This window comes from Vibrio paucivorans, from assembly GCF_054053395.1.
In genome coordinates this window covers 1,036,580-1,094,250 of record NZ_CM133231.1, presented here as the reverse complement: position 1 = coordinate 1,094,250, position 57,671 = coordinate 1,036,580, and the positions used below count along the sequence as shown (strand labels likewise).

53 protein-coding genes (2 of these 53 running past the window's edge) are annotated in these 57,671 nt (G+C 44.5%); 14 read left to right on the top strand and 39 right to left on the bottom strand.

Annotated elements, in window-relative coordinates; all coding sequences use genetic code 11:
• The 4 genes from ACXABW_RS20320 to ACXABW_RS20305 form a co-directional block, all read right to left on the bottom strand.
• Nucleotides 1-210 carry the beginning of a sensor domain-containing diguanylate cyclase gene (locus ACXABW_RS20320; RefSeq protein WP_457525272.1) on the bottom strand. The gene continues 1,557 nt to the left of window position 1, outside the view, so the window shows 210 of its 1,767 coding nt (coding positions 1-210); the start codon lies at nucleotides 208-210; the stop codon falls past the left edge of the window.
• A 184-nt stretch (nucleotides 211-394) separates the two neighbouring features.
• Nucleotides 395-1,264: a glycerol kinase gene (locus ACXABW_RS20315; protein WP_457525270.1), complete on the bottom strand. Its 870-nt coding sequence runs from the start codon at nucleotides 1,262-1,264 to the stop codon at nucleotides 395-397.
• Between the two features lie 100 nt (nucleotides 1,265-1,364).
• Entirely contained in the window at nucleotides 1,365-2,495 is a 1,131-nt protein-coding gene (locus ACXABW_RS20310; protein ID WP_252032218.1) for an HlyD family secretion protein, read from the bottom strand.
• A complete protein-coding gene (locus ACXABW_RS20305; protein ID WP_252032215.1) occupies nucleotides 2,495-2,875 on the bottom strand; it encodes a DUF3302 domain-containing protein in 381 nt (126 codons plus the stop codon). The genes ACXABW_RS20310 and ACXABW_RS20305 overlap by 1 nt, the downstream gene beginning before the upstream one ends.
• Nucleotides 2,876-3,053: 178 nt before the next feature.
• Between ACXABW_RS20305 and ACXABW_RS20300 the strand changes: the two genes are divergently transcribed.
• Nucleotides 3,054-3,938 (top strand): DMT family transporter, encoded by an 885-nt coding sequence (locus ACXABW_RS20300; RefSeq protein WP_457525268.1) that lies wholly within the window; start codon nucleotides 3,054-3,056, stop codon nucleotides 3,936-3,938.
• 2 nt (nucleotides 3,939-3,940) lie between these two features.
• Here the strand turns inward: ACXABW_RS20300 and ACXABW_RS20295 are convergent, their stop codons facing one another.
• From ACXABW_RS20295 to deoD, 4 genes are all read right to left on the bottom strand, one after another.
• Nucleotides 3,941-5,521: a GGDEF domain-containing protein gene (locus tag ACXABW_RS20295; protein ID WP_252032209.1), complete on the bottom strand. Its 1,581-nt coding sequence runs from the start codon at nucleotides 5,519-5,521 to the stop codon at nucleotides 3,941-3,943.
• The gene (locus ACXABW_RS20290) at nucleotides 5,502-6,989 is read right to left on the bottom strand and encodes a tetratricopeptide repeat protein (protein WP_252032206.1); all 1,488 of its coding nucleotides are present in this window, start codon (nucleotides 6,987-6,989) and stop codon (nucleotides 5,502-5,504) included. Before ACXABW_RS20290 ends, ACXABW_RS20295 begins: the two co-directional genes overlap by 20 nt.
• Nucleotides 6,990-7,143: 154 nt before the next feature.
• Nucleotides 7,144-8,613 carry a lactate dehydrogenase gene (locus ACXABW_RS20285; protein WP_252032203.1) on the bottom strand — a complete coding sequence of 490 codons (1,470 nt, stop codon included), beginning with the start codon at nucleotides 8,611-8,613 and terminating at the stop codon, nucleotides 7,144-7,146.
• 68 nt (nucleotides 8,614-8,681) lie between these two features.
• Nucleotides 8,682-9,392 (bottom strand): purine-nucleoside phosphorylase, encoded by a 711-nt coding sequence (deoD, locus tag ACXABW_RS20280; protein WP_171758000.1) that lies wholly within the window; start codon nucleotides 9,390-9,392, stop codon nucleotides 8,682-8,684.
• A gap of 385 nt (nucleotides 9,393-9,777) precedes the next feature.
• On the opposite strand from deoD, the gene ACXABW_RS20275 reads away from it, so the two are divergent.
• Nucleotides 9,778-10,680: a L,D-transpeptidase family protein gene (locus ACXABW_RS20275; protein WP_252032200.1), complete on the top strand. Its 903-nt coding sequence runs from the start codon at nucleotides 9,778-9,780 to the stop codon at nucleotides 10,678-10,680.
• A gap of 81 nt (nucleotides 10,681-10,761) precedes the next feature.
• Here ACXABW_RS20275 and ACXABW_RS20270 read toward each other — a convergent pair whose 3' ends face one another.
• Nucleotides 10,762-11,031, bottom strand: a complete 270-nt coding sequence (locus tag ACXABW_RS20270) for an Lpp/OprI family alanine-zipper lipoprotein (RefSeq protein WP_252032198.1) — start codon at nucleotides 11,029-11,031, stop codon at nucleotides 10,762-10,764.
• Nucleotides 11,032-11,664: 633 nt separating this feature from the next.
• On the opposite strand from ACXABW_RS20270, the gene ACXABW_RS20265 reads away from it, so the two are divergent.
• Nucleotides 11,665-12,996: a DEAD/DEAH box helicase gene (locus ACXABW_RS20265; RefSeq protein ID WP_252032195.1), complete on the top strand. Its 1,332-nt coding sequence runs from the start codon at nucleotides 11,665-11,667 to the stop codon at nucleotides 12,994-12,996.
• A 62-nt stretch (nucleotides 12,997-13,058) separates the two neighbouring features.
• Here ACXABW_RS20265 and ACXABW_RS20260 read toward each other — a convergent pair whose 3' ends face one another.
• On the bottom strand, nucleotides 13,059-14,702 hold the full coding sequence (locus ACXABW_RS20260) for a methyl-accepting chemotaxis protein (RefSeq protein WP_457525265.1): 1,644 nt from the start codon (nucleotides 14,700-14,702) through the stop codon (nucleotides 13,059-13,061).
• A 391-nt stretch (nucleotides 14,703-15,093) separates the two neighbouring features.
• Here ACXABW_RS20260 and ACXABW_RS20255 point away from each other — a divergent pair, with 391 nt between their 5' ends.
• The 4 genes from ACXABW_RS20255 (at nucleotide 15,094) to pstB (ending at nucleotide 18,679) form a co-directional block, all read left to right on the top strand.
• A complete protein-coding gene (locus ACXABW_RS20255; protein WP_457525263.1) occupies nucleotides 15,094-15,915 on the top strand; it encodes a phosphate ABC transporter substrate-binding protein in 822 nt (273 codons plus the stop codon).
• 108 nt (nucleotides 15,916-16,023) lie between these two features.
• Nucleotides 16,024-16,953, top strand: coding sequence for a phosphate ABC transporter permease subunit PstC (gene pstC, locus ACXABW_RS20250; protein WP_265688791.1), 930 nt, complete (start codon nucleotides 16,024-16,026; stop codon nucleotides 16,951-16,953).
• A gap of 41 nt (nucleotides 16,954-16,994) precedes the next feature.
• A complete protein-coding gene (gene pstA, locus ACXABW_RS20245) occupies nucleotides 16,995-17,858 on the top strand; it encodes a phosphate ABC transporter permease PstA (protein ID WP_252034128.1) in 864 nt (287 codons plus the stop codon).
• A 71-nt stretch (nucleotides 17,859-17,929) separates the two neighbouring features.
• On the top strand, nucleotides 17,930-18,679 hold the full coding sequence (gene pstB / locus ACXABW_RS20240) for a phosphate ABC transporter ATP-binding protein PstB (RefSeq protein ID WP_252032183.1): 750 nt from the start codon (nucleotides 17,930-17,932) through the stop codon (nucleotides 18,677-18,679).
• Nucleotides 18,680-18,808: 129 nt separating this feature from the next.
• Here the strand turns inward: pstB and ACXABW_RS20235 are convergent, their stop codons facing one another.
• Complete coding sequence (locus tag ACXABW_RS20235) at nucleotides 18,809-20,491, bottom strand: pseudouridine synthase (protein WP_457525261.1); 1,683 nt, start codon at nucleotides 20,489-20,491, stop codon at nucleotides 18,809-18,811.
• Between the two features lie 59 nt (nucleotides 20,492-20,550).
• Nucleotides 20,551-20,952: a hypothetical protein gene (locus ACXABW_RS20230; RefSeq protein ID WP_252032178.1), complete on the bottom strand. Its 402-nt coding sequence runs from the start codon at nucleotides 20,950-20,952 to the stop codon at nucleotides 20,551-20,553.
• Between the two features lie 373 nt (nucleotides 20,953-21,325).
• Here ACXABW_RS20230 and ACXABW_RS20225 point away from each other — a divergent pair, with 373 nt between their 5' ends.
• Entirely contained in the window at nucleotides 21,326-22,243 is a 918-nt protein-coding gene (locus ACXABW_RS20225; protein WP_252032175.1) for a LysR substrate-binding domain-containing protein, read from the top strand.
• Between the two features lie 28 nt (nucleotides 22,244-22,271).
• Here the strand turns inward: ACXABW_RS20225 and ACXABW_RS20220 are convergent, their stop codons facing one another.
• Nucleotides 22,272-22,742, bottom strand: a complete 471-nt coding sequence (locus ACXABW_RS20220; RefSeq protein WP_457525259.1) for a hypothetical protein — start codon at nucleotides 22,740-22,742, stop codon at nucleotides 22,272-22,274.
• A 204-nt stretch (nucleotides 22,743-22,946) separates the two neighbouring features.
• Between ACXABW_RS20220 and ACXABW_RS20215 the strand changes: the two genes are divergently transcribed.
• Nucleotides 22,947-23,780 (top strand): DUF6279 family lipoprotein, encoded by an 834-nt coding sequence (locus ACXABW_RS20215; RefSeq protein ID WP_457525257.1) that lies wholly within the window; start codon nucleotides 22,947-22,949, stop codon nucleotides 23,778-23,780.
• A gap of 34 nt (nucleotides 23,781-23,814) precedes the next feature.
• Here the strand turns inward: ACXABW_RS20215 and nfsA are convergent, their stop codons facing one another.
• On the bottom strand, nucleotides 23,815-24,537 hold the full coding sequence (gene nfsA / locus ACXABW_RS20210; protein ID WP_457525255.1) for an oxygen-insensitive NADPH nitroreductase: 723 nt from the start codon (nucleotides 24,535-24,537) through the stop codon (nucleotides 23,815-23,817).
• Nucleotides 24,534-25,343, bottom strand: a complete 810-nt coding sequence (locus tag ACXABW_RS20205; protein WP_457525254.1) for a hypothetical protein — start codon at nucleotides 25,341-25,343, stop codon at nucleotides 24,534-24,536. The genes nfsA and ACXABW_RS20205 overlap by 4 nt, the downstream gene beginning before the upstream one ends.
• A 139-nt stretch (nucleotides 25,344-25,482) precedes the next feature.
• Here ACXABW_RS20205 and ACXABW_RS20200 point away from each other — a divergent pair, with 139 nt between their 5' ends.
• Entirely contained in the window at nucleotides 25,483-26,253 is a 771-nt protein-coding gene (locus ACXABW_RS20200) for a sulfite exporter TauE/SafE family protein (RefSeq protein ID WP_265688786.1), read from the top strand.
• A gap of 17 nt (nucleotides 26,254-26,270) precedes the next feature.
• Nucleotides 26,271-27,158: a LysR family transcriptional regulator gene (locus ACXABW_RS20195; protein WP_457525253.1), complete on the top strand. Its 888-nt coding sequence runs from the start codon at nucleotides 26,271-26,273 to the stop codon at nucleotides 27,156-27,158.
• Between the two features lie 106 nt (nucleotides 27,159-27,264).
• Here the strand turns inward: ACXABW_RS20195 and ACXABW_RS20190 are convergent, their stop codons facing one another.
• The 3 genes from ACXABW_RS20190 to ACXABW_RS20180 are packed head-to-tail and all read right to left on the bottom strand — an operon-like array spanning nucleotide 27,265 to nucleotide 30,446.
• Nucleotides 27,265-28,239 carry a TAXI family TRAP transporter solute-binding subunit gene (locus ACXABW_RS20190; protein ID WP_457525251.1) on the bottom strand — a complete coding sequence of 325 codons (975 nt, stop codon included), beginning with the start codon at nucleotides 28,237-28,239 and terminating at the stop codon, nucleotides 27,265-27,267.
• Between the two features lie 43 nt (nucleotides 28,240-28,282).
• A complete protein-coding gene (locus tag ACXABW_RS20185; RefSeq protein WP_457525249.1) occupies nucleotides 28,283-29,107 on the bottom strand; it encodes a 3-keto-5-aminohexanoate cleavage protein in 825 nt (274 codons plus the stop codon).
• Complete coding sequence (locus ACXABW_RS20180) at nucleotides 29,100-30,446, bottom strand: aspartate aminotransferase family protein (protein ID WP_457525248.1); 1,347 nt, start codon at nucleotides 30,444-30,446, stop codon at nucleotides 29,100-29,102. Before ACXABW_RS20180 ends, ACXABW_RS20185 begins: the two co-directional genes overlap by 8 nt.
• 542 nt (nucleotides 30,447-30,988) lie before the next feature.
• Between ACXABW_RS20180 and ACXABW_RS20175 the strand changes: the two genes are divergently transcribed.
• Both ACXABW_RS20175 and ACXABW_RS20170 read left to right on the top strand, forming a co-directional pair.
• Nucleotides 30,989-31,657: a LuxR C-terminal-related transcriptional regulator gene (locus ACXABW_RS20175; protein ID WP_252032147.1), complete on the top strand. Its 669-nt coding sequence runs from the start codon at nucleotides 30,989-30,991 to the stop codon at nucleotides 31,655-31,657.
• A 272-nt stretch (nucleotides 31,658-31,929) separates the two neighbouring features.
• Complete coding sequence (locus tag ACXABW_RS20170; RefSeq protein WP_265689123.1) at nucleotides 31,930-32,592, top strand: LuxR C-terminal-related transcriptional regulator; 663 nt, start codon at nucleotides 31,930-31,932, stop codon at nucleotides 32,590-32,592.
• A gap of 50 nt (nucleotides 32,593-32,642) precedes the next feature.
• Here ACXABW_RS20170 and ACXABW_RS20165 read toward each other — a convergent pair whose 3' ends face one another.
• The 21 genes from ACXABW_RS20165 to nadE form a co-directional block, all read right to left on the bottom strand.
• On the bottom strand, nucleotides 32,643-33,584 hold the full coding sequence (locus ACXABW_RS20165) for a DUF6625 family protein (protein WP_457525246.1): 942 nt from the start codon (nucleotides 33,582-33,584) through the stop codon (nucleotides 32,643-32,645).
• Nucleotides 33,585-33,598: 14 nt separating this feature from the next.
• Nucleotides 33,599-34,894, bottom strand: a complete 1,296-nt coding sequence (locus ACXABW_RS20160; protein WP_457525244.1) for an HlyD family type I secretion periplasmic adaptor subunit — start codon at nucleotides 34,892-34,894, stop codon at nucleotides 33,599-33,601.
• Complete coding sequence (locus ACXABW_RS20155; protein ID WP_457525242.1) at nucleotides 34,887-36,305, bottom strand: ATP-binding cassette domain-containing protein; 1,419 nt, start codon at nucleotides 36,303-36,305, stop codon at nucleotides 34,887-34,889. The genes ACXABW_RS20160 and ACXABW_RS20155 overlap by 8 nt, the downstream gene beginning before the upstream one ends.
• A gap of 379 nt (nucleotides 36,306-36,684) precedes the next feature.
• A complete protein-coding gene (locus ACXABW_RS20150) occupies nucleotides 36,685-37,461 on the bottom strand; it encodes a calcium-binding protein (RefSeq protein ID WP_252032135.1) in 777 nt (258 codons plus the stop codon).
• Nucleotides 37,462-37,770: 309 nt separating this feature from the next.
• Entirely contained in the window at nucleotides 37,771-38,589 is an 819-nt protein-coding gene (locus tag ACXABW_RS20145) for a hypothetical protein (protein ID WP_457525241.1), read from the bottom strand.
• Between the two features lie 12 nt (nucleotides 38,590-38,601).
• Nucleotides 38,602-39,405, bottom strand: coding sequence for a glycoside hydrolase family 16 protein (locus ACXABW_RS20140; protein ID WP_457525239.1), 804 nt, complete (start codon nucleotides 39,403-39,405; stop codon nucleotides 38,602-38,604).
• Nucleotides 39,406-39,410: 5 nt separating this feature from the next.
• Nucleotides 39,411-40,484, bottom strand: coding sequence for a glycosyltransferase family 2 protein (locus ACXABW_RS20135; RefSeq protein ID WP_457525237.1), 1,074 nt, complete (start codon nucleotides 40,482-40,484; stop codon nucleotides 39,411-39,413).
• Entirely contained in the window at nucleotides 40,474-41,376 is a 903-nt protein-coding gene (locus ACXABW_RS20130; RefSeq protein ID WP_457525236.1) for a glycosyltransferase, read from the bottom strand. The genes ACXABW_RS20135 and ACXABW_RS20130 overlap by 11 nt, the downstream gene beginning before the upstream one ends.
• A complete protein-coding gene (locus tag ACXABW_RS20125; protein ID WP_457525234.1) occupies nucleotides 41,366-42,463 on the bottom strand; it encodes a glycosyltransferase family 2 protein in 1,098 nt (365 codons plus the stop codon). Before ACXABW_RS20125 ends, ACXABW_RS20130 begins: the two co-directional genes overlap by 11 nt.
• 7 nt (nucleotides 42,464-42,470) lie before the next feature.
• Nucleotides 42,471-43,409: a sulfotransferase gene (locus ACXABW_RS20120; RefSeq protein WP_457525232.1), complete on the bottom strand. Its 939-nt coding sequence runs from the start codon at nucleotides 43,407-43,409 to the stop codon at nucleotides 42,471-42,473.
• Nucleotides 43,410-44,894, bottom strand: coding sequence for an oligosaccharide flippase family protein (locus ACXABW_RS20115; protein ID WP_457525230.1), 1,485 nt, complete (start codon nucleotides 44,892-44,894; stop codon nucleotides 43,410-43,412).
• A complete protein-coding gene (locus ACXABW_RS20110) occupies nucleotides 44,881-46,050 on the bottom strand; it encodes a hypothetical protein (protein WP_457525228.1) in 1,170 nt (389 codons plus the stop codon). The genes ACXABW_RS20115 and ACXABW_RS20110 overlap by 14 nt, the downstream gene beginning before the upstream one ends.
• The gene (locus tag ACXABW_RS20105) at nucleotides 46,047-47,336 is read right to left on the bottom strand and encodes an O-antigen ligase family protein (RefSeq protein ID WP_457525227.1); all 1,290 of its coding nucleotides are present in this window, start codon (nucleotides 47,334-47,336) and stop codon (nucleotides 46,047-46,049) included. Before ACXABW_RS20105 ends, ACXABW_RS20110 begins: the two co-directional genes overlap by 4 nt.
• 4 nt (nucleotides 47,337-47,340) lie before the next feature.
• Entirely contained in the window at nucleotides 47,341-48,303 is a 963-nt protein-coding gene (locus ACXABW_RS20100) for an NAD-dependent epimerase/dehydratase family protein (RefSeq protein WP_457525225.1), read from the bottom strand.
• Nucleotides 48,304-48,315: 12 nt separating this feature from the next.
• Complete coding sequence (locus ACXABW_RS20095; protein WP_457525224.1) at nucleotides 48,316-50,532, bottom strand: GumC family protein; 2,217 nt, start codon at nucleotides 50,530-50,532, stop codon at nucleotides 48,316-48,318.
• A 12-nt stretch (nucleotides 50,533-50,544) separates the two neighbouring features.
• Nucleotides 50,545-51,081, bottom strand: coding sequence for a polysaccharide biosynthesis/export family protein (locus tag ACXABW_RS20090; protein WP_457525222.1), 537 nt, complete (start codon nucleotides 51,079-51,081; stop codon nucleotides 50,545-50,547).
• A gap of 2 nt (nucleotides 51,082-51,083) precedes the next feature.
• Entirely contained in the window at nucleotides 51,084-52,349 is a 1,266-nt protein-coding gene (locus tag ACXABW_RS20085; protein WP_457525221.1) for an outer membrane beta-barrel protein, read from the bottom strand.
• 18 nt (nucleotides 52,350-52,367) lie between these two features.
• A complete protein-coding gene (locus ACXABW_RS20080) occupies nucleotides 52,368-53,768 on the bottom strand; it encodes an undecaprenyl-phosphate glucose phosphotransferase (protein ID WP_457525219.1) in 1,401 nt (466 codons plus the stop codon).
• A 408-nt stretch (nucleotides 53,769-54,176) separates the two neighbouring features.
• Nucleotides 54,177-55,007, bottom strand: a complete 831-nt coding sequence (locus tag ACXABW_RS20075) for a sulfotransferase domain-containing protein (protein ID WP_252032102.1) — start codon at nucleotides 55,005-55,007, stop codon at nucleotides 54,177-54,179.
• A gap of 38 nt (nucleotides 55,008-55,045) precedes the next feature.
• Complete coding sequence (locus tag ACXABW_RS20070) at nucleotides 55,046-56,092, bottom strand: glycosyltransferase (RefSeq protein WP_457525216.1); 1,047 nt, start codon at nucleotides 56,090-56,092, stop codon at nucleotides 55,046-55,048.
• A gap of 218 nt (nucleotides 56,093-56,310) precedes the next feature.
• Entirely contained in the window at nucleotides 56,311-57,141 is an 831-nt protein-coding gene (gene nadE / locus ACXABW_RS20065; protein ID WP_457525214.1) for an ammonia-dependent NAD(+) synthetase, read from the bottom strand.
• A 110-nt stretch (nucleotides 57,142-57,251) separates the two neighbouring features.
• Between nadE and ACXABW_RS20060 the strand changes: the two genes are divergently transcribed.
• On the top strand, nucleotides 57,252-57,671 hold the 5' portion of the coding sequence (locus ACXABW_RS20060) for a nicotinate-nicotinamide nucleotide adenylyltransferase (protein ID WP_457525212.1). Its footprint extends 93 nt past the window's final position; the window shows 420 of its 513 coding nt (coding positions 1-420); the start codon lies at nucleotides 57,252-57,254; the stop codon falls past the right edge of the window.

Here is a 57,671-nt window from a genome sequence, read left to right as displayed (position 1 = left end):
CCTTGCATCTTGCAGTAGATAGAGTTTGCTGGCCGCTGCTTCAATTTGAGAAGTAATCAATTGTGAAGCAGTATTTAGGTTTGCTTGGGATTGTGTATAGGCGTCTTTCTCAGACTGTTTGAATTGCTGATACGCTAAATACAGCACTCCAAAAATGAGTACGACGATGTACGGCCGAGTAAACCGTAACAAAATTTTGGGTAAAGCCATGTTGACGTAAAACTATATTTTATTGTGTACGGAATACTAAATGGATTGCAGAAGGTGAGCAATCGCTAATATGCTTGTCCATCCAGATATAGTTTTCATGTTTTGTATAAATATCAATAATGTATTGACGGTTTGTTTCGGCTTGGTGAACCCTGTTGTTATTGTGCTGAATTTTAAGTCCAACTCAGTAGGCTTTTATTCCGAATTCTCTGAGCTTACTTGGTAGAACATCATCCAAATGCTCTATTTCTTCAGGCTGAATCTCGATCAGTGCAAAGCCATGTTGTTCATAGACCGAGCGTGTTTGCTCTACATGCGATTGAGAAAGATGCCCATTGTCGGTTCCCCAATACTGCAAATAGACTTTCCCGCTCGGTAAGTAAAAGTCACTTAATACATCTTGCTCTATAGGTAAGTGACGATCATAGGCGTGAACAATCCCATTCATATAGAGCCAATTATCGATAATAAGCTCGCCTTTAGACCGCACATAGTGGCCATCTAATGTGCGGTGCTTAGCTTCAAATTTTTGTCTGAAGCTGGAAATAGAACGGTCACTGGCGTGCGCTTCAGCATCTTGGCCTAAAAACTCAATAACCGATTGGCGTAGACGCTTATTGCGCGCGATGGAGTCATGCCAGACAACAAACTGATTTTCGCTGCTGCTATCTATTTTGGGTTGAGCGCCGACTCGAAGGCCTGATTCGGTCGCTTGCCAACCCTTGGAGTGTTTGCTGATCCAGCCTAATTCACTGAGTAATTGGTTTACTTTCTTAGCCGGAAGTTTGAGCCTTTCGCCCAGTTGGGTGGCTGAAAGGGTTTGCCCAGCAGAAGCCGCAGTATCAATCAGCAGGTTTTCTGGCCACACGATGAATCGACCAAATTTGCTGTGCTCGATGTATTCACCACCGAACTTCTCACCGATTTCAGTCAGAATCCATTTGTCTTCAAAGCGGTTGATGTAGCCTGCTAGCTTAAGTTCTTGGAAAAGCTGTTTTGCTTCGATGTCTCGCTTTATTGCCAGAGCTGATGTTGATAATTTTTCGTCTGCCATCACGGTGCCTTTGTGGGTATAAGACTTTGTTCTATTCTAAGGATTACCGCCTAGAATACAAAAAGCCCTACCGAAGTGGGTAGGGCTTTTAATGAATGACTTAGTGATCAAGGTAGAGATAGTTTTGCCAACTCTTCATTCTGATCAATATCTTTCGCATGATAGACACGTGGGTAAAGCTATCCGAATAGACCGCAACTTCAACTGCCGTACCCAGAGGTAGGTGGTAGTCGGTTAAGTCGTCGGTGATCCTGAGCGTGGCGAGTACACGGCCGTTAGTACGCAGAGCATCGGTACCGAGCAGTGCGCCGCGAGCTTGGAATTGGCTTTCGCCAATCGCAGGAAGTACTTCAACCACTTCACCTTTAAATACTCGGCCTGGTAAAGCGCGGAAAAGGAACTCAGCCTCAAAACCAGGTTGTAGACGCTGTAATGAGTTTTGTCTGAATGCTGCGGTATAGAGCTTCTCTTCAGTATGAACAAATGTCATTGCTGGAGCTAATGGAAGAGGTACTGCCATAACGCCCGGACGCAGAGCGAGCTGAGTCGTGTAGCCATCGGTTGGTGCCGTAACGACAGTTTGCTCAAGGTTAAACTCGGCTTTGCGTAGCTCGGCCAATAGGCGTGCCACCGTGGTATTCTCGCCACCGATCTCTGAGTCGAGTGCAATCGCTGCCTGTTCAACGCGTGCTTCTGCAACTTCAACCGCTGCTTCTGCCGCTTTGTATGCTTGGCGTCGGGTATCGAGTTGTTGCTCGGTAAATGCACCTTTGTCGTAACCGCGTTGGTAACGGGAAAACTCACGCTGGGCTTTGTCACGTTCGGCTATCGCTTTAACTTCGCCGGCTTTCGCTTCGGCTAAGTCAGATTCAAGTCCAAGTGCACCTTGGCTCGCTTCTTTGACTTGTGCGCGAATCTTTGCGACTTCGGCTTCAAACGGAACAGGGTCGATTTTAAATAGGACATCACCTTGCTTAAGCGGTTTATTTGGTTCAACAGGCACTTCAATAACACGTCCACGTACTCCAGAAACCACAGGAGTGGTCGAGAATACTTGGTTACCAATTTGGGTAAATGGGTGGTTATAGTTCATCAACAGAACCAGAGTACCAACGATAACAACACCACCTAATACCGCTGTAGGGACGGTCCATTTGTTCAACGGAATATTGAACACTTTGAAAATAGTGATACACAGCGCGGTGTAAGTCAGAATCAATAGTAAATCCATTATTGTTCCTCCTCTTTGCGTGCTGCCACCGGCTCTGAAGCGGGTTGTTGTGACTTCAATTGGCTGACTTCTTGTTTAAGAGCTTCAACTTGATCGATGAGTTGATCGACTCGGTGATGAATATCGTGTTGTTCTTGCTCGATTTTTTGAAAGCCCCAACCACGTTCTTTGCGCCACAACGTGGCCCAAATCCAGAGGAATGGCCAAATCGCATGAAGGGTAAATAGGCTTACCCAGCCTGCGTAATGGATGGCATCTTGGTGTGGATGCTCGCGTTCTTTCGCGATCTCGTAAGGGATGTCGTGAATGACGATAATGCCGTAAAAAATAACCAAGGCGACAAAAATCAGAAGTCCCAAGGCCAAATAATCAAGAAACATAGCTACTTCCTTGTTTATGACATGCTAAGTTATGCAATTAGATAGGGTGTTTTGTAAAAGATATGTAAGAACCCATTAAAAGTATAGAGAAAAAACAATTAATTAGGCTTGAGTTAGCAACTTTGAAAATATAATTACTCAAATGCCTAAAAAGCACGCAGTGGAATAAGGTGAAGTTATGTTTTACGGAGAGGTAGCCGGTTTGGGGGCTGCTGTTGTTTGGGCGCTGGCAACGTGGATTTATAGTCAGTTTAGCCATCAGTTTTCTGCGTTACAGCTCAATATTGTCAAGGGTGTTGTGGCTTCGTTCATGATGCTGATGATTATGCCTTTACTGCCTATGCCGGAATTGGAATTGTCAGCCAACCACTTTGCGATATTGGCAATTTCTGGAGTGATTGGCATTGCGATTGGTGACAGCGCTTACTTTGCAGCATTGAAGCGAATAGGGCCAAATAAGACCCTCTTGCTAGAGTCACTCGCGCCGCCACTGTCTGGCGTGTTGGCAATTATGCTACTGGGTAGTGTTCTGGGTGTTCAGGCATGGCTAGGGGTGATAGTGACTACGATTGCCGTGACTTTTGTTGTGTTTCAGCCTTCAGCCGATAGCCAAACGACGTCTCGAGCAGGGATTGGCTACGGTTTATTAGCTAGTGTCTGCCAAGCAAGTGGGGTCGTAATTTCACATTATGCCTTGGTGGCCGGAGATTTACCTCCTCTGCTAGGCGCTTTGATTCGTTTAGCGGTTGGCGTTGGCGCAGTCGCTTTGGTGATTGGTTGGTTAGAGCCGAAACCATTTAAACAAATGTGGCAGAATCTTAGTGAAATGAAATCTAAGTCGAAGTTATGGCTATTACTGGCGATCTTTGTCGGGACTTTCCTTGCGCTGTGGCTACAGCAAGTGGCGCTAAAGTACGCCAACCCTGCTGTTGCTCAAACGCTCATTGCGACAAGTCCAATTTTTATTTTGATCATTTATGCCGTGAGGCGTGAGCCAATAGGGCGAAAGAGTGTCATCGGGACACTCTTTGCGGTTGGTGGAATATCGCTGTTTTTTCTTTAAAGCTATTCAGTGCAGACTTGATTACGGCCGTTTGCTTTAGCGCGGTATAACGCTTTGTCGGCGCGGTAGAAAGTGCGTTGGGTGTTCTCACCTTCTCGATGGAGGGTGATGCCTAGGCTGACTGTTAAGCCGCGCTCACCTAGGATATCGTGCCAGCCAAATTGGAATATACGTTCGCGATAGTTCTCGGCATGCATCTGCGCTTGCTCTAAGGTACTTTTCTCTAAAATAACCAAAAACTCTTCTCCGCCAAATCGAACACACGAAGCGCCTCTAAAGCGGAAGTAAGTGGCGAGCTCGTTGGAAACATTCACAATGGCTTTGTCACCCACTAAATGGCTTAGTTCATCGTTGATTGATTTAAAGTGGTCGATATCAATGACCATCAAAGCAAACGGTGTTTCATGTAGCAGCAGATCTTTAAGTTTGACGTCTAACCAGCGCCTATTGTGTAAGTTGGTAAGCGGGTCGGTGAACACGTCCTGCTGCAATTGCGCTACGGTGTTTTTCTGGCTTTCGGTCGTTTCTTTAAGCTCACGATTTTCGATTTCAGATAGGATCAGCTTCAGTTGTAGCTCGAAGCGAGACAAACGCCTTAACTGGCTGGCTCCTAGTTCGCTGATCGGAATGTTTTTCATTAAGTCTGATTCAATTCGATAAGCTTTTTTCTGATTCTTCAGCGCATCTTGAAAGTTGCCACAGTGCTCGTCGATGGCACTGGTTGAATCGTAGAGGTGTTTGGCGAGAATCGGCGCTGAATGGTCTTTGATGCGTTTGGCTGCGCTATGCAGAACTAGACTCGCTACATCGGCTCGCCCCACACTGCTTAAACAGTGTGCTAGCTCAAGCCGGACCATATTAGACAACCAGCTAGAATGAACATTACCAGCGGCATATTGGACGTTAGCTACGGTTTGCAGCGCTTCTTGATACTTTTTCTGTAAACGGAATAATTTGGCTTGATAGAGGTGGATTTGCCCAGTCAGAATTTTATCGCTGACCAATATACTGAGCTCCTCACACTCACGAATGAGATCGTTCGCAGCAGCGATTCGGCCCAGTTCGATGAAACACGACAGCATGTACAGTTTATAGCGTAATCTAAGGGAACGGCTCGAGATAGCATGATCGAGGCTATCTATCTTTTGATAATAACGTAGTGCTCGATTGTGGTCGCCATAGGCATCACACAAGTTCCCCATTCCAAGTACCGAAAGTACATAGTCGTCAATGAAGCCGTGTTCGACCGCAATACTGGATGAAGAAATGTATTCGGCCAAAGCAGAGCTGTAGTCGCCCGTATCAACCAAGCGCTCGCTTAAGCTGTTGCGTACCGAAAGAATGACTTCAGCGTCTTGCGGCAAGCTAAGCTGTTCGAGTGCCAACCTTAGCTCATCAATGCTGGCTTGGACTTGAAGAAGTTCACTGCGGTACTCAGCACTGATGATAAAGCATTGCGCGCGTTCTAGACCTGTAGTCGCGATATGTAGGCGGACATGATTCCAAAAAATGATAGCCTCTTCACCGGCGACAGAGGAAGGATCAAGCCCTGAGTCAGTGATTTTATTGAGTAGCTGTTCCATTTGAATCGTCCTTTACTTGGCTTTGTTCGAGCTGCTCTAGAGTGAATGGAAAAGTGAGAATATCTTGCAGCATCACTTTAGGCAGTTGGGCATTGAGCCCTTTTCGTTGCCAAGGGTATATTTCAATCATTTTGGCAATGACTTTGAAGACTTCTAACGCTGCATCATCTTTATCGGCAAGCAGAAGACAAATGCGCTCAGAACTTATTCTGGAAAGAAGGTCTTGTTGGCTACACAGTGAATGGACGATCTCGGTACAGACATCTAAGTACGCTGGCTTATCGTGTTGGATCATAATCACGGAGTAGTTGGAGCGCTTGAGTTCTGTTTTAAAGAGAACCAACTGCTCCCACCAATAGGTTTCTGACACCATATTGGTCAGGTGCTTTTCAGGATCGAACTCGTGTTGCCCCCGAATTCGATTAATCAGTTTACGGGCACGTTGTTCGAGTTGACGCTTGGAGGTTCTTGCTTTGTCCAAACCCACGCGTGTGGTTTGTTCACGCAGCATATCGATGGAGTGCTTGCGGTATTTTTTGAATGAGCTGAGTGCTTTCTCGAAATCACCGCCTTCTTCTGCAACGCGGGATTGTTGAAAACAGATTTGCGATAGCAGCTCGCCGTTATCAAACTTCACTGCTGACGCTTCGGCTTCAACCAGCAATTCGGCAGCGGCTTCAGGGTTCTTTCTCAATAATTCGAGACGCGCGCGGCTGATATACGAATGAGCTTTCATCCAAACCAAGTCATGCTTTACCGCAAGGTCGTGGGCTTTCTTCGTCGCGATTTCTGCGTCTTCAGCGCGCTCTAAGCCGAGTAATGCTAGGCCTCGAAAATCCCACACTTCGGCGTGCCAAGTTTTATCACTGTGGTCACGCAGCACTTCTTCTGCGCCGTCAAGAATGGTGAGCATTTCAACATAATTGTTGAGTAAGTAGAGATCCCAAGCGAGTAGGATACGTGCTTTACCTTCAAGCCAATCAATACGCATATTATTGGCGACTTGTACGGCGAGCTCATGGGTTGAACTGGCCAGCTTATATTCGTTGGTGATACGCCAGACGTTACCTAAACCGATTAAGGATTCAATTTGAATTTCTACTTCATCGACCAATGCTGATTGTTCGAGCGCATTAATCCAAAATTGCTGAGCCGTGTAGTATTTCGCTTGCCCCCAATATTGCAGCGCATGAATATGAAGAATCTCAGGTAGGTAAGTGTCGGTGTCGAGGGCATTTTGCCGTGTGAAGGCGTCTTTTATGTACTTCAAGCCTTTACGGTAGTCCATCAGGCACCAAGCACAGCGCGACATAATGATGAGGCTTTGAATCGCACCTTCTGGGAAGAATATCTGTGTGGCGCGAATTTCACATTGTTCCGCGATCAGTAACACTTTCTCAGGCTCAGCTTCAATGCGAGCTTTGAGTTGTTCAATCTCAACTTCAAGAAGGTGTTGATTTTTGTCCAATCTAATCAGTCCCTTAAAACACAGTAAAACAATGTTACCTTATTGATTATAAGAATAGTTGCTGAATTAGCACTACCTATTTGCGCAAAATTTTGCGTGCAACACTCTTATAAAATCAATTGTGGGGCTAGCTTTACGACTTCATAGCGTTGAGTTATGAAAGCAGATCTCTCAACGTCAGTGGCGAATCGGTCAAACCAAGATTTTGTGCTGCGGTGTTACCGTTCTTATCTTGGTAGCACAGATTGTGCCAAGCACGGAAAATATCCAGCATGGGCAGTAGGCCACCTGGGCGAAGCTTACGTCTTGGTTCGTTGATAAATGGACCAAACAGCAGTTGGAAACGTTGCTGATAAAATTCGGTTTTCCTAATGGATGCCTTTTGTAGCCACGCCTCAGGCTCAGTTTTGTCACCCGCAAGGTAACAAATTCCTTTGGAAGCGCTTGGTTGGTTTGCGATGGCCCAACGGTCACGCCACCATCCCATATGCACAATATCTACTTTGTCGACACTGAAGTCACGATTCCATTGGCTATCTTCTTCCACGTACATAAGGTCGATATTTTGACGCTGTATTCTTGGCAGGCAGACACTCAAGGCTGCAGAGCGAAGAACTGGATCTTGTGGCATATAGATGGAGACACGCTTTTCTTCGCCACACATATCCAACACGTGTAAGAAATGGGCATATGACGTATAAGGTGGCCGAATCAACGCTCCTTTAGACGGGTAGTTGAACACCGTTAGATTGCCCATTGGATCTTCTACATTACCGCGCGCCAAAATGGCTTGGTACTGTTGGTCAATTCGCTCACGCAAAACCGGAGAAGGAGTAGGTACAGGCATGTTCGCTTCAGAGGAGTGATCACGAGATACGAAACGAGACGGGTTTTCGTAAGGGTTATGATCAATAGAACCAGAAGGTTCTTCACCGGCGGAGTAGTTCACATGCTGACACAGAATGTATCCAGTTTCGGCCTCACCGGTGGCGATCCAAAGCACACCATTGTTGCTCTTTGGTTGAAGCGATACGTAGTGCGACGCGAGTTGGTAATCGGTAGCGTGGTTTACCCAACGAGCATCGATCATAGCCAACTTTCTGCGACAGCGGCTGGCGATATGCTCAACATGGTCGTAGAAGGTTTTTGGGTTAATCGAAAGCTTGCGGCAGATTTCACGCACGGAGTAGCTCATAAACAGCAAACCAAGTAAATTCTCTTGGAAAGCGAGTTTCTTGTTTGAGCCGGACCATTTATCGACAAAGGTTGATTGGCAATGTTTGCAGCGGTAACGCTGTCTGTCGCCACTATAACCAAAGGCATGGTAGAGGTGTTTATGGGTGTGAACAGACAAACCGAAGTTGTCGCATTCATCATTACGACAGGCAGGGAGCCCATCGCTGTGCAGGTGTCTTAAACGATGTAACTCGTTCAACACTTCCTGATTGTTAAGTAAGGGGGGGAAAGCTCCACACTCACGGCATACCATCGCTGGTCGTTTAGGGTTAGCATGCTGCAGCACATAACGCTCTGCATCACTCAGTCCAAAGTTGTCACACGCCAATGTTTTACAAAAGTTGAGTTGTAACCCTTCAGCTTCCTTTGGTAGTTTGCCGTTAGACACAATCGCCCCCTCGGGAATAATCTGGGCTGCCAGCGTAAACTGGCAGCGAAGTACTACTTATCCAAGGATTAGATGTTAATCGCAGTCTCAAGAGCCACTTTCATCATGTCGTTGAATGATTTTTGGCGCTCTTCAGAGCTTAGTTTCTCGCCACGGATGATGTGGTCAGAAACCGTTAGAATTGTTAGCGCTTTTGCACCAAGATCTGCCGCTACACCGTAGATACCCGCTGCTTCCATATCTACACCTAGGATGCCTAGTTTTTCCATCTTCTCGAAGATATCAGCTTCTGGTGTGTAGAATAGGTCTGCAGAGAAAACGTTACCTACTTTTACTGGTACTTCTTGAGCACGAGCTTGGTTTACTGCTTCTTCAAGTAGACCGAAATCAGCAATCGCTGCGAAGTCGTGGTTGTTGAAGCGGATACGGTTCACTTTAGAGTCCGTTGACGCGCCCATACCGATAACAACGTCCATTAGTTTAACGTCGTCACGAACAGCGCCACAGCTACCTACACGGATAACATTCTTTACACCGTACTCAGCGATAAGTTCGTGCACATAGATACAGCATGAAGGAATACCCATACCGTGACCCATTACTGACACTTTTTTGCCTTTGTAAGTGCCTGTGTAGCCGAACATGTTGCGAACATCACACACTTGTTTTACATCATCTAGGAATGTTTCCGCGATGTATTTTGCACGTAGCGGGTCGCCTGGCATTAGAACTGTTTCAGCGAAATCACCTGGTTGTGCGTTAATGTGAGGGGTTGCCATTGTCGTTACTCCAAAGTTTTATAGTAGATGCGATATGCAAATTACTATTTCTGTTGAATGCGTATTTATTTGTTGAGGCAATACTAGCTAGATAATGCAAGCTTCCTTGAGAAGTGTGTCACAAATTGGCTTGGTTTGATCACTAATCTTATTATTGATAACCAAATCTGTTGAAACTGGTAAGGCAATCGATTCGGGAAAACGTTTCACAACGATTCGAACTATGCTCATTAGGGTGGGTGTTTACTAAAATTGTTGTCGCGCCACGTTAGTCTAAGAAGAGTGAAGGAAAAGTAAGCAGTTGGTCATAACTGGCTGAATGAGTTGATTCTGTTGCCACAACAGAGATAACCTAGCCAGACGATAGGATGTAAGGATTAACACCATGATACGTAAGTTTCTCTCATTGATGTGCTGTTTGAGTGCGCCTGTGTTTGCTGCGACTTACGAACTTCCCGCAGAAGGAAGTAACTTGGTCGGTAGAACCCAATACCACGCGATTGAAAAGGGTGAAACGCTGGCCAATATTGCAAAACAATACGATGTGGGTTTTTTGTCTTTGATGGCGGCTAACAAAGGGGTAGACCCTTTTCTCCCTCAGGAAGATTATGTGCTCACCATCCCAACTCAGATCATACTGCCTCAAGTGCCTCGTGAAGGCATTGTGATTAATCTCGCTGAACTGCGTCTTTATTACTTTGAACCTGAAATCAACAAAGTACATGTCTTCCCAGTTGGAATTGGACGTATTGGACGCGACACGCCTGAAATGGAAACCAAGATCAGTCAAAAAAGACCAAACCCAACTTGGACTCCACCTAAATCGATTCGTAAAGAGTATTTAGACAAAGGTATTGAACTGCCAGCGGTTGTACCTGCTGGCCCTGATAATCCACTTGGAGAGTACGCTCTACGTTTGGCTTATGGTCATGGAGAGTATCTGATTCATGGCACCAACAAGGACTTTGGTATTGGCATGAGGGTGAGTGCGGGTTGTATTCGGATGAATCCGGCGGATATCGAATGGTTGTTTGCTCAGGTTACACGTGGAGAAAAGGTGACGATTATCGACGAGCCTATCAAAGTTGCACTCGAACCGGATCGCAGTGTCTTTGTTGAGGCCCATGAGCCTTTGACTCGAAGTGATGGCAGCAAGAAGAACTTAAATGTGCCTCTGGAGCTGACGTGGTGGCTGGAAGAATTTGATTTGTCGGACTCTAAGGCGAGAGCGGCGATACTGGCGCAAAATGGGGTGCCGGTTGAAGTGGTTGCCCCTAGCTTAAACTGAAGTCATTTGGGTATACAAATCGCGTTATAGCGGTAATTAAAAAAGGTCTGCTAATGCAGACCTTTTTTACATGACTGAGAATTACTTAGTGTAAGACTGAGCGATGTTGTCGATACGTTCGTTTGCACGAGCTGCTTCTTCTTGTGCCGCTGCTGCTGCGTCTTTAGCTTGCTGTGCTTCAGACGTTAGTGCCGCGTGCTCGCTCTTAAGTGCAGATACTTCTTGGCTCAGTTGGCTAACTTGATCGTTTAGATCGTTCATTTTTGCCGTTGTTTCTTCGTCCGGACCAGAAGCACAACCAGCTAGTAGAAGTACAGAAGAAGCTGCAGCTGCGATTAACATCTTGTTCATATATGAACTCCTTGCATATGAGTAAGTATCAAAAATTCGCCCTATACATTCTTTATCATATAGTGACGAAATAAATTGTAGTCACAATCTAGCCGAAGACATAGTAGGCAAAAGTCAGAAAAACCCAAGGATTTGAACAATTAGTCGATTAATTGAAGGCTGTCTCATATTTGCGATGTATAGATTTGCCAAATAATTCGGCTGTTTAATCGCACTTCGTACGTACTAGCGAGGTGAAGTTATAGCGATGATAACTAGGTGGTGTGCGCCATTCTAAACACCTGTCGAAGTTATTATGCTCTGTGAATGTATATGAATCTTAAAGAGTTTTTATCTGTTCTAAGCTAGCAGGCTGTTTCCGACCAAAGCATTACCATCAGTTGAGCTTTATTGGAAAGCATTTTGTAGTTTGTTGCGTTGGCGCTTAGCAGATTATCGACTATTTGTTTGAATAGCCCTTGAAGATAGAGGGCAGTTAATTCGTGAAAACTTTTTTAACCGGATAAATTTTATGTGATCTCTATCTATATAGATGGGTTTCACGCTATTATATCGCGTTTTTAAATTTCCCCCTTTTACTACACTGGAAGAAGCGTGTTTGTACTGGGTAGTAATCAGTAATTGGAGAGTCCTTTGCACTTTAAAGAATTAGGTTTAGACAATCGTTTATTGAAGAACCTTAACCACTATGATTTTAAACAGGCGACTGATATACAACGCCAAGCGATCCCTGTTGCGATTGCGGGCAAAGATCTATTAGCGTCGTCGAAAACTGGTTCAGGTAAAACGCTAGCATTTGTTCTTCCTATGTTGCATAAGTCTTTAAAGAACAAAGCATTCTCGGCCAAAGACCCACGTGGGCTTATTTTGGCTCCAACTCGTGAACTTGCCAAACAGGTTTACGGCGAACTGCGCACTATGCTGGGCGGTTTATCTTACGAAGCTGCACTGATTCTTGGTGGGGAGAATTTTAACGACCAAGTGAAAGCGCTGCGTCGCCACCCTAAGTTCATTGTTGCGACACCAGGGCGTTTAGCGGATCACCTAGAGCACCGATCTCTGTACTTAGAAGGATTGGAGACTCTGGTTCTCGATGAAGCTGATCGCATGCTTGATTTGGGTTTTGCTCCAGAACTTCGCCGTATCCACAATGCCGCAAAACACCGTCGCCGTCAGACTCTGATGTTTTCTGCTACGTTGGATCATGCTGAGGTGAACGATATTGCGTCGGAAATGCTTGATGCACCGAAGCGTATTTCTATTGGTGTTTCCAACCAAGAGCACAAAGATATCACTCAGAAATTTTACCTTTGTGACCACTTAGATCATAAAGAAGCCATTCTTGAGCGTGTGCTGGAAGAAGCAGAATATCGCCAGGTGATCATCTTTACTGCGACTCGTGCCGATACCGACCGCTTAACCGAAAAGCTAAACGAGAAAAAGCTTAAAGCTGTCGCATTGAGTGGCAACTTGAACCAGACTCAGCGTAACACCATCATGAGTCAGTTCGAACGAGCGGTATTCAAGATCTTGGTAACCACAGATGTTGCTTCTCGCGGTTTGGACATTGCAAATGTTACCCACGTGATCAACTTTGATATGCCTAAACATACAGAAGAGTATGTTCACCGTGTTGGCCGTACCGGCCGTGCGGGTAATAAAGGTGATGCGATCTCGTTGGTTGGCCCGAAAGATTGGGACAGCTTTAAGCGTGTTGAATCATACTTACAACAAGATCTTGAGTTCTCTGTGCTTGAGGGATTGAAAGGTAAATTTAAAGGCTTACGCCCGCCTAAGAAGGATTATCGTGGCAAAGGCCCTGTTAAGAAGAAAGCTCGTCCGCAAGCGAAGAAAACGCCTAAAAAGCCTGTTAAACGTGATAAGAGCTTCCACCAAAATGTGGCAGTGGGTGATACGGTGTTCATCCCGAAAAAGAAAGTTGCACCAAAAGTGGATGACGAATAAATAGCGTGACTGCTTATATAAAAAAACCGCCGAAAGGCGGTTTTTTTATATTCGCGGGCAATCTAGATAGTAAAGTAGCCCAATTGCTGCCTTTGCTTCTCGGCTAATACCGAAAGCTCTTGGCTTGCTGCAGCAGACTGAGTAATGCCAGTCACATTTTGGCTAACCAGCTCGTACATGTTACTTAAGTTACTGTTGATGTCTGATGTTACGCGGCTTTGCTCTTGCGATGCTTCAGCGACCTGAGTATTAATCGAAGTCAGTTGAGAGATAGTATCGTTAATCTCATTTAAAGCATCACTGACCTGAGAAGCGAGCAGCTGATTGTCTTGCAGCATGCTTAAACTTGAGCTCATGCTTTGATTAGCCTGTCCCGATTGTGCTTGCAGTCCTTCTATAATGGTTTGGATCTCTTTGGTTGAATCTTGTGTTCGGGCTGCGAGCATACGTACTTCGTCTGCCACCACTGCAAATCCGCGTCCACTTTCACCGGCTCGCGCCGCTTCAATAGCCGCGTTTAAAGCCAATAAGTTGGTTTGTTCTGAAATGCTCTCAATCACTTCAATGAACTTGCCAATTTGTTCTGACTGATCTTGCAGTGAATTGACCACTTCCGCCGCCTCACTTAACTGATCGGCCATTTTACTGTTCGCTTGGTTGTTTTGCTCAAACATCTTTAAGCTGTTACGTGCCAATTCGTGAGCTTGATGGGAGGCGGTATCTGCCAGCCTTGCATTATCAGTCACATTATTTGCAGCGGCTTCTAATTGATTCACAGCAGAAGCAACTTGCTCGACTTCGTGTTTCTCTTGGTCAGAGTTCGCGCTTGATTGAGTCATAACGGCGGCTAACTCGGTTGAGGCAGAAGCTACATCAACGCTAATACGAACCAATGCATCGACGGTAGAATGGAGCTGTTTCACTGTCCGGTTCACATCACGAGATAGCGCAGTAACTTCATTGTTACCTTGCTCTTCCACTTTCACTAATAGGTTGCCATTGGCGACTTCCTGCATGGCGGACTGAAGCTGTTTGATTGGTTTGACGATGACACCAGACAGCAACCAGCCAATGATGGCTGATGCGAGTAACACGATGATGAGTCCTAGAACGCCATTAGTCAGTTCGCTGCTGTGTTTGGTCCCATTTTCTTCCACTTCCGTTAATGCAAGAGTATTGAGCTTTTTAGACAGCGCAGTAATAGCTTGGACCATCTGTCTGCCCGCATCTCGGTATTTGTCTGCAGCGCGCTGGTATTGCGCTTCAAACTGACTGTTGTTGCCACTGCCTGAATGCTTGGTGTTCAGTAGAGGTATCATGACAGAAATGGAGTAGTCAACGTAGTGTTTCATCGCTGAACGCATATTGCTGACTTCTGTTTGTAAACCTTCAACTTGGTTTAGGGAGTCGAGCAGTCGCATATTGTCCTGTAGCTTTTGATTCAAAACGCTGGGCAGTACTTTTACTTCATCTTCTTTAAACAAGCTGTAGATAGCACTAATGCGCATTCCGTACATATTGTCGATCATGTTAGTGAGTTCGTCTTTGTGGACGATGAGCTTTTCTGTCGACGTTGAAACTTGTTGAAAAGCGTTTTTGAGGTTAGTGGTGCTGTAAGTAATTCCAACAATGAGTATTAGCATAGTCACGACGACGGGTACTAATACTTGAAAACGAATCGACAAACGATTCAATGATTGACGCATGGTGTGTCCTCTCCTAGGCAAAAATGGGATTGCTCATAATAATTATTATTATCAATGTGACGGGTGATTTTAGGGGAGGATGTAAATAATTCAATCACGTATTGTTCTAAGAAATTCGCTTTTGCGATCCGCTTATATGCAACAAAAAATCCTTTTTATTCATGTGGTTAAGGCTTTCCTAGTTATGATGACAGTAGAAGTCTAAGTATTTGCGCAGTGGCAGTATCAGTGGAAATGGTGGTTTCTAGGTGAGAGTGATTAGTTAATAAGCAATTACGTAATGTGTCATACAGGCTTCAATTAACTGAAACACAACTGTCATATTCACATCCTAAAGTGAGCACCGTTCAAGTGAAACACAACGGCAATAAAGCCACTAAAGGAAATTGTGATGAAAAAGACAGTAATCGGTGCAATCGCACTTCTAGGCGCAATGGCAGTGACTTCTGTTTCTGCTAAAGAAACTATCTCTGCAGTGGGCTCTAGCAGCGTTACTCCACTGATGGAAGTTTTCTCTGAAACATACATGAAGTCAAACTCAAACGTATTCATTGAGGTTCAAGGCCCAGGTTCTTCTGCTGGCGTAAAAGCAGCGAAAAACGGCAGTGCAGACCTTGGTATGTCTTCACGTAACCTAAAAGATTCTGAAAAAGAGCCAGCTCTTAAAGAGTTAACCGTTGCTCTAGACGGTATCGCAGTAGTTGTTAACCCTAAGAACGGTCTTGACCAACTGACTGCAGAGCAAGTAACAGCAATCTACAAAGGCGAGATCACTAACTGGAAAGAAGTTGGTGGTGCAGACAAGCCTATCGTAGCTATCACTCGTGACACGGCTTCTGGTACTCGTGGCGCTTTCGAAGACATCATGAAGCTTAAGAAGAAAGTATCTGGTATGAAAGTATCAGCGATTTCTCAACGCGCTCAAGTTGCTAACGGTAACGGTGCTCTGAAAACAATGGTTGCTTCAAACCCATACGCAATTGGCTACATCTCACTAGGTACTGTTGACTCTTCAGTTAACGCACTAGCTATCGACGGCACTGAAGCTTCTGTAGACAACGTGAAAAACGGTTCTTACAAAGTAGCTCGTCCTTTCCTTGTTCTTTACAAAGAGGGCCAACCATCTGCTGAAGCTCAGAAGTTCCTAGATTGGATGGTTTCTGACGAAGCTCAAGGTCTTGTAGACAACAAAGGCTACATCTCAGTTAACTAATCTCAGTTAACACATTAAATTCCAAGTTTGCTCAGCCCACCATTTTAGGGCTGAGCGTTTTCAATCCAATTCGATGCTGCTGTGCGGCTCGAACTGTGAGATTTTCAAATGACCATCGCAAATAGTGAAAAGCTTATGAATACTGAAGCGACTCAATTGAATAAGTCAGGTCTACGCACCAAGAAGCGTGTAGATTGGAAAGAGCGTATCTTCCATGGCCTATTTTTAACCAGTGCCGTTATCGGTATTGTCTCTTTAGCAGTAATTGCTTACTTCATTGTTAAAGAAAGTATTCCAGCATTCCGAGAAGCCGGAGTGTCTGGAATTGTATTAGGCCAGGATTGGCTACCACCTGCGCTGTACGGCGTTGCAACCATGATTGTTGCGTCTGTGGTATCGACTCTAGGTGCTGTGATTGTAGGTGTTCCAATCGGCGTGCTTACAGCCATCTACATTGCGGAAATTGCACCAAAGCGTATCGCTGACATCATCCGCCCAGCAGTTGAGCTGCTTGCAGGTATCCCTTCGGTTGTGTACGGATTCTTTGGATTGGTGATTATCGTTCCACTGATTCAAAACGTATTCAACGTGCCAGCGGGTAACACTATCCTCGCCGGTATTATCGTTTTGGGTGTGATGATTCTTCCAACGGTAATTACCGTCTCTGAAACATCGATTCGTGCTGTACCAAGAACGTACAAAGAAGGTTCATTAGCACTAGGTGCTTCGAAAATTTTCACCATATTCAAGCTTCTTGTCCCTGCTGCTCGCAGCGGAATCATGACCGGCGTTATCCTTGGTATCGGTCGTGCATTAGGCGAAACAATGGCGATCATTATGGTAATGGGTAATGCGCCAGCGATGCCTGAAGGCATCTTAGATTCAGCTCGTACACTAACGGCGAACATTGCAATTGAAATGTCTTACGCGAGCGGTGTTCACGCGAATGCACTGTACGCTACGGGTGTGGTTCTGTTGGTGTTCATCATGTCGCTTAATGCGGTACTTCTATACCTAAACCGTGAGAAAGCGAGGTAATCATCATGTCACAAGTGAACAATATTTCTCAGGCTCCTCGCATGGACAAAGAAAAGCTGAAAAAAGCGCGTCAAACCAAAGACAATATTCTTAATGGCTTTGTATGGGCGGCGGCTGCAATGACGGTTGGTTTCCTATTCTGGATCATTTGGTACATCTTATCGAATGGACTACAGCATGTAGATTGGAACTTCATTACTGATAACTACACGCGTACCGGTGAAGAGCATGGTATCTTCCCTATGATTGTGTCTACGGTATACATGGTGGTAGCTTCGATTGCTGTTGCTGCGCCGCTCGGTATCATGACGGCAATCTACCTAACTGAATACGCTAAAGTGGGCAGTCGATTGGTTAAGGTTATTCGCTTCTGTACGGAATCGTTAGCGGGTATTCCATCGATTATCTTCGGTCTGTTTGGTATGACATTCTTCGTGGCGATTCTTGGTCTTGGCTTCTCGATTCTATCGGGTGCACTGACACTAAGTATCCTTATCCTGCCAGTGATTATCCGTACTACGGAAGAAGCGCTAATGGCAGTGCCACAAACATACCGCGAGGGTTCTTACGGCCTTGGCGCTTCGAAAATTTACACCATCTGGCGTTTGATTCTACCGAGTGCGATGCCAGGTATCTTAACTTCGGTCATTCTGAGTATTGGTCGTGTAATTGGTGAGTCTGCCCCTGTATTCCTGACAGCAGGTATGGTGGCACGTATTCCAGACTCTTTACTAGATTCTGGTCGTACGCTAACGGTTCACCTATACAAGCTGACTACCGAGCTATTCACTATTGAAGAGTGGAACCAAGCGTACGGTACAGCAACAGTACTTATCGTGGTCGTACTGCTTATCAACACAGTGACGAAATTAATTGCACGACGTTTCAACACAGCGACTTACTAAACCTTTCGAAGGTAAACGCTGAGCATTCAATATTGAAACCGACAGAATTGACGAATTAAGAGAAGACGAAAATGAACAAATTTAACATTGAAAACCTAGACCTGTTTTACGGCGAAAACCAAGCATTAAAATCGATCAACCTTCCAGTGCCAGAGCGTCAAGTGACTGCTCTAATCGGCCCTTCTGGCTGTGGTAAATCGACCCTATTGCGCTGTTTGAATCGAATGAATGACTTGATTGAAGGGGTGAAGATCACTGGCCGCCTAGAGATGGACGGTGATGACATCTATGGCAATATCGACGTCGCAGACCTTCGTATTAAAGTCGGAATGGTTTTCCAAAAGCCAAACCCATTCCCAATGAGCATTTACGAGAACGTGGCTTACGGCTTACGTGCACAAGGCATCAAAGACAAAAAACACATCGATGAAGTGGTTGAACGTTCTTTGCGCGGCGCGGCCTTATGGGATGAGGTAAAAGATCGTTTGAAGTCGCATGCGTTTGGTTTATCTGGTGGTCAGCAGCAGCGTTTGTGTATTGCACGCACAATTGCGATGGAACCCGATGTCATCTTAATGGATGAACCTACATCGGCGCTCGATCCAATTGCGACTCACAAAATTGAAGAGTTGATGGAAGAGTTGAAGAAGAACTACACCATCGTAATCGTGACGCACTCAATGCAGCAAGCTCGCCGTATCTCAGACCGCACTGCATTCTTCTTGATGGGTGAGTTGGTAGAACACAACGATACCCAAGTCATTTTCAGCCAGCCGCAAGATGACCGTACTCGTGGTTATGTGAATGGCGACTTTGGTTAATTAGCTTTAGGCTCAGAATTCATCTGGCACTCAGAATTATAACTATAAGCGATGGTAACTTTGCCCCTCACTAAGAGGGGCTTTTTTATAAGTGTTGATTTTTATTGGGTCGGTAAGCGAGTAGCGACTCTAAAACTCTGGGTCAGCTTGGAAAGTCATGCGCTCTTTGGTATACGGATGATCCAATACTAAAGACTCAGCATGTAGGTGTAGTCGCTGAGATTTTTTACCGTAGAGGGCATCGCCCACAATAGGCATGCCAAGGCCTAGGTGATGGGCGCAGTGCATTCTTAGCTGATGGGTTCGGCCTGTTTTGGGGTGCAAGTAGAGTTTAGTTTTACCATCGTACTGGTCGATCACCTGCCAAGTGGTTTCTGCATGTTTGCCATGCTCAAAACAGACTAATTGTCTTGGGCGATCATACAAATCCCCTCGCAAAGGCAACTCAACTTTGCCTTCATTTTGGCTGAGTTCACCTTCGATTAAGGCGACATATCGTTTTTCGACACTTCGGGTGATGAATTGTTTTTGTAGGCTTTTATTTGCTCGCTTGGTCAACGCAAACACCAGTAAACCAGAAGTCGCCATATCCAATCGATGAATAACATATGGGCCTTCCACATCAGGGAAAAGCGCTTGTACTCGGGTATAGGCAGAGTCCTTAATATGCTTACCTGGTACGGACAAAAATCCGGCTGGCTTATTGACGATCACCATTGCTTCATCTTGATAGAGAATATCCAACTCTTTGCCTTCGGCTGGGTTATCGAGCAATGGGTTATCGTCGACTTTTAACCCCTCTAGCATATGGCTCAAAATTGGATGGCATTTGCTTTGGCATGAAGGGTAGTAATGCTTATGTTGGCGAATCTCCGATTTTGGCGATATTCCCCACCAAAACTCTGCCATGGCAATTGGCAGGTAGCCGTGTAAGAAAGCGAAATGCAGTAACTTAGGCGCAGCACACTCCCCGGAACCTGCTGGTGGTATTGGGTTATCGGTTGCTTCGAAAATGTCGATGAGGCTTTTTTCTACCCCGTTCCCGTTGAGAAAACGATATTGTTCAAACAGTTTGTGCTGTAGAGCATTCGAAAGTTCTTTACGTTTTTCTTTGAGTGCTTCTAGCTGATTGGTGATTTTCTCGAGCTCAGCTTTGGTTTGTGTTAAGCGTTGCTCCCACTCTAACTTTAAGTACTTAAGTTGGTTTTTTTCCGCGACACTTTGCCTACCTAAGTCGTCTACAAGGTTTTGCAATGCTTCAGCCGTTAAGGTGTGTTGCGCTTCTTTTCGTTGCTGCTTACGCTGTGCTCGGCTATCAATCATAGACAAACGCAATGCTTCAATGGCTTGTTCGGCCTGTTCAGTTTCGGTTTTAACTCGCGCTTCTAATTGAGCAAGTTCAGGTAACGCAGAGAGGTTGCTAACCTCGGTATTGATGTCGGTGATTTCTTGTAGCTCGGCTTTAAAAAAGCTATCACTAGATAACATGTCAAATACCGGTGGAACAAAGCCGGGAAGGTGGTTTTGATCGGCAATTTTGCCGGAAAAAGCTGAAAGAAAGCCAAGTTCACCTGCAGCGTTTTTCACCAACAAAACACCAAACATTTTGCCAGTCGCATCGTGGCTGTTTTTTTCCAACCCAAAGTCATGATTCCACTTTTGCTGAGTGCTTAAGTGACGCTGTAGTTGCTCACTAGCAAGCTCGCATAAAGGGTGCGGCTGATAATAGAAAGGAAAAGTAAAACGCTCGGGCAATGAGTATTGCGAAATATCGGCGTCGAAACGAGTAAACAGCGAGGTGGGGTTTTGCATGGCGCGGTATCAGTAGTCACGGTGTAAGGTCGGAATTGTACCCGATTACACCGCGAATACTAGCGCACATACTGGCTCTGTAAGCTGACGTACCAGTGATGTATGGTGCCATCATCTTTTTCTACCCAAAGATCATTGTGATAAGAGTAGATACGTCCGCTACTGGTGATGGAGAGTTTGTTGTCGCCAAACTCAATGACACGCACAAAAGGATCCGTGGTGACTAAAAACGGTTCTAGGTCCTCGACCTTGTCATCCGAGCCTGCCAAAAAATAGTGATACTGAGTATCAGCTTCAGGATCTGTAGAAACAGTTCGATAGCCAATCACAGAGAAAGGTTCGCCTACACTTTTGTCCAATACTTGCTGTGCAAGTGTCACTTTTGCTGGCATGAACAACCAAACCGAGAAAAGGGCAGTTAGAGCAAGTAAAGAGTAAAAGCTAATTTTAAGTAATTTCATACGTATCCCGAACGTTCATTTCGGGTGGATAGTATCACTACTATACGGCGATTAAATTGATCTATAAAAAATTTACTTCGTGATTCTTAAGAGGGTTCGGGCAGATTTGCGTTACTACGCGGACTAACTGCAAAAAATAAATCACTCAGCAACAATTAATTATTTTTTCTTTCAATACTTTAACTCGACAATTATAGTTAAACTCATAAGTGATTTTGTTCAAGCTCAATTTTGAGCTCTTGGCGTGAATTATCAGACATGTTGGACCATAGTGCTAGTGTGGCCTTATTTGGTAGTGGGTAGAGGTGGTTACATTGATACTCTTGTCAGGAATATTGCTGTAACTGGGGCTCGCGCTGCGAGGAGTGTTAGTGTGAAAAATACGATTGATTTAAACTTATATCGATTCTTGGATTTACTCTATGAGCAGAAATCGCAAGCTAAAGTCTGCCATACGCTAGGGATTAGCCGAGCGACGTTTAACCGTCACTTGGCAGATTGCCGTGAATTGTTCGCGAATGAACTGTTTCTGGCGACCAAAGGGATTTATCAACCGACATTGTTTACAACTCAATTGATCGCCATTGTGAAAGAGCCCCTCGAACAGTTAGAACAGGCGCAGCAGATTTCTCAATCTTTTGAGGGTGACAACGCCAATATTGACTACATATTCCATGTGGCTAACCCGCTTAGTTCATTGTTAACCGTTCCTCTGGTTCAAGGCTTAACGTCAGAGAATGTTCAGCCGAATATCTCTATTGTGGATTGGTCATTGGAGGGGGTTGAGTTTCCCCGATCTGGCAGTTTAGCGGTTGGGATTTCTGGGTACCCAAATGAACTCAACGAGCGAGTTGTTGAACGCAAACTAGGTTCGCTTCAGATGTACGTCTATCTCTCTGAGGAGGTGGCAGAAGCGCACTTTGAGAGTGTAAGTCTAGAAGACTTAGAGCGTTTTGATATGGTGCGCGTATCCATGGGATCCTTGGATGACAGTGCATATTATGAGCGACTTCGCCGTCGAATCGGTTTAGAACTGAAGCAAAAGTTAACCGTTGCGTCAGTACATTCTGCACTTGATTGTGTAAGGGAGAATCAATACGCGTTTGTATGTCCCCACATCGCAGAATCTTCTATTCCTAAAGGCGTGGTCAAAAAGCCAATTACGTTGGGTAAGGAACCGATGCAGTATGAAATTGGTATTCAATTCCATCGCGCCTGCTATCAGCACCCGGTAATAAATAAAATTGAAAACATCATCACTCAAAGGTTGCGTGAAATCGCAGAGAAGTAGCGGCCTCATCGGAAGCCGCTGATTCCAATTAGAAGTTCACACTTGCTGTCACTCGTACAACGTCTTCTTCGATGTCTTGGTCGTTGTACGTCTCGGACAGCTTGCCGTAGTCAACGGTTAATCCAATCATACGCCAATTGACCGTACCGCCGACCGACGGGTAAACGTTATCAAGATTAAAGTCAGCCATGCTTGAATCTTCAAACTCAACATCCGCATTCAGATAATTAATGCCTACTTTCGGAATGATATCGAACTCAGCGATCTGAAATTTGTAGCCGATGTTGGCATACAGCCCCCAAGCATCTTGGTCGTTAGGTTCTTCAAACTCAACCGCTTCTGTACCGAATGAAAAACCGCCGCCAGCCACTATGTTGTTACCAATTTCATGACTGTAGCCTAAAGTCGCGAGTGTTTGATCTCCGACTAGCGTAGCGCCTGCTTCAAAGGAGCGGTTACGCTCAGCTGAAAAAGCAGAGCCAGAGGCACATGCAGTCACTAGCGCGAGTGTAAGAGGTACGATGCGAAATGATTTTTTTCATTGGTTTATCACTGTTTGGGTTGAAAACAAACTGATACTAAAGTGTTTCCAGTTTGCTTTTTGCGCACGCTTGGTCTCAAAAATGAGCCTGAGCGCTGCAAACTCATGTTGGGCTGCTATATTGAAAAGGTGGCGTATCTTCAATGACTTAAGTGAGGGGTTATGCGTAGGTGGATGCTGTTGGTCATCAGTCTGTTTGTGGCTGGGTGTGGTACTAAGTTTGTGTATAGCAACTTGGATTGGTTCATTGTTGACTACGTTGAAGACTATATCGATTTGGAGTCGGAACAAAAGGAAGTGCTGACCGAGCGCTTGGAGTTGCTAATGCAATGGCATCAAAGCAACGAGCTACCTCTATATACGCAACATTTAAATGAGCTCATCGCGATGGATCCTAAGCAGGTCACGCAGCAAACCTTACTCCAGCAAGAAGCTAAGTTTCGCGCTCATACCGACAGGTTAGTCAGACGTGTCGCACCGGACATTTATGCCTTATCGCAACAACTTACCGACCAGCAAGTAGAAGACTTTATTGATAGCCTAGAGGAGCGGCATAAAAAGTTTCGAGACAAATATCAGGGACTCGATGATTCAGAGATTCGTCAGCGCTACCAAGAGAGGATCACCGAAAGTTTGGATAAGTGGGTAGGAAAGCTTACAGAGCAGCAGCAAGAGTATGTTTCTCTGTGGGTAGAAGAGGTTCAGATAACCACATTTGATTGGATGGATCAGCAAACTCGAATTCGCCAACAGGTTCAGGCCCTGTTAGTTCAACGTGATAACCTTGCTTACTTTCAGCCACAGTTTCATCAGTTGCTATTCGATCCAGAAGGCACCTATTCAGAAACTTTGCGTACCAAACGAGATTTCAATAAGCTCGTGGCCGATAAGTACTTAGTTGCCATTATTAATCATATGACTGAAAAGCAAACTCGTCACTTTAGGGAGGAGTTAGAAGATTGGCGAGATATCACTCTTAAGCTGGCGAACAACTAAGCCCAAGAGCGATACCTTGAGTGGTTGCTAATAACTACTTAGTCGCAAGCCCCTTGTCGTTCAAATAACCCAACATGTGGGGGCGAGATTCTCCCGATAACTTAGTGGTGATTTGCTCTGACCAAGTAGACTGTTTTTGGTTTGATGAACGAGAAGCGTAGTAGTCCATCATGGTTTGGTCGTATTCCTCCACCTTGTTGATATCCAGCGGTTGGTAGCTGTTTTCGTGCATGATTACCTGAGGAGACAAACGTGGTTTACGTTGAGGATCTTGCGCTGGGTGACCAAGACACATACCAAACAGTACCGCTGTGTATTTTGGTAACTCTAACAGTTCATCAACTTGCTGTGCACTATTCCTTAGCCCGCCGATATAGACGCCACCTAGCCCCATTGACTCCGCTGCGAGCAAGCAGTTCTGAGCCATGATTCCTGCATCGACAGCGCCAATGAGGGTGAGCTCAGTGAATTCAGGTTTCACTTTGTCATTCATCTGTATGTGGCGTTGGAAATCGATACAGAAAACTAAAAATTCGGCAGCGCTTTCTACATAAGGCTGATTGCCCGCTAATGTTGCTAGTGCTTTGCGTTTATTTGGGTCGGTGATGCGTATAACGGAGTTAACTTGTAATAGGCTCGACGAAGAAGCAGCGATACCGGCGGCGATAATGGTATCCAGTTGCTCGCCATTGATAGGTTGTTCGGTGAACTTACGAATCGAGTGATGTTCAAAGATGGTATCTAATACAGCATTCATTCTTGGCTCTCCTGTAATGGGATGGCATCGATGGAATAAACAACCTTACCTCTTGAGGTATGCGTTTTCGTGACACGTACACCGTTGAGTTCCATTTCGTATGGTTGTCTCTTTTTGAGGGTTTCTGAGCTTTCTACCACTAGCTGACGAATGTCATCGAAGTTACTGTCTGGTGACAGCGCATTAAGCCATAGGCACTCGGTGTAGTAGAGGCTTTCTATAATGTCTGACTCTTGTTGATAGTGCTCGAGGTATTGCTGTGGGTCTATTTCCAATACCATCCGAAATACTTCTTCTTGCGCTTTAGGGTTTTCAATAGCAACAATCATCAGGTTCATAAAGTGATCTGGGTAGTCATACAGATAGACATTGAATCTGGCGCCTATTTGATCATAGGCGTAGGCATAATCCGAAGGCGTATGGATATCCATAATGGCCTCTAGGCTACCCGGTCGAGGAGGCGCACTGGCTAACCACCGCTGCAAGTCGTCTGCTTGCTCGGCTGACAGCTGAGAGTGGTACTCTTGTACCGATTTTTCTATGACCTGTTGGCGATCGACTTTAATTCGTGGCGCGAGCAGTTCGGCGTTGGTGTTATAAGTGGTAAAAACGTCTTGTGCTGATAGCCCTGTTGTCGCCACTTGCCAATCGAATGCTTCATTTTCAATGACCACGACGTTGGCAGCAACGGGCTCAGAAATTGTCTCGTCCGAAGTCGGAGTGGGTGTCGTACACCCGACCACGAGCGATAGAGCACCGCCAGCAAAGAGTAAACGCCTGAGCAAAATTGTTGAGGGAAACTTCATGTATCTTCCTGATATTGGCGAATCTCTATCCATTTGATTTCTAAACTAACACATTCGTTATTAAGGTAAAGTCTCGGTTCACCTTATCTCAATATCCGTGTATGTTGGTGATTGTGTACAATCATGAAACAGGACGATTATGATTTTGGAGTGGGTGCTGTTGTTTGCGGCCGGTGTATTAGGTGGGATCATGAACTCGATCGCAGGTGGAGGAAGTTTCATTACTTTCCCTATGCTGATGGGTGTCGGCGTTCCGCCGATCGCAGCGAATGCGACCAATACGTTCGCTGTTTGCGCGGGTTACTTGAGCGGTACTTACGGTTTTCGTCACGATATTAAGCAGTCAAAGAATCAGCTAATACTGATTACTGTTCTGAGTCTAATTGGCGGTGCGATAGGTGCTTATTTATTGCTTAACACACCAGAAGAATTGTTCTTAGAGGCGATTCCTTGGTTACTGCTTTTTGCCACTGTCTTATTTATCTTTGGTGCGCAGCTTAACGGTTTAGCGAAAAAATTGGTTTCATCTCACCAGCATGCCAATAAGGCTGGTGGTTTAGCGTTAGGGTGCTTTCTCATTCTGGTTTCGGCTTACGGCGGCTTTTTTAATGCGGGCCTTGGAGTCATTGTGCTGAGCTATCTTGCGCTGGCGGGTTATCAAAATATCAATCTAATGAACGGACTGAAATTACTGGTATCGTCTTGTGTTTCTTTAGTCGCGATTGCTATTTTTGTTTATGACGGTGTCATTGATTGGCCCAGAGGAATCGCGGTGTTATTCGGTACATTAGTGGGGGGATATGTTGCAGCAAGAGTCTCTCGACGGGTTCCTCAGCACTATGTCCGATGGCTAATTATTGGCTCTAGCCTTGCGATCACAGGCTACTTTTTCTACCAAACTTACCTATAAACGGATGGGTCGATTGAATGATCAAAGGCAGTGAATACCCTTCTCATAAAGCGCTGAGAACGTTTATTTCAGTGGCTAACTCACTTAGCTTTTCTCAAGCTGCGCAGGAGTTATGTGTCACTCAGAGTGCAGTGAGTAAGCAGATCGCTTCGTTGGAGCTGCAACTAGGACAAGCACTGTTCGAGAGGCATGCTAATGGCATTACGCTGACTGTAGCTGGGAAACATTACTTACCTAAAGTAACGGAAGCGTTAGAAGCAATACAGTATGCCACTGCAAGTGTGTTACAAAGTGGTCAGGCACAGGGGTTACTTAGAGTAAATGTTACTCCCTCATTTGCTAACCTTTGGCTCATCCCAAACATTCGTCGCTTTCATCAGACGCATTCTAAGCTTCAAGTCTCGGTGACAACGGGAGATGGGCAGGTCAAAGAGTCTCTTTCGAATGCGGATATTATGGTGCGATGCTTGCCTTTATCCAAACATTACGACAATGCCTATTTGCTTTGCGAAGAAGAGTTGGTCTTAACAGCAGAGGCAAACACCAAAAATATCGAAAGTATCGATGAGTTAGCAAAGCTGTCGTTTATTCCTCAAATTACTCGCCCTCAGTTATGGGAGCAGCTTCGATATGAGTTGGGGCTAGAGCAAGACCCTACCTACTATCCTGTAGGTTTTGAGCATTTCTACTTGACGCTAGAAACGCTCAAAAAAGAGGGAGGGCTAGCGCTTTTACCACGCTTTATGGTCAATAGCGCACTGGAGGAAGAGACGTTGAGTAACCCGATGCGAGTCAGTTTTATGAGTGGCTACGGCTATTATTTAATTGTGCCGAACTATCGAATGGCTTCGCGCCCGGTGTATGATTTTGTTGAGTGGCTCAAAAGCGAATTCGAGCTGAAGTGAGCTTTCCAAAACCGTAACTGTTCCATGCAGTTATTTCTCTTGACTGAAGAACAGGTAACAAAAAAGCCTTAAGCATTGCTTAAGGCTTTTGTCGTTTGTAAGAGAGTTATTTAATTAACCCAACTTCTCGATAGTATTTTTCAGCGCCTGGATGTAACGGTGCTGAAAGGCCATCTTTTACCATTTGTTCTTTCTTCAATACGGCGAAGGCAGGGTGAAGCTTCTTAAAGTCATCGAAGTTTTCAAATACCGCTTTGACTATCTCGTACACCACTTTTTCTGGTACAGCAGTAGAAGACACGAAAGTTGCACCAACACCGAAGGTCATGGTGTCCATGTCATTGCCTTTGTACATACCACCAGGTACGGTCGCGATACGATAGAAGCTATTGTCTGCCACTAAGCTATCGACTTTTGGCCCGGCAACAGTAACAACTTTACTCTCACACGATGTGGTCGCTTCTTTGATTGCGCCACTAGGGTGCCCAACGGTATAAACCATCGCATCGATTTTGTTATCACACAGCGCTTTGGATTGCTCCGATGCTTTCAACTCGGAAACCAGCTTAAAGTCTTTTTCGGTCCAACCATATTGCTTCATCAGCACTTCCATAGTGCCTCGCTGACCAGAGCCTGGGTTACCAATGTTTACACGTTTACCTTTCAAGTCCTCAAAGGTTGAAATACCCGCGTCCGCTCGAGCGACGACGGTAAAAGGTTCTGGGTGGACTGAAAAGACGGCACGAAGATCTTTGAATGCGCCGTTATCAGCAAACTTGCTGGTGCCATTGTATGCGTGATATTGCCAATCTGATTGAGCGATGCCGAGATCGAGTTCACCAGCACGAATGGTATTGATGTTGTAAATCGAACCACCGGTACTTTCAACGGAACAGCGAATGCGGTGCTCTTTTCTTGACTTATTGACCAAACGACAAATTGCCCCTCCCGTTGGATAATACACCCCCGTAACGCCACCCGTTCCTATCGTGACGAAAGTATCCTGTGCCGATGCTGCAAACGAAGCGCCGAGGGCTACCGATGCTGCGGCTGCGGTTATCAGAGACTTAAGTTGTTTCATGATCCATCCTTATCATATGTTGTAGCTCTTAACCTGTACGGGCCTAAACGGAACACAGTGACTGTTTAAATTCCTTAGCCTGATAGGTTTGTATGTCGAGCTGAGCAAGTGTTGCTTTTAGGTATTCAACCTGATGGGCATTGTTTGGAGCTAGTTTCCCACCAATGGTATGAAGATTGTTTTCAAATCCTACTCTTATATCTTGTCCCAGTAGTGCTGATGTCACCAAGCACTGGGCTTCTGAACGCCCGAATGCACAGACGGCTCGTCGAATAGAGCTCTCATGCACTAATGGTGCGAGCATGGGTAGGAGATCCTTCGGCGAAGATTGCAAACCTTGTTGATATCTACCTAAGACTAGCAAAAGGTGATGATTTTGCTTGGGAATGACGCCAGTTGTGACATAAGACAAGTATCGTTTTACATCTTCAGGAGAATACAGAATGTACTGGCTGATGATGTTTTCATTTGTAACCCAATGGAAAAATTCACTGGCGACCTGAACGTGCTGCTCATGGGGAACGAGTTCCTTTAAAGCAAAAGAGGCTGCCGGAGGCCGTGTATGTCGAATCAAATCCATCTGTTGCTCTGGGGAGAACTTACCGATGGCTTCTGTGGTTAGTTGGATGAGAATAGAATCACCAACCTCTGCTTGAACTGCATCAAGCAAGCGTTGATTGTCAGCTACGGCTAAACTATGAGCGCCTTGCTGATCTCTTGCATGCAAATGGACCATGGCCGCCCCCGCGTCTCGGCAGGCGACAACTTCGTTAACGATTTCACTGATCGTCATTGGTAAGTGTTGATGATCTGCCTTGGTTTTGTGTGCGCCATTAGGAGCGACGATAATTCCAATTTTGTTAGTCATGGGTAAGTTCCGGCAAGTCAGAGAACACTTGTTCAAGCGTTAAACTTAGTTTATCAACCAGTATCTCGATTTCAGCTTCAGTGATGATATATGGCGGTGCGAGCAAAATATGATCACCTTGTTTGCCATCAATTGTGCCACCCATTGGGTAAACCATAAGACCATTGGCCATCGCTTGAGACTTGATGCGTTTATTGAGCTGAAGTTGCGGGTTATACTGACGTTTGGATGGCCTATCCTCAACCAGCTCAATACCAATGAATAACCCTCTACCGCGTATATCGCCAATATAAGGGAGCTCGCCTAAACGTTCATGTAAGGTGTTTTTAAGTAACACACCCTTGGTTCTCACCTGTTCAAGCAAGTGGTCTTCCATGATTGTTTTTACTGTTGCGACACCAGCTGCACTAGCCATTGGATGAGCCATAAAGGTGTGACCGTGTTGAAAGTAGCCACTGCCATCATGGAAAGCTTGGTATATCTGGTCGCTGACCAGCACAGCACCAATTGCTTGATAACCCGCAGCTAAGCCTTTAGCTATGGTCACAATGTCTGGAACGATGTTCTCCTGCTCAAATGCGTAGAATGAGCCTGTTCTTCCAACACCGCACATCACTTCATCCAGTATTAGTAATACATTGTATTTGGTGCAAATTTCACGAATTCTAGCAAAGTAGCCTTCAGTGGGGACTAATGCCCCCGAGGTTGCCCCGACTACGGGCTCTGCGATAAAAGCCATGACGTTATCTGGCCCGAGCTCCAGAATGCGCTTCTCTAACCCATTAGCGGTCCTTTCTGAATACTCAGCGACTGACTCATTGGTGTACTGTTCTCTATAAGGGTAACAAGGTGAAATGCGGTGGCTGGTGGTCAATAGCGGCTCATAGGGTTCCCGGCGCCACATATTCCCCCCAATGGATAAAGCTCCCAGTGTGTTGCCATGGTAACTTTGCTTTCTTGAAATGATGTGGCGTTTACTGTTTTGGCCTAGTTCTACAAAGTACTGGCGTGCCATTTTTATCGCTGATTCCACTGCTTCAGAACCACCACTGACAAAGTAAGCGTGGTTTAAACTGTCCGGCGCTAAGCCACATAACAGTTGTGCAAGCTCCTCACTGCTTTGATTCGAAAAAAAGCCAGTATGTGCATAAGGGATAGAATCGAGCTGCTCAGTGATGGCTTGCTTTACTCGCGGAGCGTTATGCCCTAAGCAGGAAACGGCTGCGCCTCCGCATGCATCTAGGTATTGTTTACCCGTTGTGTCGTATAGGTAACTACCTTGGCCATGAGAAATTTGTGGCAGCTTAGATTTGCAGTGACGATGAAGAATATGGCTCATGTATTGGATTTCCCTATTGGCCTAATAATGCACAGCGCTAGCCTGTGTCCGCTCGCAATATATTCGGGATTAGTTTATGAATTGACAAATGAGCATATTTCAATGGGTATTCCGCTAGGGAATAGCTATTTAAGTATGACTCCCAACCGTTAAGTCATTTCATTGTTTGATTCGGAGAGTAGGTCGAAAGTACTACCGAATGTGACTCACCTTTTATAAAGAGTGTGACTTTTTTCTTAAAGATTCAGTATAGAGTAAGCGGAAATGTTATTTTATTCTTTAAAAACAGTAATTTACTTGTTTTGTTGTAATGGTTGGGCATACGGCAAAGCTTTGTACCTGCGCCATTCGCTCGTAGCGGTAGAACGTCAATAAATATGACTATTCTTGAAAGTGAGAACGTTGTTTAAATTATTGATAAATAATAAATAATAGGTCGCGATTGAAATGCATATTGACTTGTGTGAGAGGGCTCCATTGACATATTGGCTCTAAACGATAGTTTTAGAAATATAGTTGAAAATAAAATGAGGAGAATAAGCATGGACGAGCCAATGCGTACCAATATTACTCTGCTGTCAGAGTTGAGTATGCAATCCAATTTATTAAAGGAATCACTAGAATCTAATTTGGATGTGACCGTTAATATTACACCTTTCTCCTCTGTAGTTGATAAAAATGTTATTACTAGGCCGATCAGCAATATAGTGTTAATTGATTTTTCCCATATAAATGATGAGGACTTTTTGACATACACACAGCTTCGCAGTCAGTCCTCAGGTGTGATTAAGGAAGTGCTAATTAATTGTCCTAGCGATATACAGTCATCAAGACTATTTAAATGGCGCGATTTAGTCGGCGTATTTTATATCGAGGATGATATTCGTTGTTTCGCTAAAGGAATGACAAAAATCCTTTCAGATGAGATGTGGTTGTCTCGTAAGGTTGCTCAAGACTACATACAGCATTTTAGAGGGACCAATACGGTATCTACATCTCAAGCCTATAAGCAGCTAACTAAAAGAGAAAAGCAGATAATTCAACTGCTTGGGCATGGTGCTTCCAACATCCAAATCGCTCAAGAGTTGTTTGTAAGTGAAAATACAGTGAAAACACACCTGCACAATATTTTTAAGAAGATTAATGCTAAAAATAGACTACAAGCTCTACTTTGGGCTAACAACAATATAGGTATTGAAGAGCGAGCCTAAGCATTTTAACGAGTGCCACCAACCAGATTTAAACATTTAAAGGTGCTAATTGATGATTAGCACCTTTTTATTTCTTGTCAGACCTCTTACTTGTCGTAAATAACCAAATTGTCAGTATCAATAATGAGAATTTAAATTATTGTCACTGATAATGTTATATGTTGTGTGAATGTTAGTATATATTTGAGCTTGCTTTGGCTTATGGTATGAGAAACAACTTAGCTGAAGCTTATTTAAAGTATTGAAAGTATTAGGTATTGGTTAGGGAAGATATGAAAGAACTAAGCATGGATATCGTTGCTACTCGCGTGAACATTCTGATGATGACGCAATATAGCCTTCAGAGCGAAAATTTTCGTCAGATGTTACAGGAGGCTACAGGACTCTCTATCTCTTCCGTTGATCCTACTCGGAAAATGGACGTCGCATCGATTCCGGAAAATAGTATCGTGATAATCGATATCTCAGTGTCTAATCTGTTAGAAGAAATCGTCAAGATAGTCAAAGAGTCAGATAAAGTTGTTGGTACGGTATTGTTTAATGCTGAAGAGGACATGAGTGTAGAAGAAGTTCTCAGTTGGAAGTCATTACGCGGTACTTTTAGTGCCAGAGACTCACTCCCACAGGTATGCCAAGGGCTAAAAGCGATCGCTAACGGCGACAACTGGTTGCCGCGTAAGATCATTAATAAGCTCATCAGTTACTACGAGCTAAATATCAATAGCTCACAAGACTTGGGCTATTTGGGAACGGATTTGACTCGCCGTGAACTAGAGATCTTAGAATCTTTAAAGACTGGTGGTTCGAATATAGAAATCGCTGATTCGCTGTTCGTGAGCGAGCATACTATTAAGTCACACTTGTATAATATTTTTAAGAAGCTAGAAGTGAAGAACCGCACTCAGGCAATGGCTTGGGCAAGGAAGCACTTATAGTAAGCTCATAGAAAATAAGGGAAAAAGGGTCGCTCTATGCAACCCTTTTTTTAGCTTGCCAGTTTAAGTGCCTTGTTTAGCACCTTAGAGGATAACCCTTTAAAGTTCTGATAGTTTCCTCTGAATTTGTTTTTTAATGTGTATAGCGTCGAACCATAATCCTCGGAGAAGTGAAAGCCGTTTCGATCGATAATATATTGGTTAGGTATCTCTCCCCACTCTGGAATAGTGAAAGATGCCAAGCCCTTTTCTGAGATTAGGTGGTAGTATGCGAACTCTCGCCCATCTTGCTGAGATATGCGTTTCTGGCTGACATGAACTCGCTCCCCGTCAAATATCTTTTCTTTGATAACACGTTCACTAAAATAGGCATTAATCTCACCTTGTTCGTGTGCGGCTTTCACAAGGTAGGTGAGCGAGTGCTTTTGATCCAAATCGAAGATATTGGCTCCTGACCTTAGTTGTTTATAAAGGCCATGGCATTCATCAAATGCGAAGTGTTTGGAAGATTCAAGGATTTCACGCCACGCAACACTCTTCTTATACAGCTCGTTGACTTTGGCGATGTTTTTGAAAATGGAGAGGGAGCCAGACATCCAGTGAGGCAACATACTAATAGTATCGAACTGGGCCCAGTCGTTAGGTAACTGATGAAATACGTCACCATAGATGACATCGATGTCACCGGTAGCCCAATGGGAATACCCGCGAAGTTCGTCTGAAAAAATGTCACCAAATGCAGGTCTAAAATCACAGAGTTTTCCTGGCTTGGTGATGTTAGTTTGAATACTCAGCGTTTGCTCGATCTTATTAATCAGAGCTTGCTGCGACATAGCCAGTACTTGAAAGTTATTAGGCAGTGGTGAAGGCATTTCTATATCAGTGATAAATATGACCTGCAGCTGTTCGTTGCCTGCTAAACTATTGAGATAGAAAGGGAAGTAGTTTGGTAGCTTCCCATAGTAGGGGATCAGTAGCGCAACTTGGTGCATCGTATCATCCTTGGCTAATAGTCGGAGTCTCTGAATGCTCGATTCAGAGAAATCAGTAATGGGTTAAGTAGATAATCGGCGACAGTACGTTCATCGAGTAAAATGAGCACCTCAGCGGGCATACCAGGGTAGAGCTTGATGTGGCTATTTTGCTGGACGGTTTCCATATCGAGTTCGACATTAATGGTATAACTCGCCGTATCCGTTGAGTCGTCGGTAATACTGTCTGCTGATATGTAGACAACCTTGCCCGATATAGGCAATAAACGTCGGTAGTTATAAGAAGTGAGTCGGACCTCAGCGGTTTGCCCTAACTTAAGGGTATCGATATCAGAAGGGGTCACATTTGCTTCAACGATCAATTGGCTGTCTACTGGTACGATCTCCATTAGCACTTCGCCGCTTGAAACTATGCCACCCAGAGTGTTGACGTTGAGCTCAACCACTTTGCCATTAATTGGGCTGACTACCGTAGAACGAGCGAGCTCTTCCTGTGCTTGCAGTAGATGCTCTTTGAGCTCAATGATATCTCGCTCTGCAATCTCTAGCTCTTCAGACGCTTCTTTTATAAATTCCAGTCTAAGGTTAGCAATACTTTGCTGAGCTTCAGCAATGACAAGTTCTTCGCGAGCCATGACGGCATCGTAGTCATCGATTCGTCTCTGGATGTCCAATCGTTCACGCTGAGACAACAGCATTTGATCTTTGGATGCATAGCCTTTCTTTAGCAGTTTAGAGAGCATGGTGACTTGCTCGTCCAAAATGACCAGAGCCTTTTTGTCAACTTTAGCTCTTGCTACGTAGGAGTTGAGATTTTGTTTGGCTTGTTCAACTTGCTTTTGTGCGATCTGAATTGCACCCTCTAATGCTTCATGGCGAATCTGCTTTAGTTTGGTTTGGGTGGCGATCGCTTGAGTAATAAGAGGGTCGTCTTGCTCTAAGCTTGCTTTAAAAGCGATATCGTTAGTTTCACTTATCTCGGATTGAAGCCGATTGTATTTTGCTAGTGCATTGTAATAACGGGATTTTATCTGAAGATAGCGTGTTTTAGCTTTAGTCGGATTAAGAGACAGTAACGGTTCTCCCACTGCAACCAATTGGCCTTCTTTGATATAAATGTCTTCGATTATGCCACCGTCTAGGTGCTGCACTTTTTTTCGGTTGCCTTCTACAATGACTTGCCCAGGTGCGATGGCTGCACTGCTAAGCGGGGCAAAATAGATCCAGCTAAATACCACTCCACCGCCTATGCACAAGGTGAATAAGCCCAATTTAATCCAGTGTTGAACTGTTAGTGTTGTCCTAGCCATGATTAGAGGCCTTTTTCATGTGAATACTCTGCGCTTGGGCCAGTTTTTTGGTGGGCGTATTGGATTTGATGGTGCCATCTTCTAGCAGTACGATATGGTCTGAAAGCCCAAGAAGACTAGAGTGACTAGTGGCAAACAGTGTTGTTAGACCATCTCGTTTACGCTGAAGAATCAAGGCTTGGAGTAGCTTTTCACCGTTCGGTCCAAGAAAAGCGTCTGGCTGATCCAATATCAATAGTTTAGGCGACTCATAGATGGCTCTTGCTAACAGCAATTTGTGGTATTCGGACGTTGAAGGAACCAAATCTTTGTCGAGATCTGTTTCATAACCTTTAGGCCACTTTAGGATTCTTTCGTGTATCCCTAGTTTTTGACAAGCGATATATGCCTTATTGGGGTCGTGGTTAATCTTAAATCCAGAGAGATTTTCCATTACCGTTCCTGACAAAAACTTGGACTGGCTAGAGTAATAGCCTAGTACATCAGATTGGTTTTCCGAGTACCATTGCTGATATGAGGCCCCGTCTAACCTTACTTGCCCTAGGTTCGGATGTATTAGTCCAGCCAGTGCTTTGAGTAAGGTACTTTTCCCGCATCCGGATTCACCAACAATAGCGATACATTGACCAGCGGCAATATTGAGATTGATCCGCGACAGGAAAGGTGAGCTACTATTTGGATAGAGAAGCATGACATTTTCAGCGGTGAGTTGGCCGTTTGCGTCTGGTAACGTAGCGTCAGCAGGTAAGCTTTTGCTGATGTCGGTAATTTTGCTCAATTGACGCCAGTATTTTAAAGCGCTTAACCATGCATTAAGGCTTGTCACCATAGACTCATATGGTGCAAACACTCGGCTGGCCAGCATGGTTGCAGCAATCATGGCACCTGCAGTAAGTTCACGTTCAACCACCAGAGAAGCACCAATTGCGACAATCGCTATTTGCGCTAGTGCTCGGAAAAATTTGGTATAACTAAGGATATTGGTGGTTTTTGATAACGCTGAGGTGACTTTTTGGTATCCATGTTCATCCTGCAGGCGGCTTTTTTCAGCAATGGTATTTATTAACCCGTGAGCTCTAATGGAATCCGTATCATGGATAGAATCGAATGCTACATTGGTGTGTGAGGTTGCCTGTTTAAATCGATAATTTACTAGCGATAGTAAAACTAGCAGCGAGATAACTGAAAGACATATCACACCATAAATAGGGTGCAAACCTGTAAGAAACAATAGTAGAAGTGGTGTCCACGGTAGATCAAACAAAGGGCCTAATGACGAAGACAGAGCGCTGCGCACTCCCTGCATCAACTTAATGACTTCAGGCCGATTTGTGTTTTTATCTTGATGACTGTGCTGGATTGAGGCGCTGAAAACGCTGGTGCCAATTTGATGGCTCCAACTTGCACTCATGGAAAGTAACATCCTATTTCTTATCCAGTCGAGCAACGTATGTAGAACAACGAAAGCAATGGCGATTGCAGTAAGTAGCCATAGTGTATCGAGGCTTTGGGACGTCAGAACTCGATCGAAGACTTGTAATGAGTAAAAGGGCAGTGCTAATACAAACAAATTAATGAAAAAAGAAAACACCAATACCCAGATAATCTGCTGACGCAATATTCTGGTGGCTTTAGCAAAATTTTCTTGAAAATTCAGCTTTGTGTTTGGCTTAGCTTCTGAACTGGGGGTAGAGCGCAAAGTCTGTCCCTCGACTTCCGGTAGTGTTAAACGCAGAAAAGGTGAAGGGTAACCCTTCACCTTGTATTTCAAATATTCGGCTTACAACCGCTTATACTGGCGCCATATCTACTAGTGATTCACCACCAACGGTGATTTCACTTTCAGATAGGTCTGTAATAATCGTAACGGTGTTTTCACCTTCACCAAATGTGAACGCGTGCAGATCAATTTTGCCATCAGGTACGAATGACAGGCCTAACATTTCAATGTAGGCATCTTCTAGATCGCCAGTGATATCTTCTGAGCTAAACTGCAGCTCTCCAGAATCAGAAAACTTGCGAATCCCTTCTAACGATAAGCCTTCAAGTCCAACAGCAAGCAAGGTATTGTCGGTATCTGGTGTTTCTTCGTTGCCATCGTCTTGAGATTGTCCCATGATGCTTGATAGGCTTACATTGGCATACACAGGCTCGTCACCGTAACCAACGATGCCTTCAATACCACGCGCTTGGCTTACGAAATCAAAGGTGTCTGTATCTTCAGTATCGTTCTTGACGTAAACCACATCAAACCCTTTACCACCTGCAACCATTTTGTCGTCTAGCGTGGCAACGATGCGGTCGTTACCTTTTGCGCCGAATAAGCTATCTTGACCAACACCACCTTGGATGAGGTCATCACCGGCACCGCCTGTAATGTAGTCATGTCCAGTGTTACCAATCAATACGTTATTGTCGCTGTTACCTTCGATGGTGTCATCGCCACTTAGACCCAATACAACATCACCAGCTTCGGCACTAGTGATTACGTCATCACCTTGTGTACCGCTAACAGCTTCTACATCTCCAACAGCAGCTTTAAGATCTTCGTATACGTTGTTGAACATAATTCGTCCTCTCTGAATTTCCTTGTAATTTATAGATAAACAACCGTTCTCTGTCCGAATATGTCGGCATGCTTTGGAGTTTATGTTTAGAAGTACTAACCAATGACATTCATATTCAAACGACAAGAGTATTCTAGCCAGCTCGAAAAATTACTGGGGACGAAATAGGTATTAAATTAAAGTATAGTTAAAACAAGGTTTTAGACTTATTAACTGCGATAAATAAAACGTTGGTTAAATAATTATTAAAATCATCAGTGAAGAGATGAGAAAAGTATGAGGTAAGGGCTAGGTAGCGAGCTAAATAGCCTAACGCATAAGGGTGATATTGGGGAATTTGCCGAGATAATTTAGGTCGTTTTGGTAGCGCTTATCTGCGACTTCAAGCTGCTTGTCATCGTAAGGAGCAAATCTGTTTCCATGAGTATAAGCGTTATCTTCGAGTACACGTAGTACCTTAGAAGAGTTCTCACCAAGTTGAGATAAAACTTGGATTGTTTCGCTGGTTAGGGTTTTTCGACTGCGAGCTACTCTTTCAGACAGTACGCTCTGCTCACCAAAAGTGAGAGCGCTTACCCAATCGAGCTTGTTTTCCTTAAAATTATCAAAATCAGATATCACAAACTGAACGTTGTTATGGGTAGTGAATGCCGATTTGAATCTGTCCGACCAGAGAAAAGTACTACCATCGATATGCTGAGAGAAAGTATTGAAGCACATGTACGGAAAATGCCGAAGGTATTCGGAGTACATCGAGACTAAATATGGTAGTGGGCTTCTTAGTGACAGGTAAACTGTAAGCTCATGGTTAGGCAACGCTTGTTTGAATCTTTCAATGACTGCCGAAGTATCTTTGTATATTTCTCCTGTTTCTGGGATTTGCTCGGATACTCCGATCATGTTTTCATCAGAGATCAGTAAGTTCTTATCAAAATTGAACACCTTACTAAGCTTATATCTCAACGGGAACAGTGGCTTCTTGAGTTTGTATGTTATGTGTCGGCGAAGCACGTTTAATGGTGCATATTCAAAGTGGGTGTGGTTTTCGGCGCTGTACAGAGCAACCTGCTCTTGGATAAAAGTGGTACCAGTCTTATGTACACCTAGGTGTAGGTTTAGCTTAGGCATTGCTCAGGCCCCTTATTTTTTCGAACCACATTGTTTTTGATACACGCGAACGAAATCGATTTTGAAACTAGCAGGAAACGAGTTTAAATTTGGTATGCCACCCCATCCTCCGACCGCGAGATTAAGCAGCAGAAACTGAGGCTTATGGAACGGGTTCTTGTCACGCTGAGTTACGTTGGTATTGAACGTGTGAGATATCTTACCGTTAACTAGAAAATCAATTTTATCTTTATCCCATTCAATAGCGAAAGTGTTGAACTCATTTGGGTTGTCGATTTCTGTTCTACCTCCATTAGCCTTGTGTTTTTTCTTGTTTTCATAGTCATAATAAACCGTATTAAAATGGATGCGACCAGGATGTTTTGATACATGCTCCATGATGTCGATTTCGCCGCTGCGTGGCCAATTAACTTTGCGAATGTTATCCCCGAGCATCCAGATTGCAGGCCACATCCCTTTTTCAGTAGGGATGCTTGCACTGACTTCAATCTTTCCGTATCGCCATGACGCTTTACCTTGAGTAGTGATACTTGCTGATGTATAGGCTGGGTTTGCACTTGGATCAAACAAAGCATTGATTGAGAGGTAACCATCTTTAACTTCAGTATTGGCCAAAGATTCTCTCTCGTAATACTGCATTTCTTTGTTGCGAACGTATCCTTCCTCGTAGGTCCATTTGGAAGGGTCCGGTAACCCTGTGTAATTGAACTCATCTTGCCAAACTAGTTGATAGTCGCTGCACTCATTAGTCTCTGCCAGCAAGGGAAAAGAGAGCAGTGATAGCAGGCTTATTGACGCAATTTTCGAGGTATACATCGTTTCTAGGCCCTACGTAGAATACTGAAAACTTTTTGAACCGCTTTTGGTCTCGTTGACGCCATGACTTTCCATGAATACAAAGACTTGGCTAGTGGCCTTGGGGTGATACTGATAGACAGCCACCACAAGGTTAAAATGGCTTTATTCAGAACACTGAGGTTTTGTGCGTTGACGTTTTTTATCGCCTGTTGCGCCAGATTGGTTCTCGAGGTTGCAGGAGTATGTTCTGGTTCAAATAGGGACAGGCACATCATCTGGATAAGATGATAGCTATCGTTGTACCAAAATTTATCTTCTAACTTAACACCCAGTGAATAGCTCGCTTGTTTGAGTGCGTCGTAACGCATTTGGTTGTGTTCCAATCGCCATTTCGCTCGCTTTGTCATCTGACTTGCGAAACCTGAATGATTTTCACCGTGTTGGCGGTAGGCAGACATGCAATAGTCACTGCTAGAAATGTCTGTATAAAGTGGTGCCAAAGTCACCAAGTATCCGTCACCACCTTGGCGGAACTTTTCTTGTGGCATTGGCATCAGCTGCTCCATCAATGAGCGGCGAAATAGTAGACCTGAGGTAACGGTTGATTGATATTGACCACTGTGGAGTAGTTTACGTTTTGCTCTAGCCCCATGATCAAAAGCGAGCTCGGGTTTCGGAAAGATATCGTATTGTTCGCCATGATCATCGACTAAGTGCATTCTAAACTGGCACATACCACTCGAAACTGGAAATGCTTCAACGGCTTGTTGTAATGCGTTGGGTAACAGGTAGTCATCGGCATCTAGGAACATGATGATGTCTCCATTGGCCGCCGCATACCCATTATTAAACGCTCCGCCATGTCCCTGATTTTTATCGTGAAAAACAGGTATCAGTTGCGGGTGGTATTCCATGATGATATCCCTTGAACTATCACTTGAGCAGTCGTCTACGACAATAAGTTCAAGGTTTGGATAATCTTGATTAAGGACGCTTTCTATACTGCTGCGAATAAAACGTTCGTAATTGAAGCATGTAATGATGACACTCACCATAGGAGCACTATGCTGAGAAGTTGACGGTAGATTAGTGTCCATATAGCTCTACATCCTTTTGAGCAATCAGTCGGGATACTACGCCGATGTGTAAACAACCGCGGATTGTCCATCGGCGCCACTTAATTTGATCGAATAAGTTCAAACCAGCCATAGAGAAGCAGGCGATGGCTTTGGCAGTAGCTGCGAGTGTATGTTTCGCTCTAGCCTGAAGGCTTCCATTAGTATCGATAAGTAATCGAGCGTGGGTTTGACCAAAGCGAAAGCGCCTAGTCATTAGCCACTTAAAGCTAGAACGAGCACTAGGGACGGGCTCATATACCCATGCGTTTGGGGAGAAGTAAAGCTCGATACCCGCGTCTTTGATGTACTCAAAAAAGAGAGTATCTTCGCCCCCCGTTCTTCCGAAGCGTTCATCGAACTGCAAAGGAGCAATTTGGTCGTTAGAGCGGTGGATAAGCACATTGCAGGTGTAGCCTGAGCAAATGGTTTCACCACTGAATGTTGGCCGTGTGGCATGAAAATCACCTTTAGACATCCAAGAGTTTTGCAGGTGATTGGGATAAATCGCTTGAACTGGGCCGAGCACAACTTCAGCGTTGGTCGCATGTGCAGTTTTGAATAGCTCAACCAACCATTGGGGACTGACAGTTTCATCGTCATCGATAAATGCCGTCCACTCGGCAGTGCTATGCGCTAAACAGGCATTTCTGGCAATGGCGATGTTCTGCTTAGGTGCGTGAACGTAATTGATTTCAAGTTTGGAGTGACGAGCAAAGTCGTCGACCAAAGGCTGTGCGCTGGGGACGGCATCATTATCCGCAATGATAACGTTGAGCTGCCATTCAGGTTTTAGAACCAGCTGCTCTAGCGACACAAGAGTTTGTGTCAGTGAAGCCCTTCGATAAGTACAAATGCAAATATCAATGTTCATGGCCTATCTCTCTTTTGTGCCTGCGTTGTGTTGATAAGTGCCGTACAACTTGAATACAAAACCCTGCTGACCAAGCGAGATGCATCGTCATCGCTGGTAGTGCGATCGCGTATTTAAGGGTTCCAAGTGATGTGTTAGTTCTTGAGGCAACCAGAAGTCCTGCAGCGAGACTCGCGCTAAACCAAGTAAGGAAAGGGATAACAAAAATCCAGTGCACTGGACTTAGCAAGGCCAAAATGGCACTTGGAAATACAAAGACGGGTACTAATTGCCTTAACCTAGGCTTGGTTCGGTGTTTGATGATGTTTTTGCAACGCCCGGAACCGTAACCGAAGTACTGTTTTGCCAGTGCTGAAAAGTGACTTCTTGGGTAATAAATCAGATTGGTTTGGTTGGTTAACCAAATGCGAAAGCCTTGATGTGTTAAACGAGCATCTAGCTCCGCATCTTCATTATGAGAGAAACTTTCATCGTATCCCCCTACGTTTAAGAAGGCTTGGACTTTCATTAATGCGTGGTGGCCATGCTCTACCCACTGACCGGAAGATTGAGCGTTCCGGTGCCCTGACCCCCCATTTCCAAGCGCAGAGTTCTGAGCCAGTGCAATCAGTGATTGGATAGGCTGTTTTCCTCGCGTGTCCATAGACACAACCACGGAATCGGCGCTTTGGGTTTCTGCCTGTTCAACCAGTGTTTGAATATAGCGCTGAGGGTAATCGGCATGAACATCGATACGGACAAAATATTCAAATGACGCACCATATTCTTTGACAGCCAAGTTGACACCTGCACTTTGAATCTTCTTGGCGTTGTTTAGGATGGTGACGTTTGAATACTTTGCCGTAAGATCTCCAAGAATTGATAAAGTTCGGTCTTTACTACCACCATCTGCTACCACAATGGTAGATGGTGTGTCGGCTAATTCATCAACGCAATATTCGACGATACCTTGTATGTAAGCTTCTTCATTTAGGCAAGGAATAACAACTAATACTCCCCGAGATGTGCTATCGGCGGTGTTTTGAGTTGCTAATTCTTGGTGAGTAGAATCATTATGTTGTGTTGATTGGGATTGATTGTGAGACATACAGACTTCAAAGCTCCCATTGGTTTGTGACTTCAGGCCAGATATCGATCAGGACCGAGCGGATTTCATTCTGTTGTCGGACAGATAGTTTCTCTTTCCAAGAATGCAGCCTTGCTGAAGTGTCGATATTTTTTCTGTCTGCTTCAGTTACGGCGGTCGCTTTTCCTGCTTCTATTGGACCAGAAACGGGCTGATTGACTGCATTCGCCATTGCGGTAAATCCTGTGTGAGGATCCTGAAGTAACTCCTCGTATTTAAAACCTCTTACACAGTCTTGCTGATAGGCAAATTGCTCACTCAGAGCCCATAGTGCGGCAACCTTTCTCTCTGGTGTTTCATGGCTAAATTCCATCAACATATTAAGTATGTTTTGTTGCTGAACAGTGAGTTCGGTTTTCGCCTCACGGAAATAGGTTTCTGAATAGTCAACCTCATTGATGTTCCATGCCCAATTCGTTCTCAGCATGCTGAAAGCAACAGCCATCGGGTGACGACTGATATGGAGTACCATGGGTAAATCGTATCTCTCGCTAAGGAAAGGAAGGAGAAATTGACCTCGCACGAGCTTTACCACGACTCGGTCGCGAAGTGCCTCCCCAAGAGATTTACGGCATAAATAGTTGAAGTTAGAGCGCTTTGGCGCGACACCTGTAAATGAGAGGTCGAGTAAACGAAGGTCTTCACCTGACAACACCTTACTTGAAAGAGGAAGGTGAGCCGAAGACTTTATTGGTAGCCCTTGATGCAGAGGTAGACGAGTGTTGGGCTCTAAAGGTTCAAACATGGTTTTCGCCGATATAGCTTGGGCAAGTACCTCTTGTACCCATGTCGTACCGCTACGCCAAAATCCACTGATCAATATCGGGGTTGTTTGCTGAGTGCGAGCAACAAGATGGTCGAGAACAAAACTTGTTTTGCAGAAAAGATTTCGTGAAGTAAATTCCATTTAACGTCCCAGTTTTTGAGCCAGTTGATATTGAACTGTTCGAGAAAGTTTTAGAGTGTCATGCCGAGAAATAAGTAGGCAAAACAGGATGAATAGAGAGCCAAATATTGCGAGCCCTACGGTGATTAACAGCAATGGGTGGGCTGTGTAATGCAAAGAAAATAGTTGTAGTAGACCGAAACAACCCAGTGAGGTAAGAGATAAGTTCATTAGCGGTGCAAAGGTATTATTAATCAAATCTTTAGCGTTGAACTTAAGATAGAAAATCATCACTAGGAAATAGATTAGCGTCACTAGAGTATTGGCCAGTGCATATCCAACGGCTATCGAGAGTACTTGATTATCAAGTCGCCAAAAAACGAAAACCAAAGTCATTATCAAAGCAGCTCTGACTATGCTTAGTATGGTCATTGCACCTACTTGGCCAGTGCCTTTAAGAAAACCGATAAAGCCGCCTGTAGCACTGGCAAACACCATACCTACACATAACCATTGAAACATCTGCCAGTAAGGTGCGAACTTAGCCCCCAATACCAAACTGACGATTGGTTCTGCTAAAACAGCAGCTGCAGCGTAAATGGTTCCTAGGATCCACAGGTTGAGTTTGGTGGCCCAAAACAAGCTTTGTTGTTGAGATTCTTTGGACTGCGTTTCCGCCTGACTATTTGCCAAGTTAGAAAAAAAGGACATTAGGAAGCCTTGCCCGAATACTTCTCGTGGAAGGGAAGAGGTTCTAAGCATCATATTGTAAACCCCCGCACCTGTTGCTCCGGCGAATTTGGATGCAAACAGTAATGGGGCTTGGGAGCCGAGCCAGATGATCGTATTGTATGCAGCGGTTTTATAGTAAAAAGGTAGAAATGCCTTTAACGTCGCCGCACTTATTTTCATTGAAGGCTTTTCACTGCTAGCCCTATAAAAGGCCAGTGCAAGAACTGAATGCATGAGAATGTGTTGAATAACAAGACTCCATGCCCCGGCACCCAAATAAGCGAGTACAACTGCGATAGCAGTGGATACTGTTGAAGCTGATGCGTTTATTTTTGCGATATAACCAAAGCGGAGCTTAGCAATCAGTTGCCCTCGGAAAACGGACTGCAACATTAATATCGGGAACAGGGCACATAGAGCTTGAATGTAAGGAAGTGCGTTAGGCGCATTGAGCCAAGTGACCACTGTAGGTGACAACAAGTAAACAGATGCAGCCAGCGTTATTCCTAAGGCTTGATTAAACCAAAACAGAGTCGACAACATGTCTGCTCTTTTTTTTGCGAAGTACACCATTGAGTCAACGGCGCCACCATTGCCAAATACCATGGTAATAAACATCAAAATGGCCATGGCAATAGCGACATTACCGAAGTCTTCGGGGTTGAGTATCCTCACCAAGATAGGAATAGTGAGAAAGCGTACACCGGTAGAAAATAGAGCCGCTAGCGAGTGCCACATAGCATTGACAGTGACACTTTTCTTATTTAGAGACACGGGAATACGTCTCCAACTGAACACCTTTAGGTTGAAATGCTACATCGGCTAGCATATTCACTAGCTCTCGACTTTGGTGTTGGTCATATACCCAGCGACTACGTGGGATAGATTGCATTTGTTCACGAAGCTGCGTGTAATCATGCTGTGTCAGACGGGATAAGAATGATTCTAAACAGTCAGCATAATACCCATTTAGTGCTGTTCCGATACCTAAACCAGACAGTGTATGTGCGGTAAAGGTAGATGCTCTGCATAGCGCTGGAACATTGAATAATCCTCCTTCGTAAATGCGGTTAGGCAAAAGCCATTCGGAGTTACCTCCTTGCTCAAAGAAGTCGAGTGCCCAGTTAAAGTCAGCGCCTTGATAGATCTTTGCTAGGTCTTCAGGGAAACGATAAGCGCCATGGAAATCAATATGCGGCTCTTTGGCGACAAGAGCGTCAAAATCATCAAATTCGGTGTAAGCAGGTTTTCCCCAGATAGTTACTTTTACTCGGCCATCAAAGCGTCTTGTGACATCTGACAAGATTTCTAAAGACTGTCGGCACCGGATAGCGCCATTCCAAGTAATAACAATACGGTTCTTATCGAACTCTTTGTGACAAGGAGTAGGGAGTTCCTGCGAGCTGAATACTTTGTTTTCCAATATTAGATTGGGTAGATCTGTTTTTGATAATGGGTTGAAGTAATTGTCTATAAACCCTTGCGAGCTAGTGATTAGAAGTGCTACTGGCTGGCAAAGCCATGCTTCCAACTTGCGAAACAGCTTACCGATAACGTTTGGAGAAATGAGAAATCGATGGATATCCAAGCACTCGTATACCAGTGGAAGGCCCAAAAGTTGTCGGGCTTTTCGACCTATTGCAAGCATGTCTAGGTTTCTGGCGATAATTAAGTCAAATTTTCCATAGGTGTTACTTAAATGTCGTTTCAACTGAGTAGTCGTCACTACGACCTTCAGTACGCGGTGCATGAAAGAAGCGTCGAAAGTTTCACCTAACAAGTGCATTGGACAAGGTAGCGTATCATCGGACGGTTTCTTACCACGGTAGAAACCCAATACAGTGACCTCTGCGCCACCTTGAGAGAGCATTGATACTCTGCGCTTTACCGCTGCGTCATTAACATCATGGACGATATACAGAATTCTCAAGCCTTTCCCTCCAATTTAACTTTCAATTTCTTCCCACAATCGAAATAGGTTTTGTTGTTTAGGTATATCCAAATCAGGCAAATATTGAAGTGGCTGATATTGAATTGAGCGAAGCCTCCAACTTCAAAAAAGCTTTTCGCAACAAAGAACAACAGGAGAGAAAACAGAAAGATATCGATAGTCTCCATGCCATTGGTTGATTTGCGGTAAACCTGAAACAAGCAGGAACCCAGTACGGATAAGATCGCTAAAAAACCTAGTAACCCCAGCTCAACGTAATAGTGAATATATAAGTTGTGGAAGCCAAAAGGCGCGCCGACTTCCTTGTGTAATAGCTGCCATATCTCAAGCGCGCCGGCGTTGTCTTCATGCCAGAAAGCACGTAGGCCTACACCGAGTATTGGGTGTTCTGCAATATTTCTAAAACCGACTTCCCAAATAAGTGTGCGTCCGGTTATTGATGGATCCTTACCTAGGGAGTACATAAGGTTTTCGTAATAGCCATAGTCAAATAGCACGATGATGGTTGCGATAAAAACCAGTAAGTAGACTAGCGCGAGAGCATTAACCACTTGTCGATTAATGACGGACAGGTTTTTGTTGGAATAGAAATAGAGGCCAGCCGCGATCGTGACGATTAAAAAGAACGACAGGTTAGTCCCCAGTGATTTTGCATAATAGAACGTCACCATCGAAAGCAGCATACACGCCAATCCGATTAATTTGATGATTGGGTTCATCCTTGGTAATAGCCATGTACTCATCCCCACCATAGCTCCAAACGCTGCAAAACTTGACATCGCATTCTTACTGCCAAAATGACCGATTCGAATCACCTCTCCCGTATAAGCTATCGTTACCGTATTGCTGGAGCTTAATGCGTAAAGTGTAATGATCGTTAAGCAGATCGTGAGTACAGACAATATGATCTCTTTGCGTACGGTGTAGAGCAGTGATACACAGATAAGCGTTGTGAGAAATATCTGAATACCACGCTTTAATGAGGTAGCAGGGTCATCCGACCAAAGTGTAGATAGAATGCCGACGAGGGAAAATGCGAAAAGTGGCCAGCATTGTTTGAAGGCTGCAAACACATAATCGAACCGCTTTATGACATGAAACAATCCGGATAGCAGAAATATCAGTGCAGCAACCTGACTGACGAGTGAAGCGACAATCAGAGAAAAAATCACCACAAAAGCTATGAATTGCTCATAGGTGAAATGAGTCGACGGTAAAGGCGAACTCTGTGGTGATGGTTGGACTTGGAGTTGCTGAAGCAGCATGGTATTACAAGTACTTCCCTGAAGTATGAGTTGACCAATCTGCCAACGATGATTTCAAATCATACTGATAGTCATAGCCATGCTGTGTTAGATAGTCGGCATCGATATTGGTCGAACGGATAAGCTTAGTGATTCGCTCTGGATTGATACCTAGGCCAAACCCTTTAAAGTAAGAAATACACTTTGCGCTACTAAGTAAAAACTGTTGAGGAATACAGACTTTGCGTACGTTTGGATAAGAGACGTCCATAAACGTATCGACGATTTGCTCAATATTATATTTAGTAGGAAAAGCGCCATTAAAGGTCGCTATTTTTTGATTATTGGTGTGGACAAAATCAATGGCCAGCAGTAGCTCTTTGACGTAAATGCAGGCCTTGATAGTGTCTTTACGCCCTGGAAATGGGAAAACGCCTTTGTTCAGTACTTTCGCTAAACGAGTGAAATTCCCACCTTCGCCTTCGCCAAATACGACCGCTGGACGCACAATGGTCAACTTACGGCTATCTTTGTCACTCGCCCAGCTTTTATGAATCATTTCTGCTTGTGCTTTAGAAAATCCGTAGGCGGAGTTCGGAGTGAGTGGAGAAGTCTCACTTCGGCTTTCTTCATTAGGGCCATAAACTGAAATTGAACTGGTAAAGACTATTTCAGTGACTTCTAAGCGCTTAGCTAGCTCAGTGACTTCTATTGCGCCAGAAATATTGGTGTCAAAGTACTCGATATCCTCATGGCCCGGCGTCGTGTGTACAGCGGCAAAGTTGTAGATTCGATCGATAGGCTTATCAACTTGTAAAGTCGACAGGTCTCTTACATCCGCAGCGATGTATTCTACATTTGAGTGTTGTTCGCGAGGGGCAAGTATATCCAGTGCAATGATGTGGTGTCCTTGTTGACTCAAAGTGCGAATTAGGTGAGTGCCAATGAAGCCACTTGCGCCAGTCACTAATATGTTCATGCGTTCCATGCGAGAGCGTCCTTAAGATTGTTTTGTTTGAGCCTTGTATGCGTAGCTCGCATAGTAAGCATTGGATTTACGAGAAGTGGCTTCTTTGCTTTTATTAAGAATGACACCATCAATTTTGATGTTGTGTTCCAAGATATCAGACAACGTTTTACGCATATGCTTGGTTTTGGTGGAGTTGGCTTTGATTACCATCATGAGTGCATCGGTTAAATGACCAATAATTAGGGCATCACTGACAACCATTGCTGGTGGGCAATCGATGATAATTTTGTCGAATCGCTCTTCTAGTTTGTCGAGTAGGTTGGCAAACTTCTTAGAGCCTAAAAGCTCTTGAGGATTTGGTGGGATAAAGCCACTTGGCAATACGGTCAAACCAGACTCTTTATCGTGATAGAGGCAGTGCTCGAGATCTTCATCCAACATCATGTAGTTCGATAGACCTGCATGGCTCATTGAAAGACCAAACAGCTTACCGACAGAAGGGCGCCTTAAGTCAGCATCGATTAGCACAACACGCTCCATTTTGACCAACGAAAGTGCCAGGTTGGCTGCGATAATACTTTTACCTTCGGCTGGTAACGGGGAAGTGACGGCAAAGCGTTTTCGATCGCTGTTAGCCGTATTAAGCAACAAGCGCGTGCGCAAGGAGCGAATAGCCTCGGAAAATGGGCTATTTTCTCCGCTTAGAAAGAGTTCGACATCCGACTTACGCGTGCCAAACCAAGAGCGCTTTAATTTTGGAATCGAACCGATTGGTGTTAGACCGATCTTCTCTTCGACATCGCTTGGCAATTCCAGGTCATTTCTGACAGACTCACGCAAAATGACCAGCGTTGCGAGCATGACAAACGTTAGCCCCGAGACCAGAATAACGATCTTCAGCTTACTTGGTTTGCTTGGTTTAAGAGGAATAAGAGCGCGGTCGGTAATGCGCGCAACGGCGGCTTGATAGTCACTGGTGACAGAGGTTTCTTTTTTGCGATTTAGGAATAGGTCATAGAGTTTGCGGTCATTAATTACCGAGCGCTCCAACTTTTCAAATTCAGCACGCTTTAAAGATAGGTCTTGGAACGCATGCTTTTTATTTTCCATTTCGCGCAGCAATGCTTGCTCTTGGTGCTTCGCCGCTGTGTATTCCTTTTCAATCCCTTTGGCGAGTTGTTTTAGAACTCTGAGTGATAGACTACGGATTGACTCAAGCTCTGCTTTTGCTTGAATCATTTTGTCATGCTTTGGTCCGTAACGCTCTGCCAATTGGGAAACGTATTTTTGCTGCTCTGCTTCCTTGAGCCTTAAATCACGAATTTGTGGGTGATTAGAGATCTGTGAAATCGCGTACAGGCTTGAAATATCGGCATTTTTGTTTTGACGCAATACAGAATAGAGCGACTCAGCTGCTAGGCGTCTGTCTCTTGCGTTGGCAATTTGAGTGGTTAAGTAAGTCAACTCATTCGTTTGCAGTGAGTCGATACCTTTTGCATCAACCAACCCTTGTTCTTTTTGGAACTCAGTTAAACGTGCTTCAGACGCTTTGAGGTTGCCTGATAGCTCTTCTAGTTTTGTTGCAATCCAGTTTGACGCTTCTTGATTGACTAACAGGCGCGCTTCAATGTTGCTTTCGATGTATGCAGTACCTATAGCATTCGCTAGGGTAGCTGCCGTGATCGGGTTATACGATTCGAAGGTGATCATAACCAACTGAGTCTTACGAATTGGTGTAATGGTCAGTTTGCTTTTGAATGTTTCTAAGACTCGCCTTTTGGTCTTCAGCGAAGCAACAAACTCTTCTTTTGCGTTTTCTGGCTGTTCCGGTGCAAAGATGGTATTTCTAAGCAGATATACGTATCTGAATACAAAGCTTTGAATGCTGAAGTGCGTTTCTTGGCCGTTAAACTCTGGGTTTTTTTCTAATTGAAACTGTTTGATGACTTTCTCAGCAATGTGGTTTGAACGCATGATTTCATACTGCGTTTGATAATATTCTTGCTTACTGGAGTCGATACCGACAATTTCTTCGATTGAGACAGCTTTACTGGCTTTTGCTTCGATGAGAAGAGTAGCTGTCGCACGGTATACCGGAGACATTTGTTTAGTGACGAGATAAGTTGCGCAAGCCACCATGAAGACAATGGTCAAGATGATGAGCACACGCTTTTTCAGTGCGCCAATATAGCGACCAATATCGATGACGCTTTCTTCAATCGTAAACTTTTTAGTGTTTGAATCCATTTTAATTACCGCTTAGAAAAAGCTTTCCTCGATTGTAATGATGTCGCCTGGAAGAACTTGTTTGCTGAGAGAGGCTTTCGTTGATTTAAGGCCAGAGGCATTATTGGTGATAGTGATATTGCTCTTTGAAGCGCGGTCGGTAAAACCGCCGGCTAATGTGATCGCTTTATCTATGGTAAGCCCCGGCTGATATTCATAGCCGCCAGGGTGCTGTACTTCACCGTTAATAAAAATCTTACGGTAGGCCAAAATACTGACCATCACTTTAGGCTCAATTAGGTAGTCACCCTTAAGGCCTAGCGTGATTTCTTGCTTGAGCTGTTGAGTGGTCTTATGCAAAGCGGACAACTGCCCAAGGTACGGGTAATCGATCATGCCATTGCTATTGAGCAACAGTTCGGAGAACGAGAGCTCTGGCTCTCCATAAACATGAATTTGGATTTTGTCTCCAGCTCCCAGTTTATAGTTGTCACTGGCAGCTAAGCAGAACCCAGAAAACAGACTGAATAGCGCCAAAAGGTAGCGGAATAAACGTGTTGGTTTTGTCATGGTTACAGCTCGATATATGCGTTGAGGCCAATTAGCTGCTGACTAAAGTCATAGCCTTGCCAAGTGGAATCTTTATCTTCGATAGACCAATTGAAGCCAAAGCGAAGTAGGTGGTTAAACTGATAATCCACATTGAACTCATAGCGGAAGGTGTCGTCTTCTCTGTCACCAAGCGAATGATTAGACGCGGTGTAATCATCGTTTTCCCAATTGAACAGCAAACTGGTTGATAGTCGTTCTAGCCATTGCTGACGCCACTTAAGATTCAATAAGGTTTCGTTGACATAATCACCAAACTGGTCTGGGTCTTCCGCTGATTGAGAGGTGGCTAAGGTAAATTGGCTGTGACTTAGCGGAGTCCAAGTTGCTTTGGCTTTCCAACTAAACCCTGTGAAGTCTTCGCGTTGCGCATCACCAAAGGTTTTATCTTGTAGGCCGAGTGAGACTTCGCCTTGAATTTTTCCACTGATATCCCAAATGGCTCCAGCGGAGTAGAAGTCGCTGATGCTATCACGGCTAGCTACGCCAGCTCGTTGATGCTGGTATTCCTTATCTTCTCGTTTTGCTGAAAGGGTCAGATGGGTGGTTGCCTTCAAACGGTAAAGGAATTGAGCGCTGTAAGCGAAGCGCTGATAGTCACTATATTGGCTACCAGTTTCTGCGCCGGAAAGCACTAGGCTCCGAAAATTGTCGTAGTGGCGATCGTCGTACTTCACGCCAAACCTAAGCTGGCCGATTGCGCCTTTTGCACCATAGGTATATCGCACATTGAGTGTGTTATCTGTGTGTTTAACTGGCTCGTCGATGTTTGCGTTTGCCAGTAAGCCTTCAGTTAGGCCTGTGCCACGATCTTCGTGTGAGTTGTAGTAGATATAGTCCAACTCGAGGTTGTTACGGACATTGAAACTGATGTCGTTGTTTGATTCAAAATAATGATCAGTGTAGTTATCGTCAGAGCTGTCGAAATAGCGACCCGAGTCCAATACATAGAGGAGGCTCAAGCGATGGGCAGACGGTCTGAAGGTATAAGCTGCACCAGGTTTGATAGTTACGTAACCAGAACTGATGGCATCGTGCTCTTGATTTTCTCTCGTTACGTTGTCGTTGTGGCCCGTCTCTACTGACAGGAATGGGGTGAAACTACTATCTCTAGGTTGAGAAAGCTTAAACCCTGCCGGGTTAGCTAACACGTTCGCACTAGCAAATACCGCTATAAGGGCAAGCAGTTGATAGCGAGTACTTCTAACCATTGATGCCTTGTGCTTCATCCTTGAAACCTCGAAAAATCAGTAGGCATTCTTGCCAGTAAAGCCTTTAAAGATGGTCAAGAAAACGATCTTGATATCCATCCATACCGACCAGTGGTGGATGTAGGCGAGATCGAACTCAACACGCTTCTCCATTTTGTCCAAGGTATCTGTTTCACCGCGATAACCATTGACTTGCGCCCAGCCTGTGATGCCAGGTTTAACTTTGTGTCTTAGCATGTAGCGATCAACGATTTGACGGTACTCTTCATTGTGGGTAATGGCATGAGGCCTCGGCCCGACAATAGACATTGAACCGCCTAATACATTGAAAAATTGTGGTAATTCATCAAGTGATGTACGACGTAAAAAACCACCAAACGGTGTAATGCGAGGGTCATTTTTAGTTGCTTGCTTGACGTCTTTTCCTTGCTCCATTGTGCTCATAGAACGGAACTTCCAGACTTCAATCTTTCTGCCATCCAGTCCGTAACGAAACTGTTTGAAAATGACAGGTCCTGGAGACGTGACTTTTACACCGATTGCGATACAAACAAGTAGCGGGCTAATGAGAGTGAGGATAATCAATGAGAGTACGATATCTTCTAGGCGTTTGACCCAAGAGGCGATACCAATGAAAGGAGTGTCGAATACACTGAGAGTTTGAACATGTCCAACTTCATCCCAGCGAGAATGAAGTAGGTTGTATGTGAAGAAATCTGGCACTAGATATGTACTGGCTGTAGTGTCTGAAAACTGATTGAGGAATTTTGCAATACGCTCATTTGCATGCATTGGCATCGCAATGTAGACGTAGTCAATTGCCCCTTGTTTTGCTTTCTTTAGCGCATCTTCGACATTGCCTAATATAGGGTATTCGTCGTTTTCTGAAGTGCGGTAGGTATTCCGCTCGTCGTAGAAACCTTCAAATTTCACTCCGTGGTAAGGTCGGTTAACCAGCTCTTTCGCTAGGCTTAGGCCTTGAGACGTATGTCCAATGATGATTGCTCTACGAGCGTTATAGCCATAGCGCCTCAAGATGTTAAGGCCAATTCTTAATGCACTGCGCCAGGTTGATAGGGCGATAGGAGCGATGATAAACCAAGTTCCAAGTACCACACGAGAAAACTGTTCGCTGGTTTTGGTGAAGTAGATAACTGTTACGATCGTGACGCAGCAGATAAGCCAACATGAGTATGTGGTAATGAGGTGATCACTCAGTGAAGTTGTACGCCATGAGCGGTATAAATTGATGCTTTCGCCAAATAGCAAAAATGAAAGTGCTCCCAAACCTCCAATAAGGATGTAATCCTTGGAGAAGGTATCGAGATAAAAATGCCCAACGATAAATAGCAGTGAAAATACGATGCAGACATCGATAATGCGATAAAGAAACGCGAATCCTGTTTCGTGTGAACGTATCAGTCCTTGCTGTCTCATAATTACTAAGTCCGTTTAGATTGAAACACGCTACCGCCCTTAGGTTGTGGTTTCCCAATTACCGTGTTTATGCGAGTTGTTCCACTGATGAGTGAAGATAAAGCAACAGTGATATTGTTCGCTCAGTCTATTAATTTGATGGCTTTCCAGTAGCGGAATAAAGAATGAAATTTCGACTTTTGGCTAATAGTTCGAGCTAGTTATAAAGTCGTACTTTTGGCCGGATTTATGGGAAAAGTATGAAAAAGGCCGAGAGTCATTAACAACTAAAGGGTTATATATAAAACAATTACTTAGTAAAAATGTTTGGTAGATAGCGCAGTTGGATAACTAGTCTTTAAACCCTTGCTTTAATAAGGATTAGTGGGGTGGAGTGGGGCAGAATTTACCCCACGATTCAGCGGTTGCTTACTTGGATTGGCGATGTTGCTGTTTGAACTGAGCCCAATCATTGGAGAGTTGCTTAGTCAGAGATTGTTTGACTGAATCTTCTAAACGAGAAGACACTGAGATTTTTCGTCGGAGGAACCTCTTACCAAGCTGAATAATTGGTTTAGGTGTAAGCATATTAAGTTTGTCATAGTGACGGCTTTTTCTTAGTGTGGCGAGAAGCACACCATCCATACCTTGATTCTCACGCTTATGGGAATGTTCTTCAAACTCCATACTATCTAACGCCGTATCAGCATTGGAGATCCCCAAAAACTCAGCGACTTCTGCGTGTATCACTCTTTTATTCTGAGCGTACTGATCTAGAAAAATGACGTGGACTTGCTTTGGTGAAAAATATTTAAGTACGACTTGCATTAATTGGTGGTAGCGGCTGCTGTCGATGATTTCAGGCCATTTTTGGAAAGCGGTTGGCTGGTCAACAATTTCCCTGTGATTGGATAACATTTGAACATAGTGTGATTCAATCCGTTCTACAGGTTCTCGCACCATAAAAATCAGCTTGGTATCTGGGTTATGCTGGTGGATTCTTGGGATGGTCTGCTCGATACAGTTCGACATGGCGTAGTCAGGTGTACCTTCCATGATCAACTGGTGAGAGGGAGCGTCTTTGAACAGCGATAAGTACCATTCCATTCCACGTGAGTGGTAGTACGTATTGTAGAAGTGTGTTTCCTTCTTTGGGTACATGTAGACATCAGGGTGACGAGCTAGGGAATCGCACAATGTTGTCGTCCCGGCTTTAGGCGCTCCAATCACGATAGCGCCAGGCAATTTAGCGGTGTTCATATTTACTTCCATTTCTATGAGCGCTTAACGCTACGCTTTTAACATTCTGAATTTGAGATACTTTGATATTCGTGGAGATAGTTACGCCCTGCGATATCGAGTGCTAGCGTGTCGAGTACGAACTGTCTTGGTTTAAATTGTTCGTGTTGCTCAACAAAGGCATCACACGTGTATTCAAAATGCTCTATTTTAAATTTCATGCCGCAGCGCTGGTCGAAGTAAGGTACCGAAGAAACGTTTAAATTAGGTGCATTATAGTGTTCCAATTCAGGATCAATGATGCGTTCTTCTTCCCAGGTTAATACCGGAATATTGGAAGCCAATGCTTCTTGGCAGGCTAAGCCTTGGGTTTCGTGTTCGCATACAAACAGCATGGACTTCGATTTCTTCAATCCGTCAATGAATTCACTGATATGGTGCTGCCCATAACGTACTTCTGTGTATGTTAACCCTCTAGCACGCAAGTGCTGCTTAATGCGATTCAATACCGCAGGCACTTGTTCTTCACGGTGCCAACGAATCTTGTCATAGATTAAAAAATCGTACTGCTTTTGTTCTTGAGAAAGGTCCTGTAGACCGTCACAGTCGATTCCGGCAAACCAAGGTACCATCTTGTCACCGCAGTACGGCTTGTATACTTGTGTAAACCATTCACAAGGCTGAATGAGTTTCTTGTAACTGTCATCATTCGCTACACGAAGAGAATCATCAGGTAAACCAAAGTCACCAGGACCAAAGATCTTTGGGTTTGGCAGAGAAATATGGTCAAGAACAGAAGGGTAACCCGCAACACCGATCGGGTAGTCAGGATAAAGTTTGGCGGTCTTAAAGTCATTGACTCGAACATCACAGCCGATGGCTTCAAGACTTTTTACTAGGCCAAGAAAAGCAGTGTAAAAACCAGTAAAAGGTTGTTGTTTATATAGTGCTCTTTTGTGATTTCTGAGTTGATGATGAAGCTGAGACTTGACCTTGCCTAATGCCCCGTCCCTTGCCTTAAGATCGAAACCATCAAAAAACAGCAGTACGAGAGGCCCTTTGTCTGTATGAATTAGGCCTTCTTGGCTGTGCAGTAAACTCCCCATAACTCGATTCCTTGATATTTCTTGATCCTAGACAGCGTCAACGGCTTAGCTGAGTGCAGGCGATAGCATACGACTTCAGTATTGGCGATTGAATCGGGCAAATTTAGACAGAGAGAGGAATTCAGTATGATTTTAGTATTAAAAGTCATACCTTCGAGTGAAATGATAAGTTTACTTTTGAATGAAGGAAGGTGCGTGCACCTTCCTTCTAACAGAATTTAATCGTAGATAGTCGGGATAGGCTGACGTTTGTGCTGAGTTGCTTTGTAGATAGCTACAAGACGGTCGCTCGCTTCTTGAGATACCGATTTACCTTCTAAGAAGTCATCGATTTCGTCGTAAGATAGGTTAAGTGCATCTTCGTCTGCTTTTTGTGGGTCAAGCTCTTCTAAATCTGCTGTTGGCGTCTTCTTCACTAGCAGTTCTGGTGCCCCTAGAGTTGCGGCAACTTCACGAACTTGGCGCTTACTTAGACCAAATAGAGGTGCTAAATCACATGCACCATCGCCAAATTTAGTGTAGAAACCCGTAATGTTTTCTGCCGAGTGATCAGTACCAAGTACGAGTCCACCCACATAACCTGCGATTTCATATTGTGCGACCATACGAGCTCGAGCTTTGACGTTACCTTTCACGAAATCGACTTTAGCAGCATCTTGCGGTAGTAATCCTGTCCCTTCTAGTGCGATATCAGCTGCTGCATGCAGCCCATCTACACCAGATTTGATGTTAACGGATACAGAGTGTGTTGGTTGGATAAACGATAGAGCCAGTTGAGCTTCGTCTTCATCTTTCTGTTCACCGTATGGCAAGCGGACCGCGATAAACTGGTAGTCCTGAGTGTCACTCTGATCGTTCAACTCATTGACGGCTAGCTGCGCTAAACGGCCACAGGTTGTTGAATCAACGCCACCGCTGATACCCAGTACCAAGGATTTACAACCCGATTCTTGAAGTTTCTTCTTGATGAAGTCGACACGGCGAGTAATTTCGAAATGCGGATCAATTGATGGTAATACGCGCATCTCATCACGAATCATCTGTTCCATTAGTTTCCCTTTTCCTGCAAGCATATAATTCAAGTTAGTATTTGGTATCATACCTAAATCGCTAAATTAGAAAACCGTGAATAGAGTTTTCGTTTTTGATAGGAACAAAAATGAGCAAAATTGCTGTATTTGGGAGCGCATTTAACCCACCAAGCTTGGGGCATAAAAGCGTGATTGAGTCCTTGAGCCATTTCGACAAAGTTTTGCTAATTCCGAGTATTGCTCATGCTTGGGGAAAACACATGTTGGACTACTCTTTGAGATGCCAATTAGTTGACGTATTTATTGAGGATATTGCCCAACCCAACGTTGAACGTTCTATTGTTGAAGAACAGCTCGTTGAACCCGGTCAATCAGTGACGACCTATGCGGTCTTGTCACACCTAGCCTCACAACATCCAGAGGCTGAGTTAACCTTTGTGATGGGGCCTGACAATCTATTTAATTTTGCTAAATTTTATAAAGCGGAAGAGATCTTGCAACGTTGGAATGTATTGGCGTGTCCGGAAAAAGTGCAGATCCGCAGTACG

Bases quoted from the DNA above. Each gene is read 5' to 3' on its own strand.
- ACXABW_RS20300 (WP_457525268.1), top strand. From the start codon at position 3,054: ATGTTTTACGGAGAGGTAGCCGGTTTGGGGGCTGCTGTTGTTTGGGCG.
- ACXABW_RS20125 (WP_457525234.1), bottom strand. From the start codon at position 42,463: ATGTCTCACAATCAATCCCAATCAACACAACATAATGATTCTACTCAC.
- ACXABW_RS20185 (WP_457525249.1), bottom strand. From the start codon at position 29,107: ATGACTAACAAAATTGGAATTATCGTCGCTCCTAATGGCGCACACAAA.
- ACXABW_RS20200 (WP_265688786.1), top strand. From the start codon at position 25,483: ATGATTTTGGAGTGGGTGCTGTTGTTTGCGGCCGGTGTATTAGGTGGG.
- ACXABW_RS20260 (WP_457525265.1), bottom strand. From the start codon at position 14,702: ATGCGTCAATCATTGAATCGTTTGTCGATTCGTTTTCAAGTATTAGTA.
- ACXABW_RS20150 (WP_252032135.1), bottom strand. From the start codon at position 37,461: ATGTTCAACAACGTATACGAAGATCTTAAAGCTGCTGTTGGAGATGTA.
- ACXABW_RS20105 (WP_457525227.1), bottom strand. From the start codon at position 47,336: ATGCTGCTTCAGCAACTCCAAGTCCAACCATCACCACAGAGTTCGCCT.
- ACXABW_RS20255 (WP_457525263.1), top strand. From the start codon at position 15,094: ATGAAAAAGACAGTAATCGGTGCAATCGCACTTCTAGGCGCAATGGCA.
- ACXABW_RS20190 (WP_457525251.1), bottom strand. From the start codon at position 28,239: ATGAAACAACTTAAGTCTCTGATAACCGCAGCCGCAGCATCGGTAGCC.
- ACXABW_RS20305 (WP_252032215.1), bottom strand. From the start codon at position 2,875: ATGTTTCTTGATTATTTGGCCTTGGGACTTCTGATTTTTGTCGCCTTG.
- ACXABW_RS20120 (WP_457525232.1), bottom strand. From the start codon at position 43,409: ATGGAATTTACTTCACGAAATCTTTTCTGCAAAACAAGTTTTGTTCTC.
- ACXABW_RS20145 (WP_457525241.1), bottom strand. From the start codon at position 38,589: ATGCCTAAGCTAAACCTACACCTAGGTGTACATAAGACTGGTACCACT.
- nfsA (WP_457525255.1), bottom strand. From the start codon at position 24,537: ATGAATGCTGTATTAGATACCATCTTTGAACATCACTCGATTCGTAAG.
- ACXABW_RS20270 (WP_252032198.1), bottom strand. From the start codon at position 11,031: ATGAACAAGATGTTAATCGCAGCTGCAGCTTCTTCTGTACTTCTACTA.
- ACXABW_RS20205 (WP_457525254.1), bottom strand. From the start codon at position 25,343: ATGAAGTTTCCCTCAACAATTTTGCTCAGGCGTTTACTCTTTGCTGGC.
- nadE (WP_457525214.1), bottom strand. From the start codon at position 57,141: ATGGAACAGATGATTCGTGATGAGATGCGCGTATTACCATCAATTGAT.
- ACXABW_RS20315 (WP_457525270.1), bottom strand. From the start codon at position 1,264: ATGGCAGACGAAAAATTATCAACATCAGCTCTGGCAATAAAGCGAGAC.
- ACXABW_RS20180 (WP_457525248.1), bottom strand. From the start codon at position 30,446: ATGAGCCATATTCTTCATCGTCACTGCAAATCTAAGCTGCCACAAATT.
- ACXABW_RS20275 (WP_252032200.1), top strand. From the start codon at position 9,778: ATGATACGTAAGTTTCTCTCATTGATGTGCTGTTTGAGTGCGCCTGTG.
- ACXABW_RS20135 (WP_457525237.1), bottom strand. From the start codon at position 40,484: ATGGACACTAATCTACCGTCAACTTCTCAGCATAGTGCTCCTATGGTG.
- ACXABW_RS20090 (WP_457525222.1), bottom strand. From the start codon at position 51,081: ATGACAAAACCAACACGTTTATTCCGCTACCTTTTGGCGCTATTCAGT.
- pstC (WP_265688791.1), top strand. From the start codon at position 16,024: ATGACCATCGCAAATAGTGAAAAGCTTATGAATACTGAAGCGACTCAA.
- ACXABW_RS20140 (WP_457525239.1), bottom strand. From the start codon at position 39,405: ATGTATACCTCGAAAATTGCGTCAATAAGCCTGCTATCACTGCTCTCT.
- ACXABW_RS20130 (WP_457525236.1), bottom strand. From the start codon at position 41,376: ATGAACATTGATATTTGCATTTGTACTTATCGAAGGGCTTCACTGACA.
- ACXABW_RS20100 (WP_457525225.1), bottom strand. From the start codon at position 48,303: ATGGAACGCATGAACATATTAGTGACTGGCGCAAGTGGCTTCATTGGC.
- ACXABW_RS20215 (WP_457525257.1), top strand. From the start codon at position 22,947: ATGCGTAGGTGGATGCTGTTGGTCATCAGTCTGTTTGTGGCTGGGTGT.
- ACXABW_RS20155 (WP_457525242.1), bottom strand. From the start codon at position 36,305: ATGAGTGCAAGTTGGAGCCATCAAATTGGCACCAGCGTTTTCAGCGCC.
- ACXABW_RS20175 (WP_252032147.1), top strand. From the start codon at position 30,989: ATGGACGAGCCAATGCGTACCAATATTACTCTGCTGTCAGAGTTGAGT.
- ACXABW_RS20230 (WP_252032178.1), bottom strand. From the start codon at position 20,952: ATGAAATTACTTAAAATTAGCTTTTACTCTTTACTTGCTCTAACTGCC.
- ACXABW_RS20295 (WP_252032209.1), bottom strand. From the start codon at position 5,521: ATGGAACAGCTACTCAATAAAATCACTGACTCAGGGCTTGATCCTTCC.
- ACXABW_RS20165 (WP_457525246.1), bottom strand. From the start codon at position 33,584: ATGCACCAAGTTGCGCTACTGATCCCCTACTATGGGAAGCTACCAAAC.
- ACXABW_RS20075 (WP_252032102.1), bottom strand. From the start codon at position 55,007: ATGAACACCGCTAAATTGCCTGGCGCTATCGTGATTGGAGCGCCTAAA.
- ACXABW_RS20235 (WP_457525261.1), bottom strand. From the start codon at position 20,491: ATGCAAAACCCCACCTCGCTGTTTACTCGTTTCGACGCCGATATTTCG.
- ACXABW_RS20085 (WP_457525221.1), bottom strand. From the start codon at position 52,349: ATGAAGCACAAGGCATCAATGGTTAGAAGTACTCGCTATCAACTGCTT.
- ACXABW_RS20095 (WP_457525224.1), bottom strand. From the start codon at position 50,532: ATGGATTCAAACACTAAAAAGTTTACGATTGAAGAAAGCGTCATCGAT.
- ACXABW_RS20310 (WP_252032218.1), bottom strand. From the start codon at position 2,495: ATGGATTTACTATTGATTCTGACTTACACCGCGCTGTGTATCACTATT.
- ACXABW_RS20195 (WP_457525253.1), top strand. From the start codon at position 26,271: ATGATCAAAGGCAGTGAATACCCTTCTCATAAAGCGCTGAGAACGTTT.
- ACXABW_RS20160 (WP_457525244.1), bottom strand. From the start codon at position 34,894: ATGGCTAGGACAACACTAACAGTTCAACACTGGATTAAATTGGGCTTA.
- deoD (WP_171758000.1), bottom strand. From the start codon at position 9,392: ATGGCAACCCCTCACATTAACGCACAACCAGGTGATTTCGCTGAAACA.
- pstB (WP_252032183.1), top strand. From the start codon at position 17,930: ATGAACAAATTTAACATTGAAAACCTAGACCTGTTTTACGGCGAAAAC.
- ACXABW_RS20080 (WP_457525219.1), bottom strand. From the start codon at position 53,768: ATGAGACAGCAAGGACTGATACGTTCACACGAAACAGGATTCGCGTTT.
- ACXABW_RS20170 (WP_265689123.1), top strand. From the start codon at position 31,930: ATGAAAGAACTAAGCATGGATATCGTTGCTACTCGCGTGAACATTCTG.
- ACXABW_RS20070 (WP_457525216.1), bottom strand. From the start codon at position 56,092: ATGGGGAGTTTACTGCACAGCCAAGAAGGCCTAATTCATACAGACAAA.
- pstA (WP_252034128.1), top strand. From the start codon at position 16,995: ATGGACAAAGAAAAGCTGAAAAAAGCGCGTCAAACCAAAGACAATATT.